The organism is Entomomonas asaccharolytica, assembly GCF_016653615.1.
GTDB lineage: Bacteria > Pseudomonadota > Gammaproteobacteria > Pseudomonadales > Pseudomonadaceae > Entomomonas > Entomomonas asaccharolytica.
Genome location: NZ_CP067393.1, coordinates 2,363,172 through 2,420,842 on the forward strand (window position 1 = coordinate 2,363,172; position 57,671 = coordinate 2,420,842).

Below are 57,671 nucleotides of genomic sequence, written 5' to 3' on the forward strand. Positions count from 1 at the left end.
TGCACCATGGGTTGTGCAAAAAACTGAATTTAATAAATCAGGCCGCAACGCTGCTGTTGTAAAAATGAAGTTAAAAAATATTTTAACGGGTGCTGTAACAGAAAATGTTTACAAAGCAGACGATAAATTAGAACCTATCATTCTAGAACGTAAAGAAGTAACTTATTCTTATTTTGCTGATCCTAACTTTGTATTTATGGACAATGAATATAATCAATACGAAGTAGAAGCAGATGATTTAGGTGATGCTGTTCATTTTATTGAAGATGGCATTCAAGACGTTTGTGAAGCTGTATTTTATGATGGCCGTGTGATTTCTGTTGAATTACCAACCACCATCGTTCGCCAAATCGCTTATACTGAACCAGCTGTACGTGGTGATACTTCTGGTAAAGTAATGAAAGTAGCTCGTCTCAACACTGGCTATGAATTAAAAGTATCAGAGTTCTGTGAAATCGGTGACTATATCGAAATCGATACACGTACTAACGAATACAAAGCACGCGCTAAAGTATAATGCTTACTAAGTTTCTGGTAATTATGGGCAGTAATTACCAGAAAACCCCTATTGCAAATTATATATTCTTTCCTTTGCTAGGTGTTATTACTTGGTAGAACAATGCAATCAATACCCCTATCACAAAAAATAAACCAAAATATCGTTTATAAGTAAGAGCACTAGGTTGATAACCTTTAGCTAACATCTGTGCATATTGCAATGGAAAACTATCTGCACTATTATTTTTATCGATAATTACTCTCTCCGTAAACTCTCCTTTATAACTAAAATTTGAGCTTGCAAAATATTTTAGTAATCTGCTATCAACCAATACTTGTCCATAATAATATTTGCCATCTACTTGGTAAGAATAATTATATTGATGCTCTCTTTCATGTTTGCCTCGAAGAAAACCTACAGGCTTTTGTGCTCCACTGTATTTTATTTTGGCTTCAACAATACAATTTAAACAATCTTGTTGTAATAACCGATTCGCTTTATCTTTTACTAATAAAAACTCCCTATATAAACCATCATTTGTAAAAAAGAGAGCTAAGCCTATTCCGAATGCTATTAGAAGCATAATTATTTTCATTGGTTTAGACTTTACTTCTATTCCTGGTCGAGAACGCAGCACTTAACACTCCATTATTATTTTATAATTTTAGAAGATAATAATTGATCTATTAAAAAATGGAAATTGAAAAATACTAAAGGGGGCATAGCCCCCTTTCTTATTGATACTGCTTTTATAATTCTTATTTTAATGATGCGTTTTATTATTCTTATTCAACCGCTAAACTAATTTTCATATTATCACTCTGTTATTGTTTTTCTTGTAATTATATAAGAGCATAAACCATGCCAAATTAAAAATATCTATATATATCAATATCTTAAATAATTAATGCGAAAGCTGCCATTTTTTATAGGTAATGATTGTTACCTTTCCTCCCATTAATGTTACCTAAAATAGTGCTCTGCTAAATTAAAATACACATTCCACTCCCGTTCCCTTTAATCCACAGTAACCATTTGGATTTTTTTGTAAATATCGCTGATGATATTGTTCTGCAAAATAAAACTCTGGTGCTTGTTTAATTTCTGTAGTGATAGTGCGATACCCTTTTGCACTAAGCTGTTGTTGATAAGTCTCTTTACTGGCTAATGCTTCTTCTAATTGTTGCTCTGAATAGCAGTAAATAACCGAGCGATATTGGCTACCAATATCATTACCTTGACGCATACCTTGGGTAGGGTCATGATTTTCCCAAAATATTTTTAATAATTCATCAAAAGAAATAATCTCAGGATCATAAACCACTATCACTACCTCTGCATGTCCTGTATTACCTCCACAAACTTCCTCATAACTAGGGTTTGCCGTATGACCACCTGCATAACCAACAGCGGTTCCCAACACACCCTCTTGTTGCCAAAATAATCGCTCTACGCCCCAAAAACAGCCCATACCAAACACAACTTTTTCTAAACGGTCAGATAAGTTCGCTAAATCTTCTTTTGTTAATTGTTTACAAGACATAATAAAAACCCTCAACTTTAAAAAACATCTATTAAAGATTCTACTCTGTTTAGCTATTTTGTATTTAACCTGTTAGTCTTATTTATGATAATAGCTATACAACTATTCAAGCTGTAGTTATTGCAATGACTTAGTTTATTAGCAGAAATGATTAACAGCTTTATATTGCAACTGTTCCTTAAAAGAACAACACAAGACATAAAACTAGCTAACAAATATGGGGATCACTTCCACCCTTTACAAGCAGTAGAAATAATAAAAGAATACAGAATTAGCTCAGAAAATAATTAATGAGCTAATCTTTTTTCGGAATAACGTTCATGGGCACGGCTAGGCACTTCACCCGCAGCCAGTTGCTCCATACTAGGTGTTTGGTAAGTAAAAACCTCAGTAATATGATTATTATCATCTACCATTACTGCTTTTGACTTACGACCTACTAATTGGCTTACTGGGCATTGCTCATAAGCCATTAAAATAGCCAAGTCGCCTTTATTAAATAAATGGGCAGCAGCACCATTTAAGCAAATCTCACCTGCCCCTTTAGTACCAGGAATAACATAAGTCTGGAGGCGATTACCATTGGTAATATTCACCACATCAATTTGGGTATAAGGTAAAATACCACTGGCCTCTAGTAGTAATGGGTCAATGGTAATAGAACCCACATAATCCAAATTCGCCTCAGTTACCCGACAACGATGGATTTTACCGTACATAAATAAACGTGTAGCTTCTTGCACTTTTGAACCTTCTACTTAGCACTAACACTGATAAAGTCAGTTGACCTTCAGGATGGCTATTATACTAGTAATTTTTTAAAAACAAGTATTTTTTTTATTGTAAATATCAGCATATTGTTTCAAAAGCCGCTATTTTCCGCAAAATCACCGCCATATAACGATTTTATTAATAAAAATAAAAAAGCCCCTCTTAAGAGGGGCTTTTTACAGCTACTAATGTTTAAAGTAACATTGAACGGATATCTGCCAACACGTCCGCTAAACGCTTAGTAAAGCGTGCTGCTGCTGCACCATTAATCACACGGTGATCGTATGATAATGATAAGGGCAACATTAAGCGTGGTTGGAAGCCTTTACCGTCCCAAACGGGTTGCATAGTTGCTTTATTCACACCAAGAATAGCTACCTCAGGGGCATTAACGATAGGTGTAAAACCTGTACCGCCAATATGACCTAAACTAGAAATAGTGAAACAAGCGCCTTGCATTTCGTCTGGTTTTAACTTCTTATCCCGTGCTTTAGCCGCTAAATCAGCCGCTTCTTTCGCTAACTCAAATAAGCTCTTCTTATCTGCATCGCGAATAACAGGCACTAATAAGCCATCGGGCGTATCAACCGCAAAGCCAATATGCACATACTTCTTACGGATAAGTGCTTTACCACTAGGCACTAAAGAACTGTTAAAGTCTGGCATTTCTAACAATAGATATGCACAAGCCTTAATTAAGAAAGGTAACAAGGTGAGCTTAACGCCTTTCTTATCACCTAGTGCTTTTTGCGCCACACGGAATGCTTCAAGCTCAGTAATATCAGACTGATCGAACTGAGTAACATGTGGCACGTTAACCCAACTGCGATGTAAATTGACTGCAGCGATTTGCATTAAGCGCGTCATGGCTACTTCTTCAATCTCACCAAAGCGACTGAAATCTACTTCAGGGATTGGAGGAATGCCAGAACCACCAGTAACAGCTGCACCACCGCCAGACTTAGCTTGTTGCATTTGTTGCTTAACATAACTTTGCACGTCTTCTTTAAGAATCCGTCCCCGTGGACCAGTTGCTTTAACTGCAGCTAAATCCACCCCAAAATCACGAGCGATCATACGAACCGCAGGGCCTGCATGAACTTTTTTACTGCTACCAGACGCTTCTGCTTGCTTACTAGCAGGTGCCGCAGTAGCGGTAGCCGTAGCTCGCACTTGGTTAGCAGAAGGTGAGGTTTGTGCTACATCAGTAGTTTGCTGTTTAGCTGGTTCAGCATTATCAGTAGCAGTACTATCGCCTTCCACTTCTAATTCAAGCATTGGGTCACCATCTTTTAATGAGTCACCCATCTTAAATAATAACTTCTTAACAATACCTGCTTTAGGGGTTGGTACTTCCATACTAGCTTTAGCAGATTCTAGGGTAACAATGCTTTGCTCAGCTTCTACCTTATCGCCTACTTTTACTAATATTTCAATAACTTCGCCTTCACCACCAATATTAGGTACGTTAATTTGCTCTACACCACCTTTAGTAGCTGGTGCTTGTGCCGCAGCTTTAGGTGTTGCCGCTGGTGCTTCTTCTTGCTTAGCAGGTTCAGCTTGTGCAGGAGCAGGAGTAACATCACCCTCAACCTCTAACTCAAGCATTGGGTCACCATCTTTTAGTGAGTCACCCATTTTGAATAATAGCTTCTTAACAATACCTGCTTTAGGTGTAGGTACTTCCATACTGGCTTTAGCTGACTCTAGCGTTACAATGCTTTGTTCAGCTTCAACACGGTCACCCACCTTAACAAGAATCTCAATAACTTCACCTTCGCCACCAATGTTAGGTACATTGATTTGCTCTACACCACCTTTAGCTTTTGCTGCTGGTTTTTCAGCGGCTGCTTTAGGTTCAGCTTTAGCTTCTTGTTGAGGCTCTGCTTTTTGCTCTTTAGCAGGTTCAGCTTGCTTAGCTTCTGAACTACCTTCAGTTTCTAATTCAAGCATAGGATCACCTTCTTTCAAGGTATCTCCCATCTTAAATAGAATTTTCTTAACAACCCCTGCCTTAACACTAGGTACTTCCATACTGGCTTTAGCTGATTCTAGAGTTACTATGCTTTGCTCGGCCTCAATACGATCACCAACCTTTACAAGTATCTCAATAACCTCGCCTTCTCCGCCAATATTGGGTACGTGAATAGTTTCACTCATTTGTATTCTCCTATTCCGTAGCCATTAGCAATCAAGTGGATTAGTTTTTTCTGGATCAATACCAAACTTCTTAATCGCATCAGCCACCACGGTTGGTTTAATCTCACCACGTGCTGCTAGGGCTTCTAACGCAGCCACTACAATCCAATGACGATCTACTTCAAAGAAGTTACGTAAGTTAGCACGGCTATCACTACGCCCGAAACCATCAGTACCTAACACTTTATAATCCGTAGGCACCCATTGACGTACTTGATCCGCTAATAACTTCATATAGTCTGTTGAAGCAATAACTGGACCTTGTGCTTTTTCTAGGCACTCGGTGATATATGCTTTCTTAGGTTTAGCCGTTGGGTGTAAACGGTTCCAACGCTCAACTTCTAAACCATCGCGACGTAATTCATTAAAGCTTGGTACGCTCCATACATCAGCAGCCACTTTATATTCTTTACGAAGAATCTCAGCAGCAGCACGTACTTCACGTAAAATAGAGCCCGCACCTAACAGTTGAACACGTTGTTTAGATTTAGACTTATCAGCTTCTAATAAGTACATACCTTTTACAATCGCTTCTTCAACACCTTTAACTTTAGGTAACGCAGGTTGAATATAATTTTCGTTTAGCACGGTTAAGTAATAGAAAATACTCTTACCTTCTTCCACCATTTCTTTAATACCATGGCGGATGATGATAGCTAACTCATAAGCATAGGTTGGATCATAACTACGGCAATTAGGAATAGTACCTGCAAGAATATGGCTATGGCCATCTTCATGCTGCAAACCTTCACCATTTAATGTAGTACGACCTGATGTACCGCCAATTAAGAACCCATTGGCACGGCTATCACCTGCCGCCCAAGCCAAGTCACCTATACGTTGGAAACCAAACATAGAATAGAACACATAGAAAGGTAACATGGGTTGATTATGGGTACTATAAGAAGTACCTGCAGCAATCCAAGAGGACATTGCACCTGCTTCGTTGATACCTTCTTCTAAAATTTGACCTTTCTTATCTTCACGATAGAACATCACTTGGTCTTTATCTACTGGCTCATATAACTGACCCACAGATGAATAGATACCCAATTGACGGAACATACCTTCCATACCGAAAGTACGCGCTTCATCAGGAACGATAGGAACGATACGGCTACCAAGATCTTTATCTTTTACTAAATGCGCTAAGATACGCACAAATGACATAGTAGTAGAGATTTCACGATCACCAGAACCATCTAAAATTGCTTTTAAGGTATCTAATGATGGTGTAGGAATACTAATACTCTTAGTGCGACGACTAGGAACATAGCCACCTAACGCTTCACGACGGGAACGAATATATTTAATTTCAGGGCTATCTTCAGCAGGACGGAAGAATGGAATATTGCCAATATCTTTATCAGATACAGGTACATCAAACTTATCACGGAAGTTTTTAATAACTGCATCAGTTAACTTCTTATCGTTATGGGCAGTATTTTGACCCGCTGTACCTAAGATACCATAACCTTTAATGGTCTTAGCTAAGATAACCGTTGGTTGTCCAACGTGATTTACCGCTTGATGGTAAGCAGCATACACTTTAAATGGATCATGACCACCGCGGTTTAATGCCCAAATATCATCATCACTCAAATCCTTAACCATGTCTAACAGTTCAGGATAAGCGCCAAAGAAATGCTTACGAACAAAAGCACCATCTTTTGCTTTATAGTTTTGATAATCTCCGTCTACTACTTCTTCCATACGGCGTTGTAATAAACCATCTTTATCTTTAGCAAATAAAGGATCCCATAAACGACCCCAAATTACTTTATTTACATTCCAACCAGCACCACGGAATACACCTTCAAGTTCTTGAATGATTTTACCGTTACCACGTACAGGGCCATCTAAACGCTGTAAGTTACAGTTAATCACAAAAATAAGGTTATCTAATTTTTCGCGGCCTGCTAATGAAATAGCACCTAAGGTTTCTGGCTCATCTGTTTCGCCATCACCAATAAAACACCATACTTTTTGTTTACCTGGGGTAATAAAACCACGATGTTCTAAGTATTTCATAAAACGAGCTTGGTAAATCGCTTGGATTGGCCCTAAACCCATAGATACGGTTGGGAACTGCCAAAAATCTGGCATTAACCAAGGATGTGGGTATGAGGATAAACCTTTACCACCCACTTCTTGACGATAATTATCTAATTGCTCTTCTGTTAAACGACCTTCAATAAATGCACGGGCATAGATACCTGGTGCAGTATGGCCTTGGAAAAATACCAAGTCACCACCATGTTCTTCTGTAGGGCCTTTAAAGAAATAGTTAAAACCAACATCATAAAGCGTTGCACTGGAAGCAAAACTACCAATATGTCCACCTAGATCAGGATCTTTACGGTTAGCACGCACCACCATCGCCATTGCATTCCAACGGACTAATGAGCGGATACGACGCTCCATAAACATATCACCAGGTAATGGCGGTTCTTCAGTTAATGGAATCGTATTACGATAAGGTGTATTAATCGTATAAGGTAGTTTTACACCATTGCGTGTCGCCCACTCTCCCATTCTAGTCATCAAGTATTGAGCGCGTTCTTCACCCTCGTTCTCAACCACTGACTCTAGGGAATCAACCCATTCTTTTGTTTCTATGGGATCAAGATCTTGCATAGCTTGCTCCAGTCTCTATAGTAAAGCTTCTTTTGAAAGCTGTGAAATTCACAATCCTGTTATAGATTGTTAATCGCTTATTTATAATCGGCTTATAAACTACTAAGCCTCTTTTTATTGATTCATTTTTCAGGATTGATGAGCCTGAAAAAATCATCGATGAACCATAACCGTTTATTATACTATATCCTTGAATACTTCATATTCCCTAAAACTAAAAAATCTTTACTTTTTCTCCAGATTTCATCACTTCTTTTTATACAGTGATGGCTCTCCCTCAGGTCGTGTTTTAAAGCGACGATGAGCCCATAGATATTGATCTATCTGCTCTTTAACGCACTTTTCAACCCATTGATTTATAATTAAACAATCTACCTGTTCTGACTCACTGGGGAAATTATCCAAAGGTGGGTAAATTATTAACTCATAGCCACTACCATCAGCCAAAGGCTTCTGTACAAAAGGGATCACTTTTGCCTTAGTTAAACGGGCAAATTTTGTGGTAGCTGTCACCGTAGCTGCAGGTATACCAAACAATGGCACAAATACACTGCGCTTAGCACCATAATCTTGATCAGGCGCATACCAAATAGTCTCGCCATTTTTTAACACTCTGGCCATGGCGCGTATATCATCTCGTTCTATGGCTTCACTTTCTGGATTCATTCGCTCACGTCCAGAACGTTGTATATAGTCAAAAAAAGCATTACCGTGCTCGCGGTACATACCCGTTAGTGGACATAAGGTAGCGAGCATTGCTGCACCAATCTCTAAGGTAGTAAAGTGTAGGGCTAGCAAAATAACGCCTTGCTTTTCTTGTTGTGCTAGTTGTATATGTTCAAGACCTTCTACTTTTTTAATTAATTTAGAGAGTCGTTTTTTAGGCCACCACCAACTAATAGCCATCTCTGCAAAAGCGATTCCCATAGCAGCAAAATTTCTTTTCGTAATTTGCTTTCTATCTTCTGCTGACATTTCAGGAAAGCATAACTCAAGATTACGTTCTACAATACGTCGCCTTGAGCCCGCTAGGTAATAAACAATACCACCAAAACCAGCGCCTAATTTTCTAAGCCACTTATAAGGTAATAGTACCAATAACCACAATACAATTAGCCCTAACCACAATAGCCAATAACGAGGGTGTAAAAAATTTCTCTTAAAGACAACTCTAGCCATTAATACTCCTGATTAAAATCTACTTGGCCAAGCAGTGGCTGTTGCTTTTGAAAACGTTCTAAGTTACGGCTGAATAAATTAAAAACCAGAGGTGGTAGGCTGATCGCGGCTGTGTGCTCTGTAATTAGCAAATTTGGCACTCGCCAAAATAAATGGTTTGCAGGTAAAGGTTCAGTTCTAAATACGTCTAATACTGCCAAACTAGGACGCCCTTTATCTAAAGCAATAATAAGCTCCTCATCAACAATGGCTGTACCACGCCCTGCATTAATAAATACCGCACCCTGTTTCATTTTTGCAAAAATCTTAGCATCAAAAATATTTTGTGTACTAGGCGTATCAGGCAATAAACTAATCACATAATCAGCCGCTGTGACATATTCTGCTAATTCAGTTAATGCACCCACTTTTTCAAAAGGTGGTAGCTCTTTTGCCGTAGTAGCAATACCAAAAAGTTTGACGCCAAACGGCTTAAGGAATTTAGCAACCCCTGTACCAATAGTACCAGCACCAACAATTAATACCTGCTTACCATGCAAAGTAGAAGGTCGATCAGCTATCCAATGTTGTCTTTGCTGTGCCGCATATCGTTGCAACAATTGACGCTCATGAGCTAACATATAGGTTAATACATATTCAGCCATTAACTGGTCGAATACCCCTACCGCAGGACTTAACACATAATCTTTAGGTAAATTATGTGCCATTAAGGGTGCAATTCCTGCAAATACTGATTGAATCCATTGTGGCGTATTAACGCCCTCTTTTAATAAGTCTGCACATTGATTAGGAGAACCTAGCCATATATCACACTGATTAGCAATTTCTTTTAAGGAGGCTACATCATTACCTGCAAATAACTCACAGTCAGGATATTTTTGCTCCACTAACGGAATATAAGCTGAATAGTCTTTATCAATAATTAACAACTTATTCATACTGGATCATTAAACCTCAATAATTCATCAGGTAAACTCATCAACTCATCTTCTTCTGGAGGAGGTGGCATTTGTAGATGAAAGCCTTGTTGTTCGATATTAGCTAAAACTTGGACAGCATCTTCTCTAGCAAGTTTACGATTAGTAGTTAGCAATAAATCAAAGACGGGTTGCGGCTTGCCAAATACACTTAATAACTCCTCAGGAACCCGTTCTAAACCCTCTTTTTTATCCACATACAAATACATTTCATTTTTACGTGGACTTTTAAAAATAGAACAAATACGTTTTTCAATTGCCATAATTTTAAGCTCTGTTTAATTTAATGCTTGTATTAAAATGTCAGATAATATTTCTTTACGCCAACCTTTTAAACTATCAGGCAACTGATAATCTTTACTAGCTTGAACTGAATATAATATTTTTTCAATTATCCTTTTGCGCCATAATAACTCAGGACAAATGTCTAACTCGGTAGCTTTATGCTGTACTAGCTTTTTTAACTCTTTAGCAAGCTTGCCACTATTCACTGATAACGGCCTATCTATTCGTTGTGGCCAATCTTGTTGATCAATCTTAGCGGCTTTTTCAATGACTGCTAAAAGCGCATCGCCCTCTTTACGCAAAGTTCTAGGATGTAATTCAGGTGTTTTTGCTAGTGCGACTAAATTATTAGGCTGGTACTTAGCCATCATTAACAAACTATTGTCTTTTAACAATCGACCTCTGGCAATATTTTGTGTTCTTGCTTGCTCTTCTCGCCAAGCATAAAGCGCTTTTAACACCGCCAACTGTTGCCTTGATAAACGCCAAGCTTGTCTTGATTCTTTATATAATGTTTGAAAGTCAGGTACCTTAGCATAGCTTTCAGCGAGTTCTTTAGTGTCCTCATAAAGCCACTGTAATTTTTCAGCAGATAACTGACTAATAAAATAATGGTACAGCTCTATTAAATACATCACATCTGCTGCTGCATATTGCTCTTGCTCTGCTGATAAAGGACGTTGTAACCAATCTGAGCGTTTTTCTTGCTTACTTATTTCTTTATTCAATAATTGATTAACTAACGGCGAGTAACCTAATGTGATGCCCATACCCAAAAATGCAGCAGCCACTTGGGTATCAAAAACAGGTTCAGTAATAACACCTGTGAGTTGGAATAATAACTCTAAATCTTCTGAACAGGCATGTAATACTTTTATGACTTGTTTGTTCTCTAGTAATTGGGCAAATGCAGACCAATCAGAAATAGCAAGAGGATCTATTAAATAAGGTATTTTTCCATCACTAAGCTGTATCAAACCTGCTATAGGATAAAAGGTTGTTTCTCTTAAGAATTCAGTATCTAACGTAATAAAGGGTAGTTGTTGCCATTGACTACAATACTCAACCAAGGTTTTATTATCGCGAATCCACACAACATTAAATAGCACTAAATCCTCCTCACTCATGAAGAGGTGTAGTATACTTACCATTCCCCTAGCTCGACAATATTAAGTTAATTATTTTATAACGTTACTTTTAATTCTTTAAATCATCAGAAGTCTTTTTTAACACTTATATCTTATAAATTATTTGTCTATAATAGATTAAATATTGTTTTTATGAGAGTTGAAATGACCATCCCCCCCTTTGATAGTACAGGAAAAAACTTTGCGTATTGGTGGAATATACAAGGTGAATGGGTAGAAGAACCTAATGTACGTCGTGGTGGAGAAAGTGGTGTACTTCGTACCACTGATGCAAATGGCCATACATTATATATCAAACATCAAGAAGGACATATTTACCGCAGTATATGTCATCCATTAGGTCAAGCTACTATCCTTCGTGAATACAAAGCTTACTGTGCATTTGCTAAAGCCCAAGTCAAAACGCCTAAAGTTATTTACTGTGGTAGCTTAGATAAAAAGGCTATTTTAGTTACTGAGTCATTAGATGGTTTTATTGACCTAGATAGTTGGTTAACCCTCTGTCGGCAACAAAATACTTCAGCAGAGATTATTTATAAAGTATTAGAAGCAACAGCAAAGATGCTGGCAAGAATGCACCACAATCGGCTACAACATAATTGCACATATGCTAAGCATATTTTTGTAAAAGTATCAGAACAGGCTAATCTTCCAGTGGCTGAAGTAGCTTTACTTGACCTTGAGAAATCGAGACGTCGCTTAACTACAAAAGCAGCAGCTTTACATGATATTCCGCAGATAAAACGCCACTCCCTACTAAATGCAGAAGAATGGCGTTACTTTGTAAATTGTTATGAAAAGGCTTTTGGTTGCTCACTTCCACAACTTTACTAAATAACAATTAATGATGTTCAACTAACCCATCAATCATCACGTGGGGTTTGCCACGCGAACAATGTTCTACCCTACCCACTACCCCGTAAACCTCAGCCAGTACTTCGGGCGAAATAACTTGGTGTGGTATACCACTAGTGACTAATCGCCCATCCTTAAGCATTAATACGTAATCCGTATGTTGTAATGCAATGTTGATATCATGCAATACTATCACCGTTACCATATCTCGTTCTCTGGTTTCTTGCTTAATGACATCCATTACATGAAACTGATGATTAAGATCTAAGGCACTTAACGGTTCATCCAGTAATAATACTTTAGGTTGACGAATAAGCGCCTGCGCTAATCCCACCAATTGTTTTTGACCACCTGATAGTTGATCAAGATAGCGCATACCTAAATCTTCAATACCTAACTTCTCTAGCAATGCCATTGCTTCTTCTATAACTTGTTGGGTACTTTCACTATTAGATGCTTTACGTGCCACTAACATCGACTCAAAAGCGCGTAGATGAACACTGGCAGGTAAACTTTGTGGTAAATAAACCACCTGTTTAGCACGCTCAGCAAAATGGGCAGTGACTAAATCTTGTCCGTTAAAAAGTACTTCTCCCCTTGCAGCATTAAGGCCAGCCATTGCTTTTAATAAAGTAGACTTACCACTGCCATTAGGGCCTAGTAATGCTGTAACTTCACCGGCATTAATATGCTCCACCGAAAGATTTTCAATAACTTGCCGCCGACCGTAAGCAACGCTGAGCGACTTAATTAATAAATCACTCACCCACGACCTCCAGAAGTAGTACGGAAGATAATAGCTAAAAAGAAAGGAATGCCTATTAATGAAGTAATAATGCCCACAGGAATTAACACCCCTGGAATCATATTTTTTGAAACTACAGAGGCCAATGAAAGAATAAGCGCACCCGACAATGCACTGGCAGGTAAATAAAAACGATGATCTTCACCAAATAACATTCGAGCAATATGTGGCCCTACTAAACCAATAAACCCAATCGTTCCCACAAAAGCTACTGCTAAACCTGATAATACACTGATTCTAAATAAGCTAGCCAAACGTAACCGCTTAATATTAATACCAAAACTAGCAGCCCTATCTTCACCCAAACGCAGTGCAGTTAATTTCCACGCTGCCAGCATAGAGAAAGGGAAAGCAACCGCTAACGCTATCGCTAAAATACTGATATTTTGCCAGTCAGCACGGGACATACTGCCTAAAGTCCAAAATACCAACGCTTGTAATGCTTCAGCGGTGGCTATGTATTGTAACAATGCCACCAATGCACTAAAGGTAAAGCCAATGGCAATACCAAATAGAACAATCACATTGGTATTGGCTTGCCGCCAACGTGCCAATACATCCAATAACATAGTGGCAAATAAAGCAAATACAAAAGCATTGCCTGCTACTATCCACTTAGGATGTACCCCTGGAATACCAATATTTAATACAAAACCTAAAGCAGCACCAAAAGCCGCCGCATGAGAAACACCTAAGGTAAAAGGACTGGCTAACGGGTTATTTAATACGGTTTGCATTTCCGCACCCGCCAATCCTAAAGCAGCCCCCACTAGAATCGCCATCAACGCTTGCGGCAAACGGATATCCCAGATAATAATCTGTTGTGTTTTAGGGGCAGATTGCGCATTAAACAGAATATTAAGTAAATCTGTAAATCCTAAACCAGATGAACCTAAGGATAAATCTACCAATAAAGAGCTAATAATGGCTAGCAGTAATACAACTAGCCAAAACACTCTTTTTATAATAATTTGCTTATAACGATAGACCACTGATGATGCTGGTTGTGCCAGAACGCTATCTGTCATGAAGCGTCCCTAAGATCAACCCAATATGTTCCTTGAATATCCACTGGTAAAAACTCTTGTAGCTCATTGAAAGTTTCTTGCACATCTACATCCTTAAATAAATCTGGGTAGAACCATTTAGCAAACGCTTCTATGGCAATAATATTATAAGGTGAATTGTAGAAATTATGCCAAATACCATGGGTATTGTCGATGCTAGCAACAGCAGTTAATGCATTAACCCCTGTACGGGTAGTTAAGCGCTTTAAGCTTTGCGCAGCATTTTGTTGAGTAACACCTTGCCCTGCTTTTAAGCCCAATTTAGCATCATTAGTCGCTGTACCACTCATGATATAAACTTTTGGATCAACACTAATAACATGCTCTAAGCTAATTTCACCAATTACCGCTGGTAAAATATCAGCTGCAATATTATGGCCACCTGCGGCTTCAATAAACTCGCCAAAATTACCTTTACCTGCGGTATGGCAACAAGTAGGAGATTTCACCTCAGGTAACATTTCAATAAATACCGTTGTTCTTTCATTGGCAGGAATTTTAGCAACACGCTCTTGAATTCGGTTTAAATGTTTTTCATAAAACGCTAAATACTTATTGGCTGCTTCTTCGCGATGTAGTACTTTGCCTAATATCTTGATACTTGGAATCGTATTCTTCATAGGGTATTGGCGAAAATCAATAAATACCACAGGTACACCAGCACTTTGTAATTTTTCTACCAATGGATTTGTAACGCCTGGACCATGTCCCGCTATCCCAAAAATAGCTATATCAGGCTGTAAAGCCATTACTGTTTCTGGATTTACACTGGCCTCTGACGTTTGACCAATTAACGGAATATCCTTGATAGTGGGGAATTTTTTTAAATAAGCATTATAACCATTAACATCACTGCTTTTTAACTCGCCTTGCCAGCCAACGATACGTTTAGTGGGGTTATCTTTATCTAAAATAGCCATACTATAGAGCATACGTCCTTCACCTAATAGCACTCTATCAACTTTGTTAGGTATCTCAACTGTTCTGCCAGCAACATCGGTGATAGTTTCGGCTTGTACAATTGTCGAAAATGCAAATACCGAGGCAAATAAGCATGCACATTGTATTTTTAGGAATTTGCTCATTGTAATACTCCAATTTGGATAAGATATAAAATTATATGATAATTATTCTTAAATGAGAATGTAAGTTATTATCTTATATTTTGGAGAGATATGTAAGTAAATTTTTGGTAAAAAAATATGTTAGTTAATTAGTCTTATAAAATGAAATCCAGCAACTTATCTAATTCTGTATTAATCGCTTGATATAGTATTAAATAACTGCCTACTTACTAACGGTTTGCCCTGTAGATGAATCGCTAAAACCTGCCGCATTAAACGCTTTGCAGACAATAATACTGAGGCTGATGACCAATCAGCCTCACTCATTGCTAATAAATCACGGCCATAGAAAGCACCTGATTGGAATTGCGGTATTTGTTGCAAACCGTTTTCTGGATTAAATATATAAAACCCTTCAGGCCACAATGGAACGCCATCGCCTGTCTCAGTAAGGGAAAAACTATAGCCTAACTCATTGAGTAGTTGCCATTCAAAGCCCCTTAATAAAGGTTCAATAGCAGTTGCTGAGGATAACTGTTGTAATGCTTGCTGATAGTAATTAAACAACACAGGGCAAGCATCCTCCAAAGGAAGCAAGCGTATTAACAACTCATTAAGGTATAAGCCACTAAACAACGCTTTTCCACTTAATAAAAAAGGATTACTGGTGGTTTCAATTTGGCGAACCGTTTTTAAATCACCTTTGCCAACAAAACTTATAGTTAATGGCATAAAGGGCCTAGCGATACTACCTACTTTACTACGTGCTTTTCTTAATACCGCCCTTACCCTACCCCCTGGCGTAAAAAAATCCACCAAAGCACTTGTCTCTTTGTAAGGTTTACTATGTAACACAAAAGCTTGCAAAAAAGTATGATTCATCTTTAAAATTATCAACCTATTAAATAAAAACTTACCTCGAAATACAATTTTTTTTGCATGCCTAATCAGTTTAGTTATAATGGCTTTTTAGACCACCCTGACAGACCATGAAACATGACTATTAATCACTATAAAATTTTACAGATCCCAGAAACAGCTACCTCTGAAGAGATTAAACAAGCTTATATTAATAGTATAAATAAATGGCAAGAGCTGCAAACGCAACAAACCCCTGAAGCTAAAGAACGTTCCAACAAGATTATTGCTAGTATTGAACATGCCTATAAGGTTCTTTCCAATCCTACTACACGTGCTCATTTTGATAAAGCATTGCAGAACCAAACATCCAATATCACCACTACTACTAACCAAACGACTACTATGACTACCACACATTCTTCAAGTAAATTATTATATACATTGCTCGTAATTATTCTAATCTTATTAATTGCTATTGCCGCAGGTGTCTCCTATATCATCTTTAAAGGCCCTGCTCTACAACCCATAGCACAAGCTCCACAAAGCCAGCAGGCTAATCAACAAAAAGCAGCCCCAACCATTTCAGATGAACTTAAAAAAGAATTAGAAAAAGCAGAGCAACTCAAAAAACAAAATGCTAATAATCCAGAACTAATAGAAATAGCTAAATCTATTGCAGAAATGGCTAATAAAAACAGCAATACGATTATTGCTTACAATACGCAATTCTTAGGTGCTCAATCATCTAATCAGAATGTTACTTTTAGATTTATGGTAATTGATGGGATTACCCATTCACAATCATTATTATCATCCTATTTAACAGAACGCTTTATTGTGAATAATAATGATGTATGTAATAGCCAACAAGCAAACTTAGCCAAGGGAACATTATTTACTTTTGCTTATTACAATACGAAAGGTGAATTATTAGGCAGTTACTATATTGATCAACAAGTTTGTCAATCACCTGCTACCAACAGAATTGTTAAGCGTCCCGATGAAAGCCAACTAAAACCGCTGGAAGTAAAGAAAGATAGCGCGGCAACCACCAACAAAGAACCTGCTAACAAGCAACCAGAAGCGACTAATAAATAAATTAACTTATCCTAAGGGGCTTACCCGCCATAGCTAATAAAATATCGGTAAGCCCTTGCCAGCAGTCACCTGCTGCTTGTCCCTTGATTTGTGCATCTACTTGTTGGGCTTTAATCAATAACTCTCCCCATTGATTAGCACTATATCTGCCTATCGCTTGTTGAAAGATTGCTTGCCGCTTTGACCAAATAGGAGGTCTAACTTGGGAAAAGGCTTTTTGTAAAGGAATACCCTGCGCCGCTAATTGAGCTAAGGTCATTAAAGCGCGTAATTCTTTAGTTAACGTCCATAACACAAGGGTTTCTGCTGCCCCTTCTGCCCTTAATCCCTGTAGCATACGTAGGCTATGTGTAGCATCACCTTGCAAAGCAATATCTACCAAGCCAAAGATATCAAAACGTGCGCTATCCACCACCATTTGTTGAATATGGTCAACATCTACTCGCGAATCATTACCTATCAATAATTTAAGTTTTTCTATTTCTTGAGCAGCCGCTAGTAAATTACCTTCTACTCTTAATGAAAATAACTCTAAAGCATCAGGTGTAATAGATAACCCTAAGGTTGCTAAGCGTTGTCTAATCCATTGGGGTAATTGATTAGCTTCAATTGGCCAGATTTGTATTAATTGACATAATGGACTATCAGTTACCGTTTTAACCCACTTTGTTTTAACATCTAATTTAGGTGCTGATATTAGTAATAATGTATCTTGTGGTGGGTTTGCTAAATAGCTTAATAAAGCTTCCCCTTTATCTGATAATGAAGCTGTTTTTAAACGAAACTCTAAAATACGTTTTTCAGCAAATAACGACATACTAGCTGCTTCATCATACAGCACAGACCAATCAAAATTAGTTTCTACATTAAATAACTGTCGCTCGCTATAGCCTGCTTCCCTAGCAGCCGTGCGAATAGCATCTGCTGCTTCCATACAAAGTAAAGGCTCATCACCTGCTACAATATATACAGCACTTAATTCGGTTTGTAGTTGTTTAGCTAATTGATTGATATTTAGTTTCATAAAAGTAAAGAGCCTGTCATTAACAGGCTCTAAAATAATGCTTAGCGTTCATTAAACTTTTCGATCTCATCCAAAGGAATACTGTGTAACAGTGACTTACGTCTTTCCTCTAGGGCTTTTTGTTGCGCTTTTTCAGCCTCAGCTTTTAATCTCAGTTGCTCTTCAGCGGCTTTTTGTAAGCTGTCTAATTGTGCCACTGAAACCGCTTGTAAACGCTCTAATAACAGCGTAATTGCATCTGCTCTGATCCTTCTATCTATCTGCTCAGCCTGCAATTCATCAGCCACAATATTATTAGAATCACTGATATATTCGCCACGTGCCTCTAATGAACTCTGAATTAATAAGAGACCACCAGTGCCAAAGATTTCATAGTCAAGGGTCAGTATTTTTACTATTTCTGTACCACGAATATCATTAGCATAACTTAATGTTCTACTATCCCATTTTTCTGATACAACTAACTTATACTCAGCAGTATCATAAATCTTCACACCTGCAGCCGTTAATCTTTCTTTCAGTTCATTGACTAATGGGCCATACTTGTCTCCTGCTGAGACTGCCATTTCTTTAATTTCAATCTTATCATCATTGGTACCACGCAAATGAAAACCGCAAGCAGTTAACATGAGTGCCATTATGCTGACTATAAAATAACTTATTAAACGCTTCATATATTATGAAACTCCATTACTAATTCTTTATATTAATTAGCCACAATATTAACTAATTTACCAGGCACAACAATCACTTTACGCACTGTAACACCTTCTATAAAGCGTTGTACTGACTGATGGCTAAGGGCAGCAGCTTCAATTTCTTGTTTTGAAGCGTTCGCAGATACTTCTATATTACCACGAAGTTTACCATTTACTTGAATTACAATCGTTAACACATCTTGCACTAAAGCAGACTCATCCACTGTTGGCCATGCTGCATTAATTACTGCTTGTTCATGTCCTAAAGCCTGCCACAATGTATGACAAATATGGGGCGTAATAGGTGCTAATAACAAGGTAACTGTTTCTAAGCCTTCTTGGATTAAAGCACGATCAATTACAGACTCATTCGCCGCCTTTTCTAATACATTCATTAACGTCATAACTGCTGCAATGGCTGTATTAAACTTATGATTTTGTCCCACATCCTGACTGGCTTGTTTAATGGCTAGATGAATAGCACGTCTAACCGCTTTTTGCTCATCATTTAACTGAGCAATATTATATTTTTCAGGTAATCCAGCATTTACATGCTGATAAGCTAAACGCCATACCCTACGTAAAAAACGGCTAGCACCTTCTACCCCTGCATCTGACCATTCAAGGCTCATATCAGGTGGTGACGCAAACATCATAAACAAACGGCAAGTATCAGCGCCATATTGCTCAATCATGGTTTGTGGATCAACCCCATTGTTGAATGACTTAGACATTTTTAACATGCCACCAATCTCAACAGGTTGTTTATCTCCACTATAAACAGCTGATATTGCTCTGCCTTTGTTATCTTTCTCGACAATCACATCATTCGGACTAAAGTAAGTCTTACTACCATTATCAGCGGTACGGAAATAAGTTTCTGCCACCACCATGCCTTGCGTTAATAAATTAACCACTGGTTCATCCGAATTTACTAAGCCTTCATCACGCATTAATTTATGGAAGAAACGAGTATAAAGTAAATGCAAAATGGCATGTTCAATACCACCAATGTATTGATCAACAGGTAACCAATAATCAGACGCTTTTTTATCAACCATACCCCCCGTAAATTGTGGCGAGGCATAACGTGCAATATACCAGGAACTTTCTACAAAGGTATCCATTGTATCTGTTTCACGACGAGCCGCTTTACCACAGGTAGGACAAGTAGTTTCATAAAACTCTGGCATTTTCGCTAGAGGACTGCCTGTACCATCAGGCACTACATCTTCAGGTAATACCACAGGTAATTGATCTTCAGGAACAGGCACATCACCACAGCAATCGCAATGTACAATAGGAATTGGACAACCCCAATAACGCTGACGGCTAATCCCCCAATCCCTTAAACGGTATTGCGTTCTAGCTTCCCCTAAATTTTGTGCTTGCAATGTTTTGCCAATCGCTGCAAAGGCTTGCTCAAAATCTAAGCCATTATATTCGCCCGAATTAATTAACGTACCATATTCACTGTAAGCATCTTGCCAAGGCGCTGGCACTTCATCACCGACACTTGTATGAATCACAGGCTTAATCGGTAAATTATATTTTTGCGCAAAAGCATAATCGCGTTCATCATGAGCAGGAACAGCCATTACCGCGCCTTCACCATAAGCCATTAATACATAGTTAGCTACCCATACATTTAGCTTATCGCCTGTTAATGGATGTTTAACATATAAATTAGTCGCCATCCCTTCTTTTTCTTGGGTGGCTAAATCGGCTTCTGAGACACCACCTTTTTTACACTTATCAATAAAGGCTTGTAACGCAGGATTATTCTCGGCTGCTTGAGTGGCTAATGGATGCTCAGCAGCGACTGCTACATAAGTTGCGCCCATTAACGTATCAGGGCGAGTAGTAAATACTTTTAACTGACCAGTATGACCTATGCTTTGCTCATCATAAGGGAAACAAATCTCCATCCCCTTCGATTTACCAATCCAATTGCGTTGCATAGTCTTAACTTGTTCAGGCCAGCCCGTTAAATTATCTAAATCCTCTAATAACTCTTGCGCATACGCGGTAATACGGAAATAGTACATTGGGATTTCACGCTTCTCAACCAATGCACCTGAACGCCAACCGCGTCCATCAATCACTTGCTCATTAGCCAATACTGTTTGATCAACAGGATCCCAATTAACTGTACCATTTTTACGGTAAATAACCCTTTTTTCGAACAACTTAGTAAATAACCACTGCTCCCAACGATAATAATCAGGCCTACAAGTAGTGATTTCACGGGTCCAATCAACCGCCAAACCCAAGCTGTTTAATTGCTTCTTCATATAAGCAATATTTTCATAAGTCCATTTCGCAGGCGCTACTTTATTTTTCATTGCCGCATTTTCAGCAGGCATACCAAAAGCATCCCATCCCATAGGTTGCAGAACATTTTTACCCAACATACGTTGATAGCGGCTAATTACATCACCTATTGTGTAATTACGCACATGCCCCATATGCAGCTTACCACTTGGATAGGGAAACATAGATAAACAATAATATTTTTCTTTATCAGAACGCTCAGTCGCTAAAAAAGATTGATTTTTATCCCAATATTGCTGGGCTGTTGCTTCAATTTCTTGAGGTAAATATTGTTCTTTCATCATGGTTTTAACGGATCAATTAGGATTGAGTAATAAACCTGCTAGCATACATGAGTTAGCAAAAGATAAAAAGTCAAAGCTGATGTTCTCAATAAAAAAGTCTTTTGAGAACACTTTCCCTTAATACTCAGTAGCTATTTACTGTGTTTACAACATCAATTTACTGCTGTTGCTTTAACTTATTTATTTCACTTAAAACTCTGTCAGCCGTACGTTTTAGGAAAGCCAGTGTATCTGGATCAGTAATCACGCCATCCGTTACTTTTTCACCAATATGCGCCAATGCTGCCTCCCTTAAAGGAATAATATGACACAACATAGAGGCGAAGGTTTCGCGTAATTGATACTGAGCGCGCACACCTCCTAAATCACCTGTTGATTGTGTAATAAAATAAACGGGCTTATGTAAAAAGCAACTATTAAAAGCAGGACGAGATAGCCAATCCAAAGTATTTTTTAAAACCCCCGGAATGCCATGATTAAACTCTGGGCATACCACTAGTACTCCATCAGATAGCTGTACCAAAGCTCTAGCATCAGTTACGGCTGTAGGCAATACTTCTTTTTCTAAATCACCGTTGTAATGGGGTAAAGCACCGATATCTAATAACTCAAAAACAGCTTGCGGTTTAACCATTTCAACCATTGTTTTTAAAATAATCGTTGAATACGAATTTTGTCGTAAACTACCTGAAATACCTACTAAGCGCATGCTAACCTCACTAAAAACTTACGTTTATAAAACACAGAAATAAATAAGGGAGCTATTTGCTCCCTTATCCATCATAAAGATTACAGTGGTTTGCCTCTATTACCATGTTGGCTAACAAAAGCTTGTATTTTCGCCAAATCATTAGCAAGCACTGTACAACGTTCTTCACGTTTAAACAGATCAGTTAAATGAGCAGGTAGCTCAATAGCTTTAGCCACGCCTGCTTTTTCCACTGCTTCTGGGAACTTCACAGGATGAGCAGTACCCAAAGTAACCATAGGTAAAGCTAAACTACGACGACATAAACGTGCCGCCCTTACCCCAATAGCAGTATGAGGATCTAATACTTCACCTGTTTGTTTAAATACTTCTGCGATAGTTGCACAGGTTTCTTCATCAGATACCGCTAATGAATCAAATAATTTACGAGCTTCAGTCCAACGCTCTTGTTCTACGGAGAGCTTACCAGTTTGTTTAAAGTTAGCTAATAAGTCAGCCACGGCTTTACCATTTCTACCATGTAGATCAAACAATAAACGCTCAAAGTTAGAAGACACCATAATATCCATAGAAGGTGATAAAGAGGGGTGCAACTGATCTTTATCATAATGGTTGCCAGACATAAAGCGATGCAGAATATCATTACGATTAGTGGCTACAATCAATTGATTAATAGGTAGCCCCATATTACGCGCTAAGTAACCTGCAAAAATATCACCAAAGTTACCTGTAGGCACAGAGAATGCCACAGAACGTAATGGCCCACCTAACTGTAAAGCAGCATAGAAGTAGTAAACAATCTGCGCCATAATACGCGCCCAGTTAATGGAGTTTACCGCGACTAAACGAGTACCTTTTAAGAAGCCTTGATCTGCAAAGCTGGCTTTAACCATTTCTTGGCAATCATCAAAATTACCCTCGATGGCAATATTGTGAATATTCTCGCCAAGGATAGTAGTCATTTGGCGGCGCTGTACTTCTGATACGCGATTGTGAGGATGCAGAATAAAAATATCCACATTTTCACAGCGACGACAACCTTCAATAGCTGCAGAACCTGTATCACCAGAGGTTGCCCCCATAATAACGACACGTTCATTACGCTTTGCTAATACATAATCTAATAAACGACCTAATAACTGTAAGGCAAAATCTTTAAATGCTAACGTTGGGCCATGAAATAACTCTAACACCCACTCATTACCAGCCAAAGGACGTAATGGCGCTACTGCCTGATGAGCGAACACACCATAAGTTTCGGCTAGAATCTGTTTAAAGTCAGCGTCAGGAATACAACCTTCAACAAAAGGACGCATCACTTTAAAAGCTAACTCATGATAAGGTAAGCCAGCCCAGCTACTGATTTCTTCTACTGTAAAATGTGGTAAATTCTCAGGTACATATAAGCCACCATCAGTGGCTAAACCTGCTAATAAAACATCTTCAAAGTTAAGTGCAGGCGCTTGCCCACGGGTGCTTATATAACGCATAGTTAATACACTTTATTAGTTCAATTGTTCAACACGAATACGCACTACTTGTCCTTCAACACCTTCTAATGCTTCCAGTGCAGTAATCGCATCATTCATTTTTGCTTCAGTTACTTTATGAGTTAGTAAAATCATTGGCACTTTACCATCCATTTCTTCTAACTCTTTTTGCATAATAGATTCAATATTAATTCCACGCTCAGAAAGTATAGTCGCCACTTGAGCTAATACACCTGGCGAATCTTTTGCTTGAATACGTAAATAATAAGCTGTTTCACAATCAGCAATAGCTAACACAGGCATATTAGATAATGCTGATGGTTGAAATGCCAAATGAGGCACACGGTTTTCAGGGTCAGAAGTCATTACCCGTACTACATCAACCAAATCCGCTACAACTGCTGATGCTGTTGCGTCCATACCAGCACCTGCACCATAGTATAAGGTTGAGCCTACCGCATCACCATTTACCATAACTGCATTCATTACCCCATTAACATTAGCCAGTAATTCCTCAGCTGGAATTAATGTTGGATGTACACGTAACTCAATACCTTGTTCTGTACGTTTGGCAACACCTAAGTGTTTAATTCGATAGCCTAACGCATCAGCGTACAATACATCTTCTGAGGTTAATTTAGTAATACCTTCGGTATAAGCTTTATCAAACTGTAAAGGGATACCAAAGGCAATAGACGCTAAAATAGTTAACTTATGCGCGGCATCAATGCCTTCCACATCAAAGGTAGGATCAGCTTCGGCATAGCCTAACTCTTGTGCTTCTTTTAATACATCAGCAAATGCACGGCCTTTTTCACGCATTTCAGTTAGGATAAAATTGCCTGTACCATTGATGATACCAGCCACCCAATTAATTTGATTACCTGCTAACCCTTCACGAATCGCTTTAATAATTGGGATACCACCAGCAACAGAAGCCTCAAAAGCAACAATAACGCCTTTTTCTTCTGCCTTCGTAAAAATCTCATTACCATGTACAGCAATTAATGCTTTATTGGCAGTCACTACATGCTTACCATTTTCAATGGCTTTTAGCACTAATTCACGGGCTAACGTATAACCACCAATTAACTCAACAATAATATCAATTTCAGGGTTATTAACTACCTCAAACACATCTTCCGTAATTGGGGTGTTCCCTGTTTGGCATTGTGGGTTAATCGCGCGTGCAGCAATTTGTGCCACTTCAATAGCCCTACCTGCTCGACGAGCGATCTCTTGTGCATTACGCATTAGTACATTAAAAGTACCGCCACCCACAGTACCCAATCCACATAAGCCAACTTTTACTGGTTTCAAGCTAATACTCCCACCCATTAACAAAATTAATGCGCAACATTACGAGGCTACGCGCTATTAGTCAATAATTCTTTTACAAAATTACGGATTATTTTTTGGCTGTTGTTGATCCGCTATATTCTGCCCTGTCTGTGCTATACGTACTTTGTTATAACTATTAACAATAATATAAACGCGATCACCGACACGAATAATTTGGTTAGGATCTACCTCTTGTACAATAGAAATTAAACGACCATCTTCCCCATCTTGTTTAATGATCATTTCTACCCCATCGGTACGGGTAAGACCTTCTTCAGTTACCGTACCAATTAAACCAACAGCTACTGCACCAATTACAGCACCTACCACAACCCCTGCTGCATCACCAAATGAGTTAGCACCGCCAGAAGCACCTGCTGCACCGCCAGCAATAGCGCCAGCACCAGCGCCTACGCCGCTTCTTGAACCATCTATTCTAACAGGTCTTAAATTAAGGATTGTACCTAACGTAACGTTTTGTATATTACGTACTTCTTCTCTACCATAGGTTTTACTGTCTAGTTTAGGCATACAGCCTGCAATACCTAACAACATTAAAAGTACTGTTAAAACTGTTATATTTTGCTTAATTTTCATCGTTTTTCCTAAATATGAAGAACATCCTAATACTGTCTATACTACCTATTATGCCATAGATAATTGGATACTGAAAAACTAATAGAAACTTGTAACTGCAAATAAGTAAGACAGTTATAAGCTATGTAAGCTTATAACAAAAAAGACACATTATAAAATGTAAGTGAGCAAAGGTTTTTATTCGTTCTGTATAAAGATCAAAGATGATATTAGAAGTAACACTAACCCCTTAATTACTCTACTATTAGTGTTACCTCTAACAAATCAAAAAACAATGATAGTTATAAATTATTTTTAATAGTTGCCATACTTAGTAGCTAATGTGAAAGCAGCTGCTTTGCAATGGTTATTTAAGGCTAAGCACAGTGTAAAAGTGATTAACTAAAACCTACTTAGTAGTATAATTAGCTAATATTAATTGAGGCTTAAAATGCTGAAATTTTATACAGACACTGTTATTTTTTGTTGTTTAGGTATGAAATCAACACACCAATTACTTACCGCATAATTTAAAATATTTTTCGGTGTTTCTTGATAGAAGTTTGTTTCTATAGGTTGACCTAAAATCTCTAGTGCTGTTATTAACAATTGACTGGCTTGTTTTATGGGTAAAATAGGTGAACACTGTGTTTTACTTAGCTTATGCCCATTTTCATCTAACAAAATGGGAACGTGCAAATAGTTTGGCTTAGAAAACCCTAGTAACTCTTGCAAGTAAAGCTGCCTAGGTGTTGAGTCTAATAGGTCTGCACCCCTTACAATATCAGTAATTCCTTGCTCAGCATCATCCAACACCACAGCTAACTGATAAGCAAAAAAACCATCTCGACGCTTAACAATAAAATCCCCTACTTCTCGCCCTAAATGCTGCGAGAACTTACCCTGCACTCGATCATTAAATTGATAAATTAATTCTGGCACACGAATTCTAATAGCAGCATCAATACAAGGCTTTAAGGCATCACGACAAAAATTTGGATAAATTGAATAATCTTCTAGTTGTTTTCTTGAGCAAGTACAAGCATAGGCTAATCCATTACTCAGTAGCCTATCAATTACCGATTGATAAGTGGCCAAACGATTACTTTGATAAAGAATTTCACCATCCCACTCAAAACCGTAGGCTTCTAAAGTACGCAAAATATTATCGGTAGCGCCAGCCACTTCTCTTGGAGGATCAATATCTTCAATACGAATAAGCCATTGACCATTGGCTGCTTTAGCATCTAAATAAGAAGCCAGTGCAGCTACTAATGACCCTAAATGCAAACCCCCACTAGGAGTGGGGGCAAAGCGACCAATGTAAGGCTTAGGCATAGCTAACAAAGGATAACAAAAAGATTAGAGACCTGTTTGTTTCTCTTTTATTTCTGCTAATGTTTTGCAATCAATGCAAAGTGTGGCGGTAGGACGTGCCTCTAAACGGCGAATACCAATTTCAACGCCACAAGAATCACACCAGCCATAATTATTCTCAGCAATCAATTGTAACGTATCATCAATTTTTTTGATGAGTTTACGTTCTCTATCACGCGTACGTAGTTCTAAACTAAACTCTTCTTCTTGCGTTGCTCTATCTGCAGGGTCTGGAAAATTAGCAGCATCATCTTGCATATGTTCAACTGTACGAGTCATATCTTCTACAAGCTCTACGCGCCATTTCTTAAGGATTTCAGCAAAATGTCCACGCATTGCTTCGCTCATGTATTCTTCACCTTTCTTTTCTTTATAAGGTGTGAATCCTTGACCTATAGTATCTTCAGAACTTTTTTTCTCTGGAGTTTTTTTAGCCTTAGCCACTACTTTTCCCTCTTTTTAAAACAAACAACCTTAAGGATATTAAACCTTTGTTAATAAGCTTTAATAAAAATTATGACGGCGCAAATTATCAGATAGCGAGAAACTAATCTAGTGCTACTTTAGTCTTTCTATCACTTAATTCATTAAATTAAACACCTGTACAGTAATGCAAAGTATTTAACTCAATATCCTTAATGCTTAGTATTAATCATTAATTGAAATAACTTCTACAATATAATATTTCCCCAAATACTACAAGGTAAAATGTACAAAGTTGACTGAATTGCCACTTACAAAAAACAATAAGTGATATAACAATTACTTCTGACTTAATTATTTATTAATTTTGTTATCATATACTATTCGATCAAGGATATAACAAGGCATTTACTCTTATGAATAAGACTTTCACTAAACGTAGTGAATCTATTGAGCCCTTTCAAGTGATGGCTTTATTAGCTAGGGCAAATGAATTACAAGCTGAAGGTAAGCAAGTTATACATTTAGAAATTGGTGAGCCAGATTTCACTACAGCAGAGCCTATTTTGCAAGCAGCTAAAGCGGCTATTGATGCAGGCTACACACAGTATACCCCTGCACTTGGTTTACCTGAATTACGTAAAGAAATAGCAAATCTGTATAAAACACGCTATAACCTTGATATAGACTACAAACGTATTTTAATCACTCCTGGTGGCTCTGGTGCGTTGTTATTGGTTAGTGGTTTATTAGTGGAGGCAGGTCAACACTTACTTATGGCTGATCCTGGTTATCCTTGTAACCGAAATTTTTTAAGGTTGGTAGAAGCCGATGCAAAAATGATCCCTACTGATCACAGCAGTAATTACCAACTAACCCCTGAACTACTAGACCAATATTGGGACAGTAATACAGCAGGCATTCTAGTGGCCTCCCCTGCTAATCCCACAGGTACTATTTTAAATAAAGAGCAATTAGCTGCGTTGGCTAACAGTTGCCAACAGCACCAAGGTTATTTTATTTCAGATGAAATTTACCATGGTTTAACCTACGATGTAGAGGCACCAAGTGCTTTACAAGTAGATGATAATGCTTACATTCTTAATAGCTTCTCTAAATATTATGGCATGACTGGCTGGCGATTAGGTTGGTTAGTGGCACCACTAGAAGCAGTAGATAGCTTAGAGAAATTTGCACAAAATGTTTATATCAGTGCTACCAGTGTCTCTCAATATGCAGCACTCGCTTGTTTCAATCCAGAAACACAAGCTATTTTAGAAGCACGTCGCGCTGAATTTGCTAAACGTCGTGATTATTTATTACCCGCTCTTACAGAACTAGGTTTTAAAATTAACACTAAACCTGACGGTGCTTTTTATCTTTATGCAGATGTTTCAAACTTTACTGATGATGCCTATAAATTCTGCTACTACTTTTTAGAAAATCAACACGTGGCTTTTACACCAGGATTAGATTTCGGCAACCATCGCTCTAATCAACATGTACGCTTTGCTTACACCCAAAGTTTAGCGGTATTAGAAGAAGCTGTGAACCGCATTGCGCGTGGCTTACAAAATTGGCAAGGGTAAAAATGCTATTCGATCCTCCTTTAGAAGAAGCAATACTGATTAAACGTTACAAACGTTTTTTAGCTGATATTAAAACCTCAACAGGTGAAATATTAACCATTCATTGTTCTAATACTGGCTCAATGCTTAACTGCATGAGTGAAGGCGGCCGTATTTGGTTTAGTCGTTCCACCGATCCTAAACGCAAATCCGCAGGATCATGGATACTGGCTGAAACGCCACAAGGTAGATTAGCCTGTGTGAATACACATTTAGCCAATAAGTTAGTAGAAGAAGCTCTACAGCAAGGCGTAATTAAAGAGTTAGCAGGTTTTAACCAATTACGCCGTGAAGTTAAATACGGTCAAGAAAACTCTCGTATAGATTTTTGCCTAACTTATCCCGATCAAACGACCACCTATTTGGAAGTTAAGAGTGTCACACTAGGCTATGATAACACTGATATAGCAGCCTTTCCCGATGCAGTAACCAGTCGTGGCAGTAAACACTTAAGGGAGCTAGCAGAATTAGCCAAACAAGGAACTAATACTGTTTTGCTGTACTGTGTAAATTTAACCAATATTGCTGCGGTAAGGGTGTGTAAAGAAATTGATGGAGACTATGCCAATGCACTACAATTAGCTCACCAAGCAGGCGTAAAAATTTTAGCTTACCATTGTCATATTACGCCACAAGAAATTGCCGTCACAAAACCGATAAAGGTTATTTTAGAGAGTTAATAGCAAACATTTTCGTAATTAAAAACAGTGCTTTTCTATTATGGAACTAATTGACTTATTAAAATCTAATAAGTTGCTAACAACAATAAATTATTTCTGGTTTGAGTATTTACTATGAGTTATCAACACCAATATATTGATGGAACAACTATTCATTTTGCGGTAGGCAAAGTAGTATGTGTCGGACGCAATTACGCTGAACATGCAAAAGAACTAAACAACCCCATCCCCACTGAACCTATTTTATTTATTAAACCAGCTACATCTGTTGTCAGCAGTAATGGCGGCTTTAGCATTCCACACCATCGTGGTGCTGTTCATTATGAAGCAGAAATTGCGGTACTGATTGGTAAGCAACTATCTGGCTCTGTTACTAAAACAGAAGTGGTTGAAGCGATTACTGGTTTTGCTCCTGCTTTAGATCTAACCTTAAGAGATGTACAAGCAAAACTTAAAGAAAAAGGTTTACCGTGGGAAATCTCTAAATGTTTCGATGGTGCTTGTGTATTGACACCCTTTGTTCCTGCCAGTAATTACCCCAACCTAACCGATATAGATATTCGTTTAACCATTAATGGCGAGATACGTCAACAGGGTAACAGTAGCGAAATGCTTACCCCTATTGTGGAACTTATTCAATATATTGCTAACAACTTTACCTTATTACCAGGGGATGTTGTATTAACAGGTACACCAAAAGGTGTGGGTCCATTAAATACAGGTGATAGATTAGTAATGGAACTACCTGAGCACTGTCATTTTGTGTCTGAGGTTCTATAACGTCTCATTGATGAGAAGGTATTTACATTGACTAAAATTTTTACTAAAAAAATAACTATTGTAATAGTTATACTGTTGTTATTGATGGTTGCACTCTATTTTGCTAACCAAAGACTGCGTGTCTATGATCGGGTTGCTTACAATATCAAAGAATGGCGTCATGCGAATGAATGGAAAAACAAGTCACTGTGGCTGCCTGATTACAAAGTTGTGATAGAAGCAAAACCTATCGAAACCATTGATAACAATCTATCAGGCCTCACTTGGAATCATGATACAAACACCCTATTTGCGGTGGTTAACAATCCACAACAAATAATCGAACTATCCACCACAGGTGAATTATTGCGTAGTATCAAACTAATTGGCTTTGGTGACCCTGAAGCCGTTGAATATATTGGTGATCAACGTTTTATTGTGGCTGACGAAAGAAGACAAAAGCTTATTAAAGTGATTATTACACCCACTACCACAGAAATTGACAAAATAGGTCTACAACAACTAACCCTTGGTATGGGCTTAACCAATAATAAGGGTATTGAAGGCTTAGCATGGGATTCATTAAATAAAAAGCTTTATGCAGCTAAAGAACGTGACCCTGTGCATATCTATGAAGTAACAGGTTTTCCACAAAAACCTAATACTACTATGGATATAGAAATCGGTACTAATCCTAATCGTAATCAACGCTTGTTTGTACGGGATGTATCCAGTCTCGATTTTAATCAGCAATATCAACATTTATTAGTGCTGTCTGATGAATCTAAATTAATTGTTGAAATTGATAAGAAAGGACGCCCAATTAGTAGTCTATCGTTAAGATTTGCAGAAGGACTTACTAAATCAGTACCCCAAGCAGAAGGTATAGCGATGGATGGAGACAATAATCTTTATCTCGTCAGTGAGCCTAATCTATTTTATGTTTTTAAGAAAAAGACCAGTGACTAATTAGCCACTGGCTGTTCTATCGCCTGATGCTGTAACTGTGCCGCTAATGTTCTGATACGGATTAGTTGCCTACAAATTAAGGCTAACTCGGTTAGCACTAATTTTAAATTATCATCCATTTCATCAGGCAATTGTTCTAATTCTTTAGCTAATGATTCCTCTGTTTCCGTTTTTAGTTTTACAGGCTTTTTCAATAAAAGATCATTGGCTATTTCATCTAAGTCATCTGCAATGGTGGTAGTTACACGATCAAGCAAGGTATCTATTTCAGAGTCGTCCTGCAAAGTTTCGCGGTGAGCCCCTAAGGCTGATAAATAACTAAGCAGGGTATGAGATACCACTAAAAAGCGAAAACCTGCATCGGCATCTTTTCTGAAATAACCTGGCTCTAATAACATACTGGCCAATGCACTGGATAAAGCAGCATCTGCATTATGAGCATTACGACGGGCAACACGATAATCTAAATCATCTTCTTTACCTGTCTCATACTGGCGCATAATTTCTCGCAGATAACGACTACTGGTACTTAAGGTATTAGCCAACACTCTATTTAACTGTCTACCCTGCCAATCTGGTAAAATTAAAAATACTGCTAAACCTGCAATGGTACAGCCAATAAAGGTATCCAATAAGCGCGGCATAATCATGGTAAAGGCTGAGCTACCCATTTGATTAAAACAGCATAAAATCATCAAAGTAATAAAGGCTGTTGATAAGGTATAGCGACTGACTCGATAAGCAAAGAATAAAACCCCTGCAATAATAGTAATAATCGACTCCACAATTAAACTAGGGAATAACGTAATCAAAGCCCAACCGCTTACTACCCCAATAACAGTACCTATCATCCGTTGTACTAAACGCACGCGGGTAGCGCCATAACTGGGTCTACAAACAAATAAGGTGGTTAGTAAAATCCAAAAGCCATATTCAGCATTTAATAAATGCATTAATCCATAACCAACCGAAAGCGCAATGGCGATACGCACCGCATGACGAAATGTTAATGATGTGAACGAAAAATTTTGTTTTAAACGAATAAAGGCTTCTTTAACAGTATGTACTTCGCGATCAAATAAACTAATATCTTGGTGGGTTAATGCATCAGGGTTTTTTGCATCCACTAATTTTTGCTCTAATACAGTCAAATTCTGGGCTAAAGCGCGTACTGAACGCAATAATCTTCTATTGGTTTCTGGCTGCTGTTTTACATAATCAATAGATTTTTTTAGGTCTTCCAAAGCCTCTGTACTTTCACTATAAACAAAGGGCTCTTTCAAACGAATAGCTTTTGCTAATAACTGACAAGCTCGCCCTTGATGGTGCAACAGTAACTGACAACGAAATAATACATCACTATGGAAAAAGGCTTCACTTAACGCATCATAGGGATAATGTGAAGAACTAGCACGCTCATGAATATCCTGCGCAATAAAATACAGTTTTAAATAACGGCTAACCTGAGGATTATGGCGGCTACCTTTCATTCTATTTAATATGGTTTCTTTTGCTGAATTGAGGGCAGCTACCACCTTACCATTTTGTTTAGCTAAAGCTAATCTTCTTTCCTCAAGATCTAAACGTCTAACAGGTTCGATCAAGGTAGTTTTAATTTTTAGATACTCACCCAGTTCATAAAATAAACTGGCTAAGGCATATAACACTGGCTGATGAGCAAATAGAAAACTCCAAACCACCGATAGCAAACCATACCATGCTGCACCAACGATTAATGCAATACTATCACGCCAAATATGTGGGTTATTCATTTCAATATGTTGGCTAACACTAATCATGGTATAAATTGAAAGAATTAATGTCGCCATACCAATGGTACTGTAACGACTACCAATAGCACCTAATAAAGTGAGAAAAAAAGCAGAAGCAGCCAGACCTACAGCAAATAACCAAGGATAGGGAAATAACACGGTAACAGAAGCAGAGGTAATACTAAAACAAACTAAGGTCACAACAACAGCCTTTAACCTTCCCTGCCAATTATCATCTGTTTCTGCTAAAGCACTGGCAATAATACCTAAAAATAGAGGGACTAATAATGACAACTCATCTCGCCACCAACATACTGCCATCACCCCTGTTAAGGCAATAAATACCCTTATGCTATAAGCAACTCGCTCTAGCGACCATAAATGATAAAGTGTATTTGTTAACGAACGACTTGCCGCCATTATTAGGTAAATCCTCAAGCTATTTTTGCTGATGTTATAGCGCTATATAATAAACTAAATCCATGCAGACATTCTAAGAATGTTATAGCATACAGCCTTTATTCAGCTTCACCTATTAGCTATTCTATTGATAGTAAGTGATTTATAATAATCTCTATTTATGGCTAAGTTATGACAACCGCTACCCATCAACCCACTATTGCTATTATTGGCGCAGGCCCTGCTGGTTTAATTGCAGCAGAAATAATTAGCCAACGGGGCTTTACTGTGCAAGTATTTGATCGTATGCCATCGGTGGGGAGAAAGTTTTTATTAGCAGGTATTGGTGGTCTAAATATCACTCACTCAGAACCTTTTAACCAATTTAAACAACGTTATATCCCTAGCGATAATTTAACCCCTTATCTACAACAATTTGGGGCAGAGCAATTACGCGCTTGGTGTCATGGTTTAGGTATTGAAACCTTTGTTGGTAGTTCAGGTCGTATTTTTCCCAAAGAAATGAAAGCAGCTCCTTTATTACGAGCATGGCTAAAACGTTTACGGGAACAAGGCGTACAATTTTATACACGGCATACATGGCAAGGTTGGAATAACCAAAATAATCTCATTTTCTCTAGCCCAGAAGGTGACAAACAGCTAACTGCTCAAGCTACTTTATTAGCCTTAGGTGGTGCTAGTTATCCTAGACTTGGAACAGACGGCCAATGGATACGCTATTTACAAGACAAACAGATTAACTGTGCGTCTTGGCAAGCGTCAAATTGTGGTTTTGAAGTAAAGCCTTGGTCAACTTTTTTTAAAGAAAAATATGCAGGTTCACCTGTTAAGCAAGTAGCCTACTCTTTTACAGATACACAAGGAAAACAACAGCAACAACTTGGCGAATTATTAATAAGTAAATATGGTGTAGAAGGCAGCGCTATTTATGCTTTATCTGCACCACTGCGAGAAACCATTACTACACAAGGTAGTGTCACCCTTTACCTTGATTTATTTCCTCAAACTAGCTTAGCAAAACTAGAGCAACAACTAAGTAAACCGCAAGGCAGTCAATCTATTAGTAACTATCTGCGTAAGCAAATTAACCTAAAAGATATTAAAATGGGCTTAGTTAGAGAATTAGCGCCACAAGCTTTACAAGACTTAGTACAACTACCCTACCTATTAAAAGCATTACCCATTAGCTTAATAAAACCTAGACCTATAGCAGAAGCCATTAGCTCAGCAGGTGGTATTTGTTTTAATGAAGTTAATCAATCTTTAATGCTAAAAAAACTACCCAGTGTATTTTGTGCAGGAGAAATGCTTGATTGGGAAGCACCCACAGGGGGTTATCTGCTCACAGGCTGTTTTGCTACTGGCTATGCCGCTGGCCTTGGCATTATTGATTACCTTACGGCAATCTAGCAGGCACTTCGCGCCATTCACCCTGAGCTAGCCCTTCTAACGTCCAATCACCTATTTTTACTCGTACTAAACGTAACGTAGGTAATCCTACCGCAGCTGTCATACGTCGCACCTGTCGATTTCGCCCCTCACTGATGGTTAATGCTAACCAATGGGTAGGTATAGTTTTACGGAATCTAACTGGGGGATCACGCTGCCACAAATCAGGCTCATCAATCAACTCTACCTGTGCAGGCAATGTTAGGCCATCTTTCAACTGTACACCCTTACGCAACTGTTCGAGTTGTTGTTCAGTAGGAGTGCCTTCTACTTGTACCCAATAGGTTTTAGCTAGTTTAAATTTAGGATCAGCAATTTTAGCCTGTAATTTTCCATCATTGGTTAACAGTAATAACCCTTCACTGTCTCGATCTAATCGACCTGCAGGATAAACACCTTTAACTGCAATAAAATCCTTTAAGGTTTTTCTACCCTGCTCATCAGTAAACTGAGTAAGCACATCATAAGGTTTATTAAACAGCAACAATTTACTAGGCTCTGCTGCAACCTGCTTTTTTTGAACGTGGTTTTTATAACGAGAATGACGAAATACGGCCATAGCAGAACTTATTTAAGTAATTAATTTGTTATCAATAATACCATACTAAACTAAATTTATTGGTTAACAACCAGCAAACTTTGTCTATTCTTGCAGAATTTATAATGAACTCCATATTGGATTGGGCAGAAATCTATATACTTCCATTACTGCTTCTTTGTAATGATTATCTGCTATAAAAAAGGCACCTACTGGTGCCTTTTTTTATATTTAGAACCATTGTCCAAAACGACGGATATAAATAGTCTTCATAGTTTGTGCCACTACACAGTAGCAAACTAAAGTACCTACTAACCAAGGGAAGTATTCCCATGGTAATGGTTGTAATCCAACCATCGCACCTAGTGGTGAGAATGGAATATAAATACCTATCGCCATTACCAAACCCGTCATTAATAACACGGGTAACGCCGCTGTACTTTGCACAAAAGGAATCTTTTGCGTACGCAACATATGTACCACTAATGTTTGTGATAATAAGCCCTCAATAAACCAACCTGATTGGAATAAACCTTGTAGCTCTGGCGTATTTGCTGCAAATACATACCACATTAAAGCAAAGGTAGTAATATCAAAAATAGAGGAAGTTGGGCCGATCCATAGCATAAAACGACCAATATTTTTCGCATCCCATTTTCTAGGTTTACGTAAAAACTCCTTATCCATTTTATCCCAAGGTAAGGATAATTGAGAAATATCATACATTAAGTTTTGAATTAATAAGTGAATAGCTAACATAGGTAAGAAAGGTAAAAAAGCACTGGCTACCAACACCGAAAAAACATTACCAAAATTAGAGCTAGCGGTCATATTGAGGTACTTCATGATATTACCAAAGGTTTCTCTGCCTTTAATAACACCTTCTTCTAACACCATTAAACTCTTTTCTAATAAAATAATATCCGCTGATTCTTTAGCAATATCAGTACCTGTATCCACTGAAATACCCACATCTGCATCCCGTAATGCAGGCGCATCATTAATCCCATCACCTAAAAAACCTACCGTATGGCCATTGGCCTGCATGGCTTTTAACACACGTGATTTTTGCATAGGGGTTAATTTAGCAAAAACGGTATGTTCTTCTACTTTACGCAGTAATGTTTCATCGTCTAATAGATCTATTTCTTTACCGATTAATGGCTTACCTGCCTCCAAACCTACTTCACGGCAAATTTTTAATGTTATCACAGGGTTATCACCTGTTAACACTTTAACGCCTACACCATTATCACGTAATGCAGTTAATGCAGCTTCGGCAGTATCCTTTGGTGGATCAAGAAAAGTTAAAAAACCTTCAATAACTAAATCTAACTCATCAGCTATACTGTACTGAGTACGGTTATCATCAGTTAATAACCGAGTACCCAATATTAAGACACGGAAACCATCATTATTATAGTCATCTGCTATTTTTAATAATTGTTGGCGACGCTCTTCATTGATAGGTAAAAGTTGCCCATTTTCCCGTATTCTAGTAGCTACAGAGAGCATTTCTTCTACTGCGCCCTTACAGACTAATAAACGCTCGCCTTGTTTTTCCACAATAACCGATAAACGACGACGCACAAAATCGAAAGGTAATTCATCAACTTTTTTCCACTCTTTTGGTTTTTTAAACTCTGGATGTTTTTTTGCAAAGCGCACAATCGCTTTATCCATTAAGTTTTTAACACCACTTTGATGATGACTATTTAACCAAGCCAATTGCAAAATCTCATCGCGATTAGCTCCATTAATATCCACATGACGTTCTAAAATAATTTTATCTTGGGTTAACGTCCCTGTTTTATCAGTACACAGAATATCCATTGCGCCAAAGTTTTGAATAGCATTTAAGCGTTTTACCACCACTTTCTTGCGCGCCATGGCTACTGCGCCTTTCGCAAGATTGGCACTGACGATCATTGGCAACATTTCAGGGGTTAAACCTACTGCTACAGCTAAAGCAAACATAAAAGCTTCTGTCCAATCGCCTTTAGTAAAACCGTTAATTAATAGCACAATAGGCACCATCACTAACATAAAGCGAATTAATAACCAACTAACGCTATTAACCCCTCTATCGAAAGCTGTTTGCGCTCTTGAGCCTACGATTGACTTAGCTAAAGAACCAAAATAAGTATTTGCACCTGTGGCTACTACAACTGCTGTGGCTGTACCACTCACTACATTGGTTCCCATAAAACAAATATTAGGCAGTTCTAATGTGTCATATTCGCCCAATGCAACGGCATCTGCTGTTTTCTCTTTGACATTCCCTAGGGTATCGTATTTTTCAACAGGAATAGACTCACCTGTTAGCACTGCTTGGCTAATAAATAGATCACGTGACTCTATTAATCGCACATCCGCAGGAATCATATCCCCTGCTGATAGGTGAACAATATCACCCACCACAATATCACGCATGGCTATTTCTTTTATTTTAGGGTTATTGCCTTCTTTATTACGACGTAACACCGTGGCAGTGGTTTTAACCATTGCCTTTAAAGCTTCTGCTGCTTTGTTTGAGCGATACTCTTGCCAAAAACGCATAAAGCCACTGATAGCAACCATCGTAACAACAATAATAACCCCTGTTAAATCAGTGTCTTCCCCTGCTTTTAAAGGCAGCCAAAAGTCAGTATAAAAACTAACAGCACTTAATGCCATTAATACGTAAATAAAGGGATTATTAAAAGCGGATAATAGTTGAATAAGTGCATGCGGTGCCTTATCGTGAGCAACCGTATTAGCACCGTCTCTTGCTAAACGTGCTTCTACCTCTAACTCATTTAGCCCATCACGACTGGTGGCTAAGTTATATAAAGTTTTTTCTAATGAGTTTTGTGCTTCATGGGCAGCAACTATTTTTGGCTGGCTTGTGGTACGATTTTCTTGAGCTTGACTGGGATAAGCTTTGTTGGTAATAACAGTCATTGGTTCTTCTCCTGTGCACTATGGTGACAAGAGAAATGACTGCCTACCTAAAATTTAGACACGACAATACCCCTTCACCATAATGGTAAATAAAACTATTTGCTATTAAATTAATTAGCTTTTTCTGAATAGGTTCTGGTTCAGATAAATCGCTACTGGGGGGTTCTTCCATTTTCGGCTCCTATTAATTATCTTTAATTAAATAGCATTATTTATAACGATATTTAATGGTTTATAAATTAGCTCAATTAATCAACGCAAAGAATTTAGCACGCCAGTAAATAGCTATACGGCGCTGGTTCTTCTTCTGCTTGATTAGTAGATACATAACCACATTCTAAAGATTGCGTTTGAGTATTTTTTTTCCAAACCAATACTTGGCGGGAAAGAAATAATTCAGTATTAACTGATTGTTTAACAGCAATGTCTTTGTGGTTAAAGAAATAAACAAAAATGTTTACTGGGAAGATAGTTCTGAAGTTCATACTATTCACCTATAGCCCAACTCAGTGGCCATAAGTGAAACTGGCAACCTATTGAGCAGTTAAATTGTGATTTAGGCCAGTTAATACTGGCAACCGTCTCTGTTCGTTGTCCATAGTTTTTAAGTTAATCACTCTCACATATTGATTAAAATTGATAGCCCTTTAAATAGGCGTGGCGATTTTATTCCTTTCAATTTCTAAACGTCAAGTTATTTATTAATTTTTTGTAAAAAAATTACCAACTCTTATTTATTAGTCTCTATAAATAAAAAGATCAAACATCTTGTTACTCCATGGTTAGCATTAGTAGTATGGATTTTTTATATTAATAGGCATAGCATAAGGTTATTTATCTACAAAATAATTACTTATTGCTACAAGATTGGAGAGAAGAATGACTAAACTGTTTAGCCCCATAACCATTGATCAACAAACCTTAGAAAACCGCATAATTATTCCTCCTATGTGCCAATACTCTGCCATTGATGGTAAACCCACAGATTGGCATAAAATGCATTATGGCTCACTTTCTCACTCAGGTGCAGGCTTGCTTATTTTTGAAGCCACTTCAATTTGCCCTGATGGCCGTCTTTCTCCTTATGATCTTGGATTATGGGATGATGAAACAGAAGCAGCACTGGCTAAACTAATTAAATCCATTAGAAAATACTCTGCTATACCGCTTGGTATTCAACTGGTTCATGCTGGTCGCAAAGCTTCTATGCCAGAACCTTGGAAAGAAAATAAATATATAACACCACAACAAGGTGGCTGGAAAACTGTTGCGCCCTCTGCCATTGCCTATGATGAAAATCATGATACACCTAAAGAGCTAACGATTGACGAAATCCAAACGTTAATCAAGCAATTTGCAGAATCAGCTAAACGCGCTGATGATGCTGGCTTTGATATGATTGAAATTCACGGTGCGCATGGTTATCTAATTCATCAATTCCTTTCACCACTTAGTAATAAACGAACCGATGAATACGGTGGCTCATTAGAAAATAGATTACGCTTTGCTATTGAAATATTTAAAGCTATTCGTAAAGTCGTTTCTGTGGAAAAAGCGGTAGGCATCCGTATCTCTGCTACCGATTGGGTAGAAGGTGGCTGGGATTTAGAGCAATCTATTGTGCTCGCTAAAAAATTAAAAGAATTAGGTTGTAGTTTTATTGATGTTTCTACAGGCGCTTTGCATAAAGACCAAAAAATCCCAGTAGGACCTAATTACCAAGTTCCTTTTGCCCAAGCGATTAAAGAACAAGTAGCTATGCCAACCATAACGGTGGGCTTAATTACTGATGCCACACAAGCACAGGCTATTATTGGAACTGATCAAGCGGACATGGTGGCGATTGGTCGTGGTATGTTATATAACCCTCGTTGGCCTTGGCAGGCTGCTGCTGAATTAGGCGCACAAGTGACAGCACCACCACAATATTTACGTTGCCAACCCCATCAATATAAAAATCTTTTTAAATAGCTCAATAAAAAAGGCGGGAAAACCCGCCTTTTTTAATTAAAACTATTCAATTTAGCTTTTTACTTGGTGCAACAATACGTTTTAATCCTAAACGAGATAACTCAAGATTTATAATACTTTTAACCACTAGCGGATCATCTTGTTTTAACACATCGTCTAAAATTTCTTTGGCTTTTACCATGGTTAACTGCCGCAATACCCATTTAACTTTAGGCAAGTTAGTCGCATTCATTGATAGTGAGTCAAAACCCATCGCTAACAACAATACAGCAGCCGCGGGATCACCTGCCATCTCACCACAGATACTGGCAGTTTTACCTTCCGCATGGCAATCTTTAACTGTTTTATATAAGCTATGTAACACAGCAGGATGATAATAATTATAAAGATCAGCCACACGTGCATTATTGCGGTCAACCGCTAATAAATATTGGGTTAAATCGTTAGAACCAACAGATACAAAATCTACTTCTTTCGCCAGCATTCTCGTTAAAAATACCGCGCTAGGTACTTCTATCATCACCCCAATAGGCGGCATATCTACTTCTATACCCTCCTCTCTTACTTCAAACCATGCCCTATTAATCATTCGTAAAGCATGTTCAACTTCATGCATAGAGGAAATCATAGGTAATAAGATTTTAAGATTACCCAGTCCTTCACTAGCCTTAAGCATGGCACGAATTTGCAGGATAAAAATTTCTGGATGATCGAGGGTAATACGAATACCACGCCAACCTAAGAATGGATTTTCTTCTTCAATAGGGAAATAAGGTAATGACTTATCCCCACCAATATCTAAGGTACGCATGGTAACAGGTAATGGATGAAAAGCTTCTAACTGTTGCCGATAAATAGCCATTTGTTCTTTTTCACTGGGGAAAGAACTACTTATCATAAAAGGTACTTCGGTACGGTATAAACCTACTCCTTCTGCACCTCGTTGCTGTGCCTTATCTACATCCGCTTGTAAACCCGTATTAACCCATAATGAAATTCGATGCCCATCTAAAGTGACACAGGGTAAATCACGCAATATATTAAGACTAGCTAATAACTGCTTCTCTTCCTCTGCCATTGATAAATAATACTGGCACAACTCTTCACTGGGGTTAGTAATGACTTCACCAAAGAAGCCATTTACAATAATCTTTAAGCCATCCATCTTACGGTAAGGTAGCTCTGCAACCCCCATTACCGCGGGTATTCCCATTGCTCTTGCTAAAATAGCTACATGGGAGTTACTTGAACCTAATACAGAAACAATACCTATTAACTTGCCTTCAGGTACTTCACTCAGCATGGATGGGCTAATTTCCTCACTCACTAAAATCGTGTTATCAGGAAACTCCATATTGGCTTGGTCACGTTTTTGTAATTGCTCTAATAATCGTTGACCTAAATCTTTAATATCTACTGCACGTTCTTTTAAATAAGGATCATTTAATGCCTCAAAACGCTGTACATATTTCAGTATTACATCCCTTATAGCGCCCTGAGCCCATTGACCTTCCCTAATTGTTTTCTCAATATCACCTAGCAACACTTCATCTTCTAACATTAAAAGATAAGCATCAAATAAAGCTAATTCATCGGGGCGTAATTGCTTCGCAAGTTTAGCTGAGGTTTTCTGTATATTTTTACGTACCGCTTCAATAGCACTTGCAAATAAATCTAATTCAACTTGTATTTCTTTGGTTTTACGATCAGGTACTGCCTCTAAATCAGCAGGTGGCAAAACCACCATGGCTTGCCCAACCACTGCCCCTGATGCACCAACAACCCCTACAAAACGTGCTTCTTGTGGAGATCTTTTCGAAGGTGAAACACTGCCTGAAGCCTCTGCATGGGCGATTACACCTGCTAACTGCGTACCCATAGTAACAATAAAGGATACTTCTTCTTCACTGAACTCACGACGCTCTTTTTGCTGTACGACAAGCACACCTAACACTTGGCCATTATGAATAATAGGCGTACCTAAAAATGATGAATAACGTTCTTCACCTGTTTCAGCAAAATAACGATATTGTGGGTGATCAGAAGCATTCGGTAAATTTAATGGTTCTTGGCGTGTTGCTACTAATCCCACTAGACCTTCATCACTCTCTAAATGAACCTTGCCAATAGCACGTTTATTTAGACCCTCAGTAGCCATTAATACATATTGTTCTGTTTCATCATCCCATAAATAAACCGAGCACACTTGTACCAACATCATTTCTTTTACGCGCAACACAATAATGCCAAGCGCTGTTTTCAGATCTTTGGCAGCATTGACTTCCTGAACAATTTTGCGCAGTGCATCAAGCATAATAAGCTAATACTCCGAATTATTTAGTTGTTTGAGGTGCTCTTAAAATTAATTCTTTCATGGCTCGCCGATAAACTTCTCTTTTAAAATTAACAACTTGCCGTAATGGATACCAATAACTTACCCATTGCCAGCTATCAAACTCAGGTTTATCACCATTGGTTAAACAAACCTTATTATCATCTGCCAATAACTTTAACAAAAACCACTTTTGCTTTTGACCTATACATCGCGGTTGAGTTTTTGAACGAATTAACCATTCTGGCAAACGATAACGTAGCCAGCCACCTGTACATGCTAGGACTTGCACATCTTGCTCTCTCAACCCTATTTCTTCATATAATTCACGATACAAGGCGTCCTCAGGTTTTTCACCCTGTTGAATACCTCCCTGTGGGAACTGCCATGCATCTTGATGAATACGTTTGGCCCATAAAACTTGACCTAGGTTGTTAGTAAGAATTAGTCCGACATTCAGGCGAAAACCATCTGAATCTATCACACTAACCATCTCCAAAAATTATTACTGCCATTGTTCCATAAAATTACATTATTCAAAAGCAGATAATATCAATTCAATGCAAATTTTCTTTTAGTAAATATTAAATTAGCCTGAGCGACGAAATAAATGCTAACAATTCATTGCAAGATAGGGATTTAATGCGCATAATTTTCGACAGCTAAACCTTATAATAAGTACGACTATTCTCTAGTCTATAAACACGCATAAATTTATGACGTAATTCTTTTAAATTGCTAAAATCAAACTATATTTAAAACAGAGATAATATATGAAACTAGCTTTATTTGATCTTGATAACACGCTTCTGGCTGGTGATAGTGATCATGCTTGGGGAGACTGGTTATGTAAATGGGGCATTCTCGATAAAGCGCATTACAAAGCAAAAAATGATGAGTTTTACGAAAGATACCAAGCGGGCACAATGGATGTTATGGAGTATCTAAATTTCAGCTTGGCTATTTTAGGTAAAGCTTCAGTTAAACAACTTCATGAGTGGCAACTGCAATTTATGCGCGACACAGTTGAACCAATGATCTTAAAAAAAGGTGAGGAGTTATTAGAACAGCACCGTAAAGAAGGCCATAAGCTAGTTATTATTACTGCAACTAATCGCTTTATTACGGAACCAATAGCCAAACGCCTTGGTGTAAATAATTTGATAGCAACCGAATGTGAGATGAAAGATGGCCATTACACAGGCAGACCAACAGGTGTGCCTTGTTATCAAGAAGGTAAAGTAACGCGACTGAAAGACTGGCTTAAACAAAATAATGCAGACCTTGAAGGTAGCTATTTTTATAGTGACTCGAAGAATGATCTACCTTTGCTATCACTGGTGGAAAATCCTGTCGCTGTAGACCCAGATGAAGACTTAAAAAAACATGCTCAAACACAAGGTTGGCCTATTATTTCTTTAAGAAACTAGGACAATTACTATTTTGTAATATTCAATAACTTGTTTATTCGCTTTTAAGTAGGAAGAAGATATGACAACAACTTATAAAGTTTCTGTTTTAGTGGGTAGTTTACGTAAGGGTTCTTATAATAGAAAGCTAGCGGAAGCAATGATTAAAATGGCTCCGCCCACGTTATCTTTAGAGATTGTTGAAATTGGTGAATTGCCCTTCTATAACGAAGATATAGATAATGAAGCACCTCCCGCTAGTTATACTAGTTTCCGCGAAAAAATTAGAGCCTCTGATGCCATTTTAATCGTAAGCCCAGAATACAATCGCTCTGTGCCTGCTGTATTAAAAAATGCCTTAGATGTAGGTTCTCGCCCTTACGGTAAGAGTGTTTGGAATGAGAAGCCAACCGCTGTTATTACTGCCTCTACAGGTGCTATTGGCGGGTTTGGAGCAAACCATCATATCCGTCAATCCTTAGTATTCTTAAATATGCCATGTATGCAACAGCCTGAAACCTACCTTGGCAATATTGCTGATGCTTTCGATGAGGCAGGCAATTTAAACGAACGTACTCATAACTTTGTGAAAAATATCGTTGAATGTTACGATAAATGGGTCAGACGTTTACTCGACTTACCTCTTTAATATCACTGAAAAGCCCACTAAATGTGGGCTTTTTAATACCATCATCTCTATTAATTACTTTCCTCCAAATTTGCCTTACACCTAGTTAGGCAAAACCAAATACCTTCTATTGTTAATTTCAGTTAAGCTCATTTTCAATATATTGCTAGGCAACTTATTAGAAAATTTATGTTGATACTTATTATTATTTTAATTTTCCTATTAGCAGGAATGATAAAAGGTGTGATTGGCCTAGGCTTACCAACCATAGCCATGGGCTTATTAACCCTATTCTTTTCACCTGTTACTGCTGCAGGACTGCTGATTATTCCTTCTTTAGTAACTAACATCTGGCAATTATGGTTAGGTGAAAATTTTTGGCCACTATTTAAACGGCTATGGCCAATGTTTATGGGTATAGTAATAGGCACTTTATGGAGTATTCTGCCACCCCTTACTTCTTCAAACGCCTGGGTGAGTGCTGCTTTAGGCATAATTCTGTGCCTGTATGGGCTATGGGGCATAGTGGGCAAAAAATTACCAACGGCGATTAAACATGAATACTGGCTTTCCCCTTTAGTAGGCTATATAACAGGTACTATTACAGCAGCCACAGGTGTTTTTGTACTACCTGCTGTTCCCTATTTACAAACATTACATTTGAATAAAAATGAACTGGTACAGGCATTAGGATTATCTTTTACTGCTTCAACTATCGCACTTGCTATACAACTTTTTATACAGGCCGACTTACCCACAATCAATTATGGTTTATCAATTCTAGCTGTAATCCCTGCCCTGATCGGTATGTATTTTGGTCAATTATTACGCAATATTATTAGCGAGCAAGTCTTTCGTCGTTACTTTTTTATTGGATTAATTCTATTAGGAAGCTATATGGTAATAAAAGATTTACTCTAAATTATCAGTTGTTAAACAACCAATAAAATCCCGATAATATTGTGGAAGTTCATTCAAAGAATGAGTACAAATTACTAATTTACGTTTAGCCCAATTGTCTTTTAAGCTAATGATACGGATATTTTTATCAGCTAATCGCTGTGCAGTAATGCGCGGCACAATTGCTATGCCAACACCATTGGCTACTACTTGGTATACTGCATCAAATGAACTCATGCGTACTCGATAATTAAGCCGTTTACCTAACTGTTTAACATAACCTTCAATGTACTGCTGTAAAGCTAAATGCTCCAATAATCCTATAAACTCTTGTTGTACAATATCTTGTAAAGAAACTTCTAACAGCGTTCCTAAACAATGTTGTTGATGCACAATGACAACTAGTTCATCATCACAAAAAGGTAATTGTTGCAAACCATCCAATTGCACAGAATCGGAAACTATTCCCAATGGTAAGGTTTTACTTTTTAAGCCACGCACAATATCAAGGCTTAACTTTTCTTGTAGTGTAAAAGAAATATGAGGGTTATTTTTTAAAAATGTAGCTATTTTACTCGGTAAGTATTCATTTAATGCTGAGGAGTTACAAGCTAATAAAATATGACCATGTAATCCTTTACTATATTGAAAAAGCTCATCACGCATACAATCAACATCTTGTAAAACATTAATCGCATGTTGTAAAAAAACTCTGCCTACCTCAGTAGTAATCACACCTGTTTTAGAACGTACTAATAAAGATGTACCTAACTCATCTTCAATACCTTTAATTCGTTCACTGGCTGATTGTAATGTGATACAAGAATTTGCTGCTCCCCCTGTAATACTACCAGCGTTACACACATTAACAAATAATCGTAAATCAACAAGATCAAATCGCATATCCTATCCATTGCAAGCAGTTATTTAGTTATTTGATAAACAACAAAGGGAACTATAAAGTTCCCTTTGTTAGACTGCATAGGTCGTTACATCTATTACATATTAGCAATAATTGCATCACCAAATTGTGAACAAGAAAGTAACTTAGCACCTTCCATTAAACGTTCAAAGTCATAGGTTACGGTTTTAGCAGCAATCGCACCATCAATACCTTTGATAATTAAATCAGCCGCTTCATACCAACCCATATGACGTAACATCATTTCAGCAGATAGAATTACTGAGCCTGGGTTTACTTTATCTTGACCAGCATATTTTGGAGCAGTACCGTGTGTTGCTTCAAACATAGCGATTGAATCAGAAAGGTTAGCACCTGGCGCAATACCAATACCACCTACTTGAGCTGCTAATGCATCAGATAAGTAGTCACCATTTAAGTTAAGGGTAGCAATTACGTCATACTCAGCAGGACGTAATAAGATTTGCTGTAACATAGCATCAGCAATAGCATCTTTTACAATGATGTTTTTGCCAGTTTTTGGGTTCTTGAATTGCATCCAAGGACCACCATCCAGTAATTCAGCACCAAATTCTTTCTGTGCTACTTCATAACCCCAATCTTTGAAAGCACCTTCTGTGAATTTCATAATATTGCCCTTATGAACAATAGTTAATGATTCACGATCGTTATCAATAGTGTACTGTAATGCTTTACGTACTAAACGCTTAGTACCTTCTTCAGATACTGGTTTAATACCGATACCACAATGCTCAGTGAAACGAATTTTCTTAACACCCATTTCTTTGGTTAAGAATTCAATTACTTTTTTAGCTTCTGGGCTATCTGCTTTCCACTCAACGCCTGCATAGATATCTTCTGAGTTTTCACGGAAGATAACCATATCTACTAAGCCTGGCTCTTTAACTGGACTAGGAACGCCTTTGAACCAACGTACTGGACGTTGACATACATATAAATCTAATTGTTGACGTAAGGCTACGTTTAATGAACGGATACCACCACCTACTGGCGTAGTTAATGGACCTTTAATAGAAACAACATAATCACGCACTGCTGCTAATGTTTCATCAGGCAACCAAGTGTCTTTATCGTATACTTGAGTCGCTTTTTCACCCGCGTAGACTTCCATCCACTCAATTTTACGCTTGCTACCATAAGCTTTTTCAATAGCAGCATCTACCACTTTGATCATTACTGGGCTGATATCAACACCAATACCATCACCTTCAATAAAAGGGATAATCGGATTATCAGGAACATTGAGAGAAAAATCTTGATTTACCGTAATTTTTTGACCATTTGCCGGAACTTTAATTTTAGTCATTACAAAACTCCATCGTTTTATTATGTTTTAACAATATGCTATAAGAAGAGACAATTCTTTTACTAAATAATTCTACTTATATAAAAATAGCTCTCAATGCCCAAAATAGGCGACTATTTTTGTAGTTTTTCACCTATAATCTTACACACTTTAAGGTTTAAACTGTAGTAAATTACCAATTATACCACTTAAATAGAAATGAGGAAATTATGCGCTTTCTACCCCATGTTACTGTTGCTACTATTGTTGAAGATAAAGGGCGCTTTTTAATGGTAGAAGAAATCAAAAATAATCGCAAAGTTTTAAATCAACCCGCAGGACACCTTGAAAGAAACGAAACATTATTAGCAGCAGCATTGCGCGAAACATTAGAAGAAACCGCATGGGATGTAGAGTTAACAGGCGTTATTGGTGTTTACTTATTCACAGGGGATAACGGTATTAGCTATCAACGAATATGTTTTGCGGCCAATCCTCTTAAACACTATCCCGACCAACCTTTAGACGATGGCATCGTGGGCACGGTTTGGTTAACCCGTGATGAATTAATGGCACAGCGCGATCATTGGCGTAATCCGATGATCTTAAATTGTATAGATGATTACTTAGCAGGACATATTTATCCATTAAGCGTTATTCGTGTCTGATTTTCTGTTAAAATAAATCCCTTTAATCGATTATCTAAATTATTTATGAAGTTTGATCCAACTAATACACGTGTTATCGTCGGCATGTCTGGCGGTGTAGATTCATCTGTTTCAGCACTCCTTCTTCAACAACAAGGTTTCCAAGTGGAAGGCTTATTTATGAAGAATTGGGAAGAAGATGATGGTACAGAATATTGTACAGCTAAAGAAGATTTAGCTGATGCACAGGCTGTGTGTGATAAATTAGGGATTAAACTGCATACCGCTAACTTTGCAGCTGAATATTGGGATAATGTTTTTGAGCATTTTCTAGAAGAATATAAAGCAGGACGTACTCCCAACCCAGATATTCTTTGTAACAGAGAAATTAAATTTAAAGCATTTTTAGATTATGCCTTAATGCTAGGTGCTGATCTTATTGCCACTGGTCATTACGTCCGTCGCCATGATGAAAATGGTCAAACCTTATTATTAAAAGGATTAGACCCCAATAAAGATCAAAGCTACTTTTTACATGCAGTAGCAGGTGAACAATTAGCCAGAAGCCTATTCCCCGTAGGCGAATTAGAAAAACCTGCTGTTCGCGCTATTGCTGAGCAATATGATCTAATTACAGCCCGCAAAAAAGACTCCACAGGTATTTGCTTTATTGGTGAACGTCGCTTTAGTGATTTTCTAAAACAATACTTACCTGCCCAACCTGGCAATATTGAAACCACCACAGGCGAGGTAATAGGTAAGCACCATGGTTTAATGTATCACACCATTGGTCAACGCCAAGGGTTAGGTATTGGTGGTTTAAAAAATGCCTCTGAAGATCCTTGGTATGTGATGGCAAAAGACTTACAACGTAATGTCCTGATCGTTGGCCAAGGTAATGATAACCCTTGCCTATTTGCTAATGGCTTAACTTGCAAAGAAATTTATTGGGTAAACCCCATTGATTTAAGCCAGCCATTAGCCCTTACAGCTAAAGTCAGGTATCGCCAAGCAGATCAAGCTTGTACACTAGCCAAAACAGAACATGGTTACCATATTAGCTTTGCTCAACCACAACGCGCTGTTACACCTGGCCAATCCGTTGTGTTTTATCAAAATGAAATTTGCTTAGGTGGTGGCGTGATAGAAACTGTTGAGCCAGACCCTCTCATATTAATTAAAGAACGACATTATGACTAAACAACAAGAACAATTAATCGCGTTAGGCGCAATATTTACTGCTGCCTTACAAGTAGATAAATTAGCAAGAACAGGGCTAGTTGATGAGCCTGTTGTGAAATGCTTAATTAATAGTTTATTGGTCATAAATCCACAAACTACTATAGATGTCTATGGTGGTGATGATACTGAGCTAGTTGATGGCTATCGTTTTTTATGTAAATTTTTAGAACGTAATGCAGGTATTTCGCGAGAAACATTACGCTATGGTTTATCACTGATTTTATTAGAGCGTAAACTTAGTAGCAATAATGCAATGCTTAATACCATTAGCACGCGCTTAGAGCAAATTCGCAGCAAAGTAGAACACTTTGGTATTTTGCATGATAATGTAACAGCCGCCTGTGGTGCTTTGTATGAAGAAACTATCAGTACCTTTAACCATCGTATTCAAGTGATGGGCGATGTAAGATATTTACAACAACCGAATGCTGCTGCACAAATCAGGACTTTATTATTAGCGGGTATTCGTTCTGCCATGTTATGGCATCAACTAGGTGGTAGACGTTGGCATTTATTGTTGAAAAGAAAAAAATTACTAGCCGATTTATTACAACGTTTGCAGTATTAATTAACAACCTATCTTATTATTATTGTTCCCCATAAAAATAAAGGTAAGTTTTAACTTACCTTTATTTCACTGTGACAAAGATTATTTTTTATCTTTGTTAGTATTGCTACTTCCAGGTTGTTTGTGACCTTGATCCTTTGATTTATCATCTCTTTTAATGCTAGTGTCACTAGCTGGTTTTTTAGATTTGTCGTCATGTTTAATATCTTTGTTCATTTTTATTCTCCTATAGAATTACTGAACATTGTTAGGTAAGTTATCTTACCTGTGTTTAGACTATGCCTAAATTTTTGGGCTAACCATCAGGCTTTAGTAGATAAATATTAAATCATTCATAAGGTTATTAAGACTAAAGGTATATACTCTTAAGCAATTTTACTGTCTGAAATGTAAGTACATATTATTTCCTTAATTGGAGGCGTTTTAATAACCTTGCAAGGTTCGCTCGATTAACCCCTAATTCACGTGCCGTTGCTGACAGATTATTTTGATGTACCTGCAACCGCTCACTAATATAATTACGTAAAAAGTCATCTTGAATAGACCTTAAATCTTTTCCTTTAGCTTGTGAATGAAGGTTTACAGGTGTTTCCTCTAACTTATCTTGGTCATTATCTAGCAACTGCAAGTCTTGTTTTGATAATGAGAGAATGGTTTGTTTATTGGCAACAGATCGACTTAATAAGCGTAATGCAGCACGGGCAATAACATGTTCTAACTCGCGCACATTACCAGGCCAAGAATAGGCTAATAATGCCGCTTGTGCTAGCGGTTCCAAACGTAATGCACGCAGTCCTAACCGAGAACGATTTTGCTCTAAAAAATAACCTGCTAATAATAAAATATCATTACCACGTGCACGTAATGACGGAATATGCATAGGGTATACACTTAACCGATGATACAAATCTGCACGAAATCGTCCCTCTTTAACTTCATTGGTTAAGTCACGATTAGTAGCCGCCAATATACGCACATTTACATGTAACTCTTTATCAGCGCCTACCCTTTGTAATTGACCATTTTGTAATACTCTTAATAATTTTGCTTGTGCTGCTAAAGGTAACTCACCTACTTCATCTAAAAATAAAGTACCATTATTGGCCTGCTCAAATTTACCTGCTCGATCGCTAATAGCACCCGAAAAAGCTCCTTTCACATGGCCAAATAACTCACTTTCTATCAAATTTTCTGGTAATGCGGCACAGTTAACAGCAACTAGTGGTTGGCGGTTTCTAGCAGAGGCCTGATGAATACCATAAGCCACTAACTCTTTACCCACTCCCGTTTCACCCGTAATTAAAACGGTTAGATCACTATTAGCCACTAACTCTATTTCTTTCTTCAATTTTAAGAAAGGTTCACTTTCCCCTATCCATTTATGAATAGGCTGAGTAATGGCTAAACGAAAGGATTCAGCTCGCTCTTGTTCTAATTTAGCTTGTGATCTTAACTGCTCTATACGTTCACCTACATTCACTGTCGCTACAGTTAGGCTAGCGATTAATTGCAGTAAATTAAAATCTACCTTATCAAAGCTATTTCGTTCTAATGCATCTAAGGTTAATAACCCCCATAACTTGCCATGGCAGAACAATACACATCCCATACAGTCATGCACTTCTAATTGTTGACTGGTTACGCCATCAATTAGACCATCATAGGGATCAGGCAATGGACTATTTGCAGGAAAGCGCATTGGTTCTGGGCAATCCAGTAATATTTTAAAACGAGGATGATCATCGATAACAAAACGACGCCCTAATGTATCTTTACTGAGTCCATTAACGGCTAAAGGAACAAGATAGTCACCTTCCAACCGTAACAATGCTACAGCATCGCAAGAGACAAGCCGTCGTATTGCCATTAATAAGCGTTGATAACGCTCTGCGCTAGGTAACTCTAATGCTAAGTCATCTACTAAGTTGGTAATACTATTAAGCCAAGATAATGTAGTCATAATTATTCTTTGTAGTTAAATAAACTTATTCTTATAGTATCATAATGACATATGCCAAATACATGTTATTGATAAATAATATATTCCAATATGGCATGTATCTTGATAATAGATAACTCCATAGTAATTAAAGTAATAAATGGAGATATTTGATGTTAACCAATGCACAGCGCAATATTATTAAAGCCACTGTTCCTTTATTAGAAACAGGAGGTGAAGCACTCACCAAACATTTTTATACTATTATGCTGAACGAATATACCGATGTAAGACCTCTTTTCAATAAAACCAATCAACTAACAGGCGATCAACCACGCGCTTTAGCGCATAGTATTCTTATGTATGCTAAGCATATTGATAATCTTCAACAATTAGGCGATTTGGTTGCAATAATTACCAATAAACACGCTGCACTACAGGTATTACCTGAACAATATGCAATTGTGGGTAGTTGTATATTACGCGCCATTGGTGAAGTACTAGGTGCAGAAGTAGCGACTTATGAAGTGATTGAAGCATGGCGAGTAGCTTATGGACAATTAGCGGATGTATTGATTAAGGTAGAGGAAGAGCTTTATCAACAACAAGAAGATGTTACAGGCGGTTGGCGTGGGGAACGTTTATTTAGAGTCGCTAAAAAAGTGCCTGAAAGCAGCGAGATTGTTTCTTTTTATCTTGAACCTAAAGATGGCAAAGCTATTATTGCTCACAAGGCAGGGCAATATTTGGGGTTACGTTTTGTACTATTAGAAGGTGAGCAACGGCGTAACTATTCTATTTCTGAAGCCGCCAATGGCAAATATTATAGAATCAGTGTTAAACGCGAACCACAGGGTGTTATTTCTAATCATTTACACGACAATGTCAAAGAAGGCGATATTATTCGTGTTTACCCGCCCTTTGGTGAATTCACCTTACAAGACAGTGATAAACCACTGCTATTAATTTCTGGTGGGGTTGGTATTACTCCTATATTATCCATGTTACAAACAGCATTAACCAGTCAACGGCCTATTTATTTTATTCACGCTGCTCGTAATGCTGAAGTTGATGGCTTTAGAAATTGGATTAAGCAACAACAGAAAACCCATAGTAATCTGCATTGTTTTTATTGTTATGAACAAGATCCTCATCAACTTGCTGACGCAGAAGGTATGATAGATCATACATTATTGGCAAAGTGGTTACCCGCAGATAAAGACTGTGATGCCTATTTGTTAGGGCCTAAACCTTTTATGGCTACGATTAAAAAAGCCTTAAAAGAATTAGGTGTCCCTGAAACACAAACCCATTTTGAATTCTTTGGACCAGCGAGCGAATTAGCTTAATGTTCATTATCCCTTATAGATAACCATAATCTATAAGGGATATATGTTTTATAAAATACTCAATGGATACTGAACGATTAACCGTAGTTCATCCAGATTATCACGGCCATATGCATTATGTTTACCATTAACAGAATAATCCGTACCACCACCAAAGTTAGATCGATATTGAGCATGCTGTAAAACAAAACTCAACTCCTTTGCCTTACCCTCTTGTATGGTATACCCTAGTTGAATATTTCGCTCCCAAGACTTACCCTTACGACGATAATCTTTATTTTCAGCAGTGGCCTTGCTACCCTTAACATAAGCGGCTACAAAGGTTAAACCAGGCACACCATAATCAGCAAAATCTAAATCGTAGCGAACTTGCCACGAACGTTGATTTTCAAAGTTAAAGTCACTGTACTGCATTGAATTCGCTACTGCTATTGCAGCACCACCCTCAATATCATAAGGGAAAGAGGTACGACCTAAACCACCTGTTCCCGAATTACGTTGGTAAGCGACTGTAAAGGTATGTGCCTGATAACTATAAGCAGCAGCGATACTCCATAAATCTGAATTAATTCGTCGGTTATCGCCATTTGCTCTTAATTCATCAGCATAACCTTTACCAACGCTTTTGGTTTTATACCAATTAAAGTCTAAATCAATGTCACTATCTTCATTGAACTCATAGTTGTAATTTAAATTAGCGTAGTACTTTTTCCAGAAATCTTTGTTTTTGGAAGCATATAATTTGCCTGAAAAACTATCATTAAACTGATATTCAGCGCCTGCAAAGTAAACTCGTTTTAATGTTTTGCCATTATCAAAAAAAGCACTGTCTTGTCTGATAGAATCCTGATGGGAGTATTCTTGGCCACGTAACGCGGTGAAATAACCTGCATTAATAACTAAATTATCAATCTCTTGACTACGCAGTAAAAATCCAGTGGCATCTTCAGGTAATAATTTATCTTCAATGGGTTGTGTTGCAAACACAGGCGTATCAACCATCATTTGGCCGTATTTAAGTTCTGTTTTTGAAATACGAAGTTTTAAGGCTGGTGCTAATTTAGAAATATTATCTTGTGGGCGTCCTGATCTGCCATCGGCAGGGAATAGATTGTTGACATCATCACTACTGCGCCCCCTACCGCCATCCAATTTATAGGCTGTCATTGTCATTACATCAATACCAAAACCAACCGTTCCCTCTGTAAAACCTGATTGATAAATGCCAATTAACGCTGTACCAAAATCCTCTGCTTGACCATGATCTTTATCGCTTTTTGCATAACCTCCCAAGCTATAGAAACCTCCTTTGCGAGCATTACTACTCATATACATGGTTCGGCTAATTACTTCTAAACGACTGTCGTCAATAAAACCCTTTGACGTTTGTTGACTTACAATATCATCGGCAATAGACCAATTGGATAAACCTATAATCCCTATTGCTACCAATACACCCCTGTTACGTAGCTGCATATCACTCTCCTAAATTAAACGACAGTAATTTATAACATCACTTATTAATTTGTAGCCCATAGTAAACCGTTATAATCGATAATGATAATTATTATTAATTAATGGATCGCTTGTTTAAGATATAAAAATTCTATTACTCAATCTCAACTAACTTGTATGAGTACCACAAATAAGTAAGGGTAGCCTTAGCTACCCTTATTTAGAAGATTACAGATAAAATCTATTATGCATCATGCTTTTTTAAGATAACGTAAATTTCATCTTTTAACTTTAATTTTTCTTTCTTTAATGTTTCAACTTCTGAATCTGCAGCAAAGCTAGCTTCTAAGTTTTTAATTTTATGGTCTAAATCATTATGCTTTTCAAATAATTTAGAGAAATGAGCGTCTTCAGTTTTTAATTTAGATATTAGATCACGATATTCTGGAAACATAATAAATTTTCCCTATTACAATAGTTTATTAAACGGTAAAAATATACCCTACTCTCTTTTAAGAAATTTATTAGTGACTTATCAATAATATAAAGCTATCTTCAACTATTATTTAAGCACTAACAAATAACTAAAACCTTTAATGGCAGTTTTGGCTGCTTATTATTTACGACGTTTGCTACCACCAGATATACTTCCTAATATACCACGAATAATACGATTGGTCAGTTGTGTTGTGACACGTTTCGATGCTTTTTGCACAACACCATCATACTGACCACCTCTAGGCCCAGTGCGACCAAATAAAAATTCTTTAACACTTTGCATAAAACCACCAGATTCATTGTTATCTGATGTAGCCTTGCCATTACTACCTTTACTCACTGCTGGTTTTGTCCCTTTGTTACTACTTAGCAACTCATAAGCAGACTCACGGTCTATAGCCTCTTCATATTTACCAAACAGTGCAGAACTATTCAATAAACTATTACGCTCTTCTTTTGTTAAGATACCCATGCGTGAGCAAGGGGCTATCACTGTTGCTCTTTCCACAATAGTTGGTGTACCTTTCGTATCTAAAAAAGACACTAATGCTTCACCTACACCTAACTCAGTAATTACTTGTTCAGCATTAAAAGCAGGGTTAGTACGCATGGTTTGCGCAGCCGCTTTAACGGCTTTTTGATCGCGTGGCGAAAAAGCTCGTAAGGCATGCTGTACACGATTACCTAATTGCCCCAAAATACGATCAGGAATATCCAACGGGTTTTGCGTTACAAAAAAGATACCAACCCCTTTGGAGCGAATTAATCTCACCACTTGTTCAATTTTTTCTAATAGTGCGTTATTTGCATTAGTAAATAATAAATGGGCTTCATCAAAAAAGAAAACTAACTTAGGTTTTTCTAAATCGCCTACTTCGGGCAATGTTTCATATAGCTCTGAGAGGAGCCATAATAAAAAGGTTGAATAGAGTGTTGGTGAGTTATAGAGTTTTTCTGCGGCTAATATATTAACGAAGCCATCGCCTTGTTCATTAGTACGCATTAAATCATTAACATCTAACATTGGCTCACCAAAAAATTGGTTGCCGCCTTGTTCTTCTAGGGTTAATAAACCACGTTGAATAGCTCCAATAGACGCTGTACTCACATTACCATAGGTTGTTTTAATTTCATCAGCATGTTCACCTACATACTGCACCATCGATCTTAAATCTTTTAAATCAAGCAATAGCAGGCCATTATCATCGGCTACTTTAAAGACTATTTGTAATACACCTGCTTGTACATCGCTTAAGCTTAACAGACGACTAATTAATAAAGGGCCTAAATCAGAAATAGTAGCGCGAATAGGATGCCCTTGCTCGGCATAGACATCCCAAAACACAATAGGTGACGCTTTTGCCTGCCAATCTTCGACTTGCAGCGCTGTTAGCCGTTGTTGTAACTTTTCTGATAATACGCCTTGCGCACCAATACCAGATAAATCTCCCTTTACATCTGCCATAAAAACTGGCACTCCTATGGCTGAAAAAGATTCAGCAATTTTTTGTAAAGTTACTGTTTTACCTGTACCTGTGGCTCCAGTAATTAAGCCATGACGATTAGCCATATTAGGTAAAATAGCCAAAGGCTCTAAATTAGCAGTTTTGGCGATAATCAGTGGCGCTACCATAAAAGTTTCCCAAAAAAATAGAGAATAATATTCTACTAAAAAACATAATCTATTGATATTACCGAAATTGCCGATTTAATAATGTGCTCAACACCACTAAATAGTAAGGATTAGCTGGCAGTTAGTTTAGAAAAACATTAACTTTTATCGCTTATATTATTCTTTACTCAATTACTCTATTGAATACTTGTTAGGCCATTGCTAACTATCTAAATTAGTTAGTGTTTTATTAAAAGCTATGACAATTTAAAAACCATCTTTTAAAAATAATCTCTAAAATTTTGATCTCTGTGACTTGTTGAGTAACAAATTGTTAAGTATGCTTCGCATACTAATTATTTTCATAAATCAAATTATCACTCAAGTAGAATTCAAATTATGTCTAATTTAAAAACGTTATCACTTGAATACCATAGTCAACCCCGCCCAGGAAAACTCTCTGTCGAAATCACCAAGCCAACAGCAACCGC

Annotated in this window: 52 protein-coding genes and 1 pseudogene (2 of these 53 cut by a window edge); 17 read left to right on the top strand and 36 right to left on the bottom strand. The window is 37.7% G+C overall.

Annotated elements, in window-relative coordinates:
- Positions 1–517, top strand: the 3' portion of a protein-coding gene (gene efp / locus JHT90_RS10965; RefSeq protein ID WP_201090904.1) for an elongation factor P. The gene continues 50 nt to the left of window position 1, outside the view; the window shows 517 of its 567 coding nt (coding positions 51–567); its start codon lies off the left edge, out of view; the stop codon is at positions 515–517.
- A gap of 58 nt (positions 518–575) precedes the next feature.
- Here efp and JHT90_RS10970 read toward each other — a convergent pair whose 3' ends face one another.
- From JHT90_RS10970 to rnd, 9 genes and pseudogenes are all read right to left on the bottom strand, one after another.
- Positions 576–1,136, bottom strand: a complete 561-nt coding sequence (locus JHT90_RS10970; RefSeq protein ID WP_201090906.1) for a hypothetical protein — start codon at positions 1,134–1,136, stop codon at positions 576–578.
- Positions 1,137–1,487: 351 nt separating this feature from the next.
- A pseudogene (gene msrA, locus JHT90_RS10975) lies at positions 1,488–1,982 on the bottom strand (peptide-methionine (S)-S-oxide reductase MsrA); the annotation flags it as partial.
- Positions 1,983–2,329: 347 nt separating this feature from the next.
- On the bottom strand, positions 2,330–2,785 hold the full coding sequence (panD, locus tag JHT90_RS10980) for an aspartate 1-decarboxylase (protein WP_236253923.1): 456 nt from the start codon (positions 2,783–2,785) through the stop codon (positions 2,330–2,332).
- Positions 2,786–3,005: 220 nt separating this feature from the next.
- Complete coding sequence (gene aceF / locus JHT90_RS10985) at positions 3,006–4,973, bottom strand: dihydrolipoyllysine-residue acetyltransferase (RefSeq protein WP_201090910.1); 1,968 nt, start codon at positions 4,971–4,973, stop codon at positions 3,006–3,008.
- Positions 4,974–4,997: 24 nt separating this feature from the next.
- Positions 4,998–7,649 (bottom strand): pyruvate dehydrogenase (acetyl-transferring), homodimeric type, encoded by a 2,652-nt coding sequence (gene aceE / locus JHT90_RS10990; protein ID WP_201090911.1) that lies wholly within the window; start codon positions 7,647–7,649, stop codon positions 4,998–5,000.
- Positions 7,650–7,895: 246 nt separating this feature from the next.
- Positions 7,896–8,828 carry a lipid A biosynthesis lauroyl acyltransferase gene (locus tag JHT90_RS10995; RefSeq protein ID WP_201090912.1) on the bottom strand — a complete coding sequence of 311 codons (933 nt, stop codon included), beginning with the start codon at positions 8,826–8,828 and terminating at the stop codon, positions 7,896–7,898.
- Positions 8,828–9,766 (bottom strand): D-2-hydroxyacid dehydrogenase, encoded by a 939-nt coding sequence (locus JHT90_RS11000; RefSeq protein WP_201090913.1) that lies wholly within the window; start codon positions 9,764–9,766, stop codon positions 8,828–8,830. Before JHT90_RS11000 ends, JHT90_RS10995 begins: the two co-directional genes overlap by 1 nt.
- Entirely contained in the window at positions 9,763–10,068 is a 306-nt protein-coding gene (locus tag JHT90_RS11005) for a YcgL domain-containing protein (protein ID WP_201090914.1), read from the bottom strand. Before JHT90_RS11005 ends, JHT90_RS11000 begins: the two co-directional genes overlap by 4 nt.
- Before the next feature lie 15 nt (positions 10,069–10,083).
- Positions 10,084–11,199 carry a ribonuclease D gene (gene rnd / locus JHT90_RS11010; protein ID WP_236253925.1) on the bottom strand — a complete coding sequence of 372 codons (1,116 nt, stop codon included), beginning with the start codon at positions 11,197–11,199 and terminating at the stop codon, positions 10,084–10,086.
- Between the two features lie 183 nt (positions 11,200–11,382).
- Between rnd and JHT90_RS11015 the strand changes: the two genes are divergently transcribed.
- Positions 11,383–12,072 (top strand): lipopolysaccharide kinase InaA family protein, encoded by a 690-nt coding sequence (locus JHT90_RS11015; protein WP_236253926.1) that lies wholly within the window; start codon positions 11,383–11,385, stop codon positions 12,070–12,072.
- A 7-nt stretch (positions 12,073–12,079) separates the two neighbouring features.
- Here the strand turns inward: JHT90_RS11015 and JHT90_RS11020 are convergent, their stop codons facing one another.
- From JHT90_RS11020 to recO, 4 genes are all read right to left on the bottom strand, one after another.
- Complete coding sequence (locus tag JHT90_RS11020) at positions 12,080–12,859, bottom strand: ABC transporter ATP-binding protein (RefSeq protein WP_201090917.1); 780 nt, start codon at positions 12,857–12,859, stop codon at positions 12,080–12,082.
- On the bottom strand, positions 12,856–13,926 hold the full coding sequence (locus tag JHT90_RS11025) for a FecCD family ABC transporter permease (RefSeq protein WP_201090919.1): 1,071 nt from the start codon (positions 13,924–13,926) through the stop codon (positions 12,856–12,858). Before JHT90_RS11025 ends, JHT90_RS11020 begins: the two co-directional genes overlap by 4 nt.
- Positions 13,923–15,050 carry an ABC transporter substrate-binding protein gene (locus tag JHT90_RS11030; protein WP_201090920.1) on the bottom strand — a complete coding sequence of 376 codons (1,128 nt, stop codon included), beginning with the start codon at positions 15,048–15,050 and terminating at the stop codon, positions 13,923–13,925. Before JHT90_RS11030 ends, JHT90_RS11025 begins: the two co-directional genes overlap by 4 nt.
- Positions 15,051–15,221: 171 nt before the next feature.
- A complete protein-coding gene (gene recO, locus JHT90_RS11035; protein ID WP_201090922.1) occupies positions 15,222–15,911 on the bottom strand; it encodes a DNA repair protein RecO in 690 nt (229 codons plus the stop codon).
- 114 nt (positions 15,912–16,025) lie between these two features.
- Here recO and JHT90_RS11040 point away from each other — a divergent pair, with 114 nt between their 5' ends.
- Positions 16,026–16,988 (top strand): J domain-containing protein, encoded by a 963-nt coding sequence (locus JHT90_RS11040; RefSeq protein WP_201090926.1) that lies wholly within the window; start codon positions 16,026–16,028, stop codon positions 16,986–16,988.
- 1 nt (position 16,989) lies between these two features.
- On the opposite strand, the gene holA is transcribed toward JHT90_RS11040, so the two are convergent.
- The 9 genes from holA to dksA all read right to left on the bottom strand — a co-directional run bounded on the left by holA (position 16,990) and on the right by dksA (position 27,217).
- Positions 16,990–18,012 (bottom strand): DNA polymerase III subunit delta, encoded by a 1,023-nt coding sequence (gene holA, locus JHT90_RS11045; protein WP_201090927.1) that lies wholly within the window; start codon positions 18,010–18,012, stop codon positions 16,990–16,992.
- A gap of 41 nt (positions 18,013–18,053) precedes the next feature.
- On the bottom strand, positions 18,054–18,686 hold the full coding sequence (locus JHT90_RS11050; RefSeq protein WP_201090928.1) for an LPS-assembly lipoprotein LptE: 633 nt from the start codon (positions 18,684–18,686) through the stop codon (positions 18,054–18,056).
- Between the two features lie 32 nt (positions 18,687–18,718).
- Positions 18,719–21,325, bottom strand: coding sequence for a leucine--tRNA ligase (gene leuS, locus JHT90_RS11055; RefSeq protein ID WP_201095853.1), 2,607 nt, complete (start codon positions 21,323–21,325; stop codon positions 18,719–18,721).
- 160 nt (positions 21,326–21,485) lie between these two features.
- Entirely contained in the window at positions 21,486–22,037 is a 552-nt protein-coding gene (locus JHT90_RS11060; RefSeq protein WP_201090929.1) for an NADPH-dependent FMN reductase, read from the bottom strand.
- Positions 22,038–22,117: 80 nt separating this feature from the next.
- Positions 22,118–23,527: a threonine synthase gene (thrC, locus tag JHT90_RS11065; protein ID WP_201090930.1), complete on the bottom strand. Its 1,410-nt coding sequence runs from the start codon at positions 23,525–23,527 to the stop codon at positions 22,118–22,120.
- 15 nt (positions 23,528–23,542) lie between these two features.
- Entirely contained in the window at positions 23,543–24,847 is a 1,305-nt protein-coding gene (locus JHT90_RS11070; RefSeq protein WP_201090931.1) for a homoserine dehydrogenase, read from the bottom strand.
- An 81-nt stretch (positions 24,848–24,928) separates the two neighbouring features.
- A complete protein-coding gene (locus JHT90_RS11075) occupies positions 24,929–25,465 on the bottom strand; it encodes a hypothetical protein (RefSeq protein WP_236253928.1) in 537 nt (178 codons plus the stop codon).
- A gap of 441 nt (positions 25,466–25,906) precedes the next feature.
- Positions 25,907–26,782 carry a tRNA glutamyl-Q(34) synthetase GluQRS gene (gene gluQRS, locus JHT90_RS11080; RefSeq protein WP_201090932.1) on the bottom strand — a complete coding sequence of 292 codons (876 nt, stop codon included), beginning with the start codon at positions 26,780–26,782 and terminating at the stop codon, positions 25,907–25,909.
- 24 nt (positions 26,783–26,806) lie between these two features.
- On the bottom strand, positions 26,807–27,217 hold the full coding sequence (gene dksA / locus JHT90_RS11085; RefSeq protein ID WP_236254119.1) for an RNA polymerase-binding protein DksA: 411 nt from the start codon (positions 27,215–27,217) through the stop codon (positions 26,807–26,809).
- A 443-nt stretch (positions 27,218–27,660) separates the two neighbouring features.
- Between dksA and JHT90_RS11090 the strand changes: the two genes are divergently transcribed.
- From JHT90_RS11090 to JHT90_RS11105, 4 genes are all read left to right on the top strand, one after another.
- Complete coding sequence (locus tag JHT90_RS11090; RefSeq protein ID WP_201090933.1) at positions 27,661–28,833, top strand: pyridoxal phosphate-dependent aminotransferase; 1,173 nt, start codon at positions 27,661–27,663, stop codon at positions 28,831–28,833.
- Positions 28,834–28,835: 2 nt separating this feature from the next.
- Positions 28,836–29,552: a DNA/RNA nuclease SfsA gene (gene sfsA, locus JHT90_RS11095; protein ID WP_201090935.1), complete on the top strand. Its 717-nt coding sequence runs from the start codon at positions 28,836–28,838 to the stop codon at positions 29,550–29,552.
- Positions 29,553–29,666: 114 nt separating this feature from the next.
- A complete protein-coding gene (locus tag JHT90_RS11100; protein ID WP_201090937.1) occupies positions 29,667–30,332 on the top strand; it encodes a fumarylacetoacetate hydrolase family protein in 666 nt (221 codons plus the stop codon).
- A 27-nt stretch (positions 30,333–30,359) separates the two neighbouring features.
- A complete protein-coding gene (locus tag JHT90_RS11105; RefSeq protein ID WP_236253930.1) occupies positions 30,360–31,280 on the top strand; it encodes an SdiA-regulated domain-containing protein in 921 nt (306 codons plus the stop codon).
- Here the strand turns inward: JHT90_RS11105 and yccS are convergent.
- On the bottom strand, positions 31,277–33,472 hold the full coding sequence (gene yccS / locus JHT90_RS11110; protein ID WP_201090939.1) for a YccS family putative transporter: 2,196 nt from the start codon (positions 33,470–33,472) through the stop codon (positions 31,277–31,279). The two genes, JHT90_RS11105 and yccS, sit on opposite strands and share 4 nt — an antisense overlap.
- 171 nt (positions 33,473–33,643) lie before the next feature.
- Here yccS and JHT90_RS11115 point away from each other — a divergent pair, with 171 nt between their 5' ends.
- On the top strand, positions 33,644–34,882 hold the full coding sequence (locus JHT90_RS11115) for a TIGR03862 family flavoprotein (RefSeq protein WP_201090946.1): 1,239 nt from the start codon (positions 33,644–33,646) through the stop codon (positions 34,880–34,882).
- On the opposite strand, the gene JHT90_RS11120 is transcribed toward JHT90_RS11115, so the two are convergent.
- The 4 genes from JHT90_RS11120 to JHT90_RS11130 form a co-directional block, all read right to left on the bottom strand.
- Positions 34,869–35,480 carry an rRNA large subunit pseudouridine synthase E gene (locus JHT90_RS11120; protein ID WP_201090948.1) on the bottom strand — a complete coding sequence of 204 codons (612 nt, stop codon included), beginning with the start codon at positions 35,478–35,480 and terminating at the stop codon, positions 34,869–34,871. The two genes, JHT90_RS11115 and JHT90_RS11120, sit on opposite strands and share 14 nt — an antisense overlap.
- A 210-nt stretch (positions 35,481–35,690) precedes the next feature.
- Positions 35,691–38,402: a magnesium-translocating P-type ATPase gene (gene mgtA / locus JHT90_RS11125; protein ID WP_201090952.1), complete on the bottom strand. Its 2,712-nt coding sequence runs from the start codon at positions 38,400–38,402 to the stop codon at positions 35,691–35,693.
- A 43-nt stretch (positions 38,403–38,445) separates the two neighbouring features.
- Entirely contained in the window at positions 38,446–38,574 is a 129-nt protein-coding gene (locus JHT90_RS15340; RefSeq protein WP_269090263.1) for a hypothetical protein, read from the bottom strand.
- A 94-nt stretch (positions 38,575–38,668) separates the two neighbouring features.
- Positions 38,669–38,887 (bottom strand): hypothetical protein, encoded by a 219-nt coding sequence (locus tag JHT90_RS11130; RefSeq protein ID WP_201090954.1) that lies wholly within the window; start codon positions 38,885–38,887, stop codon positions 38,669–38,671.
- 394 nt (positions 38,888–39,281) lie between these two features.
- On the opposite strand from JHT90_RS11130, the gene JHT90_RS11135 reads away from it, so the two are divergent.
- The gene (locus JHT90_RS11135) at positions 39,282–40,373 is read left to right on the top strand and encodes an NADH:flavin oxidoreductase/NADH oxidase (RefSeq protein WP_201090956.1); all 1,092 of its coding nucleotides are present in this window, start codon (positions 39,282–39,284) and stop codon (positions 40,371–40,373) included.
- Between the two features lie 46 nt (positions 40,374–40,419).
- Here the strand turns inward: JHT90_RS11135 and ptsP are convergent, their stop codons facing one another.
- A complete protein-coding gene (gene ptsP / locus JHT90_RS11140; protein WP_201090958.1) occupies positions 40,420–42,687 on the bottom strand; it encodes a phosphoenolpyruvate--protein phosphotransferase in 2,268 nt (755 codons plus the stop codon).
- A gap of 19 nt (positions 42,688–42,706) precedes the next feature.
- Entirely contained in the window at positions 42,707–43,189 is a 483-nt protein-coding gene (rppH, locus tag JHT90_RS11145; RefSeq protein WP_201090960.1) for an RNA pyrophosphohydrolase, read from the bottom strand.
- A 289-nt stretch (positions 43,190–43,478) separates the two neighbouring features.
- On the opposite strand from rppH, the gene JHT90_RS11150 reads away from it, so the two are divergent.
- From JHT90_RS11150 to JHT90_RS11160, 3 genes are all read left to right on the top strand, one after another.
- Entirely contained in the window at positions 43,479–44,135 is a 657-nt protein-coding gene (locus JHT90_RS11150) for a histidinol-phosphatase (protein WP_201090962.1), read from the top strand.
- Positions 44,136–44,196: 61 nt separating this feature from the next.
- The gene (locus JHT90_RS11155; protein WP_201090964.1) at positions 44,197–44,763 is read left to right on the top strand and encodes an NADPH-dependent FMN reductase; all 567 of its coding nucleotides are present in this window, start codon (positions 44,197–44,199) and stop codon (positions 44,761–44,763) included.
- A gap of 168 nt (positions 44,764–44,931) precedes the next feature.
- Positions 44,932–45,663 carry a sulfite exporter TauE/SafE family protein gene (locus tag JHT90_RS11160; protein ID WP_201090965.1) on the top strand — a complete coding sequence of 244 codons (732 nt, stop codon included), beginning with the start codon at positions 44,932–44,934 and terminating at the stop codon, positions 45,661–45,663.
- Here the strand turns inward: JHT90_RS11160 and JHT90_RS11165 are convergent.
- The gene (locus tag JHT90_RS11165; protein ID WP_201090967.1) at positions 45,655–46,545 is read right to left on the bottom strand and encodes a LysR substrate-binding domain-containing protein; all 891 of its coding nucleotides are present in this window, start codon (positions 46,543–46,545) and stop codon (positions 45,655–45,657) included. The genes JHT90_RS11160 and JHT90_RS11165 overlap by 9 nt on opposite strands.
- 95 nt (positions 46,546–46,640) lie before the next feature.
- Entirely contained in the window at positions 46,641–47,891 is a 1,251-nt protein-coding gene (icd, locus tag JHT90_RS11170; RefSeq protein WP_201090969.1) for an NADP-dependent isocitrate dehydrogenase, read from the bottom strand.
- Positions 47,892–48,100: 209 nt separating this feature from the next.
- On the opposite strand from icd, the gene JHT90_RS11175 reads away from it, so the two are divergent.
- From JHT90_RS11175 to hflD, 3 genes are read left to right on the top strand one after another with little or no spacing between them, the layout of a single operon-like run.
- On the top strand, positions 48,101–48,538 hold the full coding sequence (locus tag JHT90_RS11175) for an NUDIX hydrolase (protein WP_201090971.1): 438 nt from the start codon (positions 48,101–48,103) through the stop codon (positions 48,536–48,538).
- 45 nt (positions 48,539–48,583) lie between these two features.
- On the top strand, positions 48,584–49,717 hold the full coding sequence (gene mnmA / locus JHT90_RS11180) for a tRNA 2-thiouridine(34) synthase MnmA (protein WP_201090973.1): 1,134 nt from the start codon (positions 48,584–48,586) through the stop codon (positions 49,715–49,717).
- Positions 49,710–50,327, top strand: a complete 618-nt coding sequence (gene hflD / locus JHT90_RS11185; protein WP_201090975.1) for a high frequency lysogenization protein HflD — start codon at positions 49,710–49,712, stop codon at positions 50,325–50,327. The genes mnmA and hflD overlap by 8 nt, the downstream gene beginning before the upstream one ends.
- An 81-nt stretch (positions 50,328–50,408) precedes the next feature.
- Here hflD and JHT90_RS15345 read toward each other — a convergent pair whose 3' ends face one another.
- Positions 50,409–50,543, bottom strand: coding sequence for a hypothetical protein (locus JHT90_RS15345; RefSeq protein ID WP_269090264.1), 135 nt, complete (start codon positions 50,541–50,543; stop codon positions 50,409–50,411).
- 184 nt (positions 50,544–50,727) lie between these two features.
- Positions 50,728–52,287 carry a nitric oxide reductase transcriptional regulator NorR gene (gene norR, locus JHT90_RS11190; protein ID WP_201090977.1) on the bottom strand — a complete coding sequence of 520 codons (1,560 nt, stop codon included), beginning with the start codon at positions 52,285–52,287 and terminating at the stop codon, positions 50,728–50,730.
- Positions 52,288–52,439: 152 nt separating this feature from the next.
- Between norR and hmpA the strand changes: the two genes are divergently transcribed.
- Positions 52,440–53,615 carry an NO-inducible flavohemoprotein gene (gene hmpA, locus JHT90_RS11195; protein ID WP_201090979.1) on the top strand — a complete coding sequence of 392 codons (1,176 nt, stop codon included), beginning with the start codon at positions 52,440–52,442 and terminating at the stop codon, positions 53,613–53,615.
- A 48-nt stretch (positions 53,616–53,663) separates the two neighbouring features.
- Here the strand turns inward: hmpA and JHT90_RS11200 are convergent, their stop codons facing one another.
- From JHT90_RS11200 to JHT90_RS11210, 3 genes are all read right to left on the bottom strand, one after another.
- Positions 53,664–55,091 carry an OprD family outer membrane porin gene (locus tag JHT90_RS11200; RefSeq protein ID WP_201090980.1) on the bottom strand — a complete coding sequence of 476 codons (1,428 nt, stop codon included), beginning with the start codon at positions 55,089–55,091 and terminating at the stop codon, positions 53,664–53,666.
- A 223-nt stretch (positions 55,092–55,314) separates the two neighbouring features.
- Complete coding sequence (locus tag JHT90_RS11205; protein ID WP_201090981.1) at positions 55,315–55,524, bottom strand: YdcH family protein; 210 nt, start codon at positions 55,522–55,524, stop codon at positions 55,315–55,317.
- A gap of 162 nt (positions 55,525–55,686) precedes the next feature.
- The gene (locus JHT90_RS11210; protein WP_201090982.1) at positions 55,687–57,201 is read right to left on the bottom strand and encodes a helicase HerA-like domain-containing protein; all 1,515 of its coding nucleotides are present in this window, start codon (positions 57,199–57,201) and stop codon (positions 55,687–55,689) included.
- 378 nt (positions 57,202–57,579) lie between these two features.
- Between JHT90_RS11210 and JHT90_RS11215 the strand changes: the two genes are divergently transcribed.
- Positions 57,580–57,671 carry the 5' end (the start) of a malic enzyme-like NAD(P)-binding protein gene (locus JHT90_RS11215; protein ID WP_201090983.1) on the top strand. Its footprint extends 1,177 nt past the window's final position, so only the first 92 of its 1,269 coding nucleotides appear in the window; it begins with the start codon at positions 57,580–57,582; its stop codon lies off the right edge, out of view.

Coding starts and splice junctions, on each gene's coding strand:
- aceF (WP_201090910.1), bottom strand. CDS start 4,973: ATGAGTGAAACTATTCACGTACCCAATATTGGCGGAGAAGGCGAGGTT.
- aceE (WP_201090911.1), bottom strand. CDS start 7,649: ATGCAAGATCTTGATCCCATAGAAACAAAAGAATGGGTTGATTCCCTA.
- JHT90_RS10995 (WP_201090912.1), bottom strand. CDS start 8,828: ATGGCTAGAGTTGTCTTTAAGAGAAATTTTTTACACCCTCGTTATTGG.
- JHT90_RS11000 (WP_201090913.1), bottom strand. CDS start 9,766: ATGAATAAGTTGTTAATTATTGATAAAGACTATTCAGCTTATATTCCG.
- JHT90_RS11005 (WP_201090914.1), bottom strand. CDS start 10,068: ATGGCAATTGAAAAACGTATTTGTTCTATTTTTAAAAGTCCACGTAAA.
- JHT90_RS11015 (WP_236253926.1), top strand. CDS start 11,383: ATGACCATCCCCCCCTTTGATAGTACAGGAAAAAACTTTGCGTATTGG.
- JHT90_RS11025 (WP_201090919.1), bottom strand. CDS start 13,926: ATGACAGATAGCGTTCTGGCACAACCAGCATCATCAGTGGTCTATCGT.
- JHT90_RS11030 (WP_201090920.1), bottom strand. CDS start 15,050: ATGAGCAAATTCCTAAAAATACAATGTGCATGCTTATTTGCCTCGGTA.
- recO (WP_201090922.1), bottom strand. CDS start 15,911: ATGAATCATACTTTTTTGCAAGCTTTTGTGTTACATAGTAAACCTTAC.
- JHT90_RS11040 (WP_201090926.1), top strand. CDS start 16,026: ATGACTATTAATCACTATAAAATTTTACAGATCCCAGAAACAGCTACC.
- holA (WP_201090927.1), bottom strand. CDS start 18,012: ATGAAACTAAATATCAATCAATTAGCTAAACAACTACAAACCGAATTA.
- JHT90_RS11050 (WP_201090928.1), bottom strand. CDS start 18,686: ATGAAGCGTTTAATAAGTTATTTTATAGTCAGCATAATGGCACTCATG.
- leuS (WP_201095853.1), bottom strand. CDS start 21,325: ATGAAAGAACAATATTTACCTCAAGAAATTGAAGCAACAGCCCAGCAA.
- JHT90_RS11060 (WP_201090929.1), bottom strand. CDS start 22,037: ATGCGCTTAGTAGGTATTTCAGGTAGTTTACGACAAAATTCGTATTCA.
- thrC (WP_201090930.1), bottom strand. CDS start 23,527: ATGCGTTATATAAGCACCCGTGGGCAAGCGCCTGCACTTAACTTTGAA.
- JHT90_RS11075 (WP_236253928.1), bottom strand. CDS start 25,465: ATGAAAATTAAGCAAAATATAACAGTTTTAACAGTACTTTTAATGTTG.
- gluQRS (WP_201090932.1), bottom strand. CDS start 26,782: ATGCCTAAGCCTTACATTGGTCGCTTTGCCCCCACTCCTAGTGGGGGT.
- JHT90_RS11090 (WP_201090933.1), top strand. CDS start 27,661: ATGAATAAGACTTTCACTAAACGTAGTGAATCTATTGAGCCCTTTCAA.
- sfsA (WP_201090935.1), top strand. CDS start 28,836: ATGCTATTCGATCCTCCTTTAGAAGAAGCAATACTGATTAAACGTTAC.
- JHT90_RS11100 (WP_201090937.1), top strand. CDS start 29,667: ATGAGTTATCAACACCAATATATTGATGGAACAACTATTCATTTTGCG.
- yccS (WP_201090939.1), bottom strand. CDS start 33,472: ATGGCGGCAAGTCGTTCGTTAACAAATACACTTTATCATTTATGGTCG.
- JHT90_RS11115 (WP_201090946.1), top strand. CDS start 33,644: ATGACAACCGCTACCCATCAACCCACTATTGCTATTATTGGCGCAGGC.
- JHT90_RS11120 (WP_201090948.1), bottom strand. CDS start 35,480: ATGGCCGTATTTCGTCATTCTCGTTATAAAAACCACGTTCAAAAAAAG.
- mgtA (WP_201090952.1), bottom strand. CDS start 38,402: ATGACTGTTATTACCAACAAAGCTTATCCCAGTCAAGCTCAAGAAAAT.
- JHT90_RS15340 (WP_269090263.1), bottom strand. CDS start 38,574: ATGGAAGAACCCCCCAGTAGCGATTTATCTGAACCAGAACCTATTCAG.
- JHT90_RS11130 (WP_201090954.1), bottom strand. CDS start 38,887: ATGAACTTCAGAACTATCTTCCCAGTAAACATTTTTGTTTATTTCTTT.
- JHT90_RS11135 (WP_201090956.1), top strand. CDS start 39,282: ATGACTAAACTGTTTAGCCCCATAACCATTGATCAACAAACCTTAGAA.
- ptsP (WP_201090958.1), bottom strand. CDS start 42,687: ATGCTTGATGCACTGCGCAAAATTGTTCAGGAAGTCAATGCTGCCAAA.
- JHT90_RS11150 (WP_201090962.1), top strand. CDS start 43,479: ATGAAACTAGCTTTATTTGATCTTGATAACACGCTTCTGGCTGGTGAT.
- JHT90_RS11155 (WP_201090964.1), top strand. CDS start 44,197: ATGACAACAACTTATAAAGTTTCTGTTTTAGTGGGTAGTTTACGTAAG.
- JHT90_RS11160 (WP_201090965.1), top strand. CDS start 44,932: ATGTTGATACTTATTATTATTTTAATTTTCCTATTAGCAGGAATGATA.
- JHT90_RS11165 (WP_201090967.1), bottom strand. CDS start 46,545: ATGCGATTTGATCTTGTTGATTTACGATTATTTGTTAATGTGTGTAAC.
- icd (WP_201090969.1), bottom strand. CDS start 47,891: ATGACTAAAATTAAAGTTCCGGCAAATGGTCAAAAAATTACGGTAAAT.
- JHT90_RS11175 (WP_201090971.1), top strand. CDS start 48,101: ATGCGCTTTCTACCCCATGTTACTGTTGCTACTATTGTTGAAGATAAA.
- mnmA (WP_201090973.1), top strand. CDS start 48,584: ATGAAGTTTGATCCAACTAATACACGTGTTATCGTCGGCATGTCTGGC.
- hflD (WP_201090975.1), top strand. CDS start 49,710: ATGACTAAACAACAAGAACAATTAATCGCGTTAGGCGCAATATTTACT.
- JHT90_RS15345 (WP_269090264.1), bottom strand. CDS start 50,543: ATGAACAAAGATATTAAACATGACGACAAATCTAAAAAACCAGCTAGT.
- norR (WP_201090977.1), bottom strand. CDS start 52,287: ATGACTACATTATCTTGGCTTAATAGTATTACCAACTTAGTAGATGAC.
- hmpA (WP_201090979.1), top strand. CDS start 52,440: ATGTTAACCAATGCACAGCGCAATATTATTAAAGCCACTGTTCCTTTA.
- JHT90_RS11200 (WP_201090980.1), bottom strand. CDS start 55,091: ATGCAGCTACGTAACAGGGGTGTATTGGTAGCAATAGGGATTATAGGT.
- JHT90_RS11205 (WP_201090981.1), bottom strand. CDS start 55,524: ATGTTTCCAGAATATCGTGATCTAATATCTAAATTAAAAACTGAAGAC.
- JHT90_RS11210 (WP_201090982.1), bottom strand. CDS start 57,201: ATGGTAGCGCCACTGATTATCGCCAAAACTGCTAATTTAGAGCCTTTG.